Here is a 57,671-nt window from a genome sequence, read left to right on the forward strand (position 1 = left end):
CTGCTCCTCGTCCTTGTGGAGCGTGACCGCCCGGTAGGACTCGGGGAGCTTGATCGCCGCGAAGTCCGCCGACGTGGCGTCGGAGCTGAGGATCGTGTCGAGGATGGCCGAGATCTCGGTCATGTGGTGCTTCCCATCGGATTGGTGCGACTGAGGTGCTTGGCGCCGGCCCTACGGCCGGACACGCCTTAGGGCCGGCGACGGGCGAGTTCGAGCAGCAGCAGGGCGAGTTGGACGCCCGGCCGGCCGAGGCCGCTCTGGTACTCCTTCAACATCCGGTTCTCCTTGGTGAGTTCGGTCCGGGGCAGGCCGGCGGCCCGACGGAGTTCCTCGATCTCACCGACCAGTTCGGCGCGGCGCCGGATCATCCGGATGAGGGACCGGTCGAGTTCGGAGAGTTCGTCCTGCCGCTCGTCGACGCGGATCGGCACGGTGAGTGACATGTCAGGCCTCGGCCTTCTGACGGGTTCCAAGTGGGTCGGGGAACCGGGCCGCCGCTGCCTCCCGGGCAGCGGCGGCCGGTCGACGGTCATGCGCGCGGCTGGGGAACGGTCTCCCGCGCGTCCGGTTCGGCCTTGACCGGGGCGGGCCCGCGCCGCTGGGCGCGGGCCAGGGTCAGGGCGGTCAGCGCGGCGAGCGCCGCTGCGGCCAGCGACCACCAGAAGGTGGTGGTGAACGCCGACATCCTGCCGTCCGCGCTGTCCCCCGCCTCGTCCAGGCCGTTCTGCAGGACGGCCACGAACACCGCCGTCGCGATCGAACCCCCGAGCCGCTGCAGCATGTTGATCTGCGGCGAGGCGTCGCTGATCTTGCGCGGGTCGACGGCCCGGAAGGCCGAGGTCATGGCCGGCATCACGGACAGTCCGGCCCCGAAGCCGGAGAGCAGCATGGCCGTGCCGACCACCGCGTACGGCGTGTCCGCCCCGACCAGGACGAACGGTACCGCCGCGGCGAGGCTCAGCGCCGCCCCGAGGAACGCGGTGCGCCCGCCGCCGAGCCGTTCGACGACCCGCCCGGAGAGCCAGGTGGCCGCGGCGGCGCCCGCGCTGGACGGCAGCAGCAGCACACCGGTGGTGACCGGGTCCGCAGCGCGCACGCTCTGGAAGTAGAGCGGCATCAGCACCATGCCGGCGTACATGCCCATGGACAGGAAGACCGTGGTGAGCGAGGCCGCTCGGAAGACCGGATCGCGGTAGAGCCCGATGTCGAAGAGCGGGTGCGCGGTCCGGAGGGTCCGGACGACGAACAGCGCCAGCAGCACCGCGCCGACGGCGATCGCGAGCAGCGCGACGGCCGAGGTGTGCCGGCCGCTCTCGCCGAACCCGTAGGTCAGGGCGACCATGCTTCCGGAGACGGCCAGGAGGCCGAGCGGGTCGAGCGGGGCGGAGTCCTGCGGGCCGTCGGCGCGGAGCAGGCGCAGTGCGCACAGCACGGCCACGGCTCCCACCGGCAGGTTGACGAGGAAGATCCACCGCCAGTCCGCGTAGTGGAGCAGGAGTCCGCCCGCGAACGGTCCGAAGACGGGTGCGAGCACGATGGGCACTCCGACGACCGCCATCACCCGCGGGAGGTTCATCGGTCCGGCCGCCCTGGCGAGGATGATCTGCCCGACGGGCATGATCAGACCGCCGCCGAGCCCCTGCAGGGCCCGGAGGGCGATGAGCTGCCCGGAGGTCTGGGCCGCGGCGCACAGGAGGGAGGCGACCGTGAAGACGACCACCGCGGCCACGTAGGTGCGCCGGGCCCCGTAGCGCCGGGCCGCCCAACCGGAGACCGGGATCGCCGCGGCGACCGCGAGCAGGTAGGCCGTCACCACCCACTGGATGGTGTCGAGTTGGGCGTCGAGGCCGGACCCCAGCGCCTTGAGGGCGACGTTGACGATCGTCGAGTCCAGGAAGGACATGGTCGACCCCAGGATCACCACCGTGGCGGCTTTCCACACCTCGGGGCCGAGGCCCTGACGGGGTGTCGGGTCGGATTCGGTACGTATGCTCACTGCTGGGTCGTCTTTCCCTCGGTGCTGTGCTCCGGCTGCACGGTCCGCAGCCAGTCGTCCACCGCGTCGGCAGCGGTGCCGGCGGCGGCCTCCAGCATGGTGAAGTGGTCTCCGTCGACGTCCACGGGGGTGTGCGTCAGCGGCCAGGAGGCCCGCCGGCCGCCGAGCGACCGCTCCGCCCGCACCAGCAGGGTCGGGGTCGAGACCACCTCGGGCGTCCAGCCGTGGAAGTGCCTGAAGTAGCCGCCCATCGCGGTGAGTCGGGCGTCCGTGGTCCAGCCGTACTCCTCCTCCCGGTCGAACATGGCCTTGACCATGTCGCTGCGGAAGGCGGGATCGGCGGCCTCGCCCGGCAGGAAGGTGTCGAGCAGGACCAGCCCCGCGGCCGGGCTGCCGAGCCCTTCCAGACGGGCGGCGACCTCGTGTGCCAGCCAGCCGCCGGAGGAGTAACCGACCAGGGTGAACGGCCTGCCGGCGGCGTCGTGCAGCACCGACCGGGCGACGAGTTCGACGATCGCCTCGGCACTGTCCGGCAGTTCCTCGCCCTGGAGGTAGCCGGGCAGGGGAAGCGCGGACACCGCGCGCCGCCGTCCGAACCCTGCCGCGAAGCGGGCGTACTGGTGCGGGCTGGACATGGCCGTCAGCGAGGGCAGGCAGACCAGTGCCGATGCCGCGAGGCCCTCGGCAGGTCCCTCCGTGGGGCCCTCCGCGAGGCGGGCCGGCTCCAGGAGCTGCCGGGTGCCTTCCACCGATGCGACCGGGAAGGACGGCCGCAGCCGGGAGGCCACCATCAGCAGATCGGTCGCCTCCTCCACCTTGCCGTCGGCGCAGGCCTGCCGGTAGAGCAGACCGATGGTGCCCGCGGGCTCCGCCGCCACCGGCGCCTCCGGCACGGTCAGTTCACCCCGGAGGTGGTCGGCCAGGAGCCGGGGCGTCGGGTGGTCGAAGACCGCCATGGCGCTGAGCGTGAGCCCGGCCGCTGTGTTCAGCCGGTTGCGCAGGCGCACGGAGGTCAGCGAGTCGAAGCCCATCTCCAGGAACTTCCGGTCGGGATCGACCTGGTCGGGCCCGGCGTACCCGAGGACCGCGGCCGCATGGGTACGGACCAGGGCGAGCGGATCGGTCAGATCGGCTGCGGGCGAGGCGTCCCGGGAGCCGCGCTTCGGCGCCGCGGGCACGAGGTCGTGGAGCAGGGGCGGCAGCCCCTCCTCGCGGGCCTGTACCCGGAGGGCGGGAAGGTCGATGCGGGCGGGCACCAGCACGGGGTGGTCGTGGGTGAGGCCCGCGTCGAAGAGTGCCAGGCCTTCCTCGGTGGACAACGGCAGCATCCCGCCCCGCGAGATCCGCCCCACCTCCACCGACCCCAGACCCGCCGTCATCCCACTGCGCTCGGCCCACAGACCCCACGCCAACGACACACCCGGCAGACCGAGACCACGACGGAACTGCGCGAACGCGTCCAGGAACGCGTTCGCCGCCGCGTAACTCCCCTGCCCCGGAGCCCCCAACACCCCCGACGCCGAGGAGAACACCACGAACGCCGACAACCCCAGGCCCGACGTCAACTCATGCAGGTTCCACACCGCGTCCACCTTCGGACGCAACACCCCGTCCACCCGCGCAGGAGTCAACGACTCCACCACACCGTCGTCCAACACACCCGCCGCATGAACCACCGCGCTCAGCGGCCGCTCAGCCGGAATGCCGTTCAGCAGCTCCGCGAGCGCCGCGCGGTCGGCCGCGTCACAGGCCACCACCCGCACCGACGCACCCAGCGCGGCCAGCTCCGCCACGAACCCGGGGGCACCCTCGCTGTCCGGGCCCCGACGGCCCGTCAGCACCAGATGACGGACCCCGTGGACCTCCACCAAGTGCCGCGCCACCAACCGGCCCAGCACTCCCAGACCACCCGTGACCAGCACCGTCCCACCCGGCGCGAACCCGGGAACGCTGTCCGAGGACGAGGACGAGGACGAGGAGGAAGAGGAAGAGGAGGCCAGGCCCGCCCGCACCAGACGCGGGACCGAGACCACACCCCCACGCACCGCGGCCTGCGGCTCCTCCCCCACAGCCACCACACCCAGCAGCCCCGAAGCCTCCGGCGAACCATCCACATCCACCAGCACGAACCGCCCCGGATGCTCCGACTGCGCCGAACGCACCAGACCCCACACCGCCGCAGCGGCCGGATCCACCAACCCCTCCCCGACCGAACCCGACACCGCACCACGCGTCACGAACACCAACCGACGCGAAGCGTCATCCGACGCCAACACCCCCTGCACCGAGGCCAACACCCCGTGCACCGCAGCCCGCACACCCCCCGACGTGTCCACCTCCACCAACTCCACCGAACCGGCCCAGCCACCCCCCTTTCGCGGGTTCACCTGCTTCCACTCGACGCGGAACAGGGCGTCCCGGGCGGCCAGTCGGTCCGTGGCCAGCGGGCGCAGGGTGAGCGAGTCGACGCCAGCGACCAGGGCGCCCGTCCCGTCGTGGACGGTCAGGGAGACCGCGTCCGCGCCGGCCGGGGCGATCCTGACCCGCAGCGTCGAAGCGCCCGCGGTGTGCAGCGAGACCCCGTTCCAGGAGAAGGGCAGGCGTACCCCGCCCCCGTCGAGGAAGGCACCGAGACCGACGGCGTGCAGGGCGGCGTCGAGCAGTGCCGGGTGCAGGCCGAACCGGCCCGCCTCCTGCTGCTCCCGGTCCAACCGGACCTCCGCGAACACCTCCGCACCACGCCGCCAGGCCGCCCGCAGGCCCTGGAACGCCGGACCGTAGGCCAGGCCGGCGTCGGCCAGGCCCTGGTAGAACCCGTCGAGCGCGATGCTCTCGGCCTGCTCCGGCGGCCAGACCTCCCGTCCGGCCGGCTCGGGCGCCTCGGTGTCCGAGAGGACGCCGGAGGCGTGCCGGACCCAGGGCTGTCCGGGTTCGTCCGCGCCGCGCGCGTACACCGCGAGCGCGCGACGGCCCCGGGCGTCGGCCGGGTCGAGTGCCAACTGCAGCTGCACCGCACCGGTTTCGGGCAGGACGAGGGGTGCTTCCAGGGTGAGTTCCTCGACCCGGCCGCAACCGGCCTGTTCGCCTGCCTGCAGCGCCAGCTCGACGAAGGCAGTGCCGGGCAGCAGCACGACGCCGTTCACGGCGTGATCGGCCAGCCAGCGGTGCGAACGCAGCGACAGTCGACCGGTGAGGACGGTGCCCTCCGAACCCGCCAGGGCGACCGCCGCGCCGAGCAGCGGGTGGCCGACGGCCTCCACACCGGCCGAGGCCACGTCACCCGTGCCGGTGCCGGCCTCCAGCCAGTAGCACTCCCGCTGGAAGGCGTAGGTCGGCAGGTCCACCCGTGCGGCGCCCGGGTACACCCGGTTCCAGTCCACGTCGACGCCGTGGACGAAGGCCTCCGCGAGCGCGGTCGTGAAGCGCTGCGCGGTGCCGTCCTGGCGTCGGAGGGTGCCCAGGGCCGGGGCGTCCAGGCCGGGGACCAGGACGGGATGGGGGCTGACCTCGATGAACACATGACCCTGCGCGGCCAGTTGACCCACGGCCTCCTCGAACCGCACGGTCCGGCGCAGGTTGCGGTACCAGTACCCGGCGTCGAGCTCACCGCCCTCCAGCCACTCACCCGTCACCGTCGACAGGAACGGCACCCCGGCCGTACCCGGCCGCAACCCCGCCAGCACCTCCAGCAGCTCCCCCTCGATCTCCTCCACCTGCGCCGAGTGCGAGGCGTAGTCCACCGGCACCCGACGCGCACCCTCCACCCGCGCCAACAACTCCTCCAACGGCCCCGTCGCACCGGAGACCACCACCGAACGCGGCCCGTTCACCGCCGCGACCGACAGCCCCTCCACCAGCAGGGCCTCGGCCTCCACCCGGCCCACCGGCACCGCGACCATCCCGCCCCGGCCCGACAGCCGCAGCAGCGCCCGTGAACGCAACGCCACCACCCGCGCACCGTCCACCAGACTCAACGCGCCCGCCACACACGCCGCCGCGATCTCACCCTGCGAATGACCCACCACCGCCGCCGGCACCACACCGAACGAACGCCACAGCTCCGCCAGCGACACCATCACCGCCCACAGCACCGGCTGCACCACGTCCACCCGCGCCAGCGCCGCCTCATCGGACAGCACCTCGTCCAGCGACCAATCCACGAACCCCGACAACGCCCGCCCGCACTCGGCCAACCGCGCCGCGAACACCGGCGACACCCGCGCCAGCTCCACCGCCATCCCGACCCACTGCGCCCCCTGCCCCGGAAACACGAACACCGGCTTGGCAGCCGTACGGGCGCTTCCCGTGACGACGTGCTCGACGGGCTCGGAGGCGACCAGCGCGGCCAGGCCCTGGAGGAATCCCTCCCGGTCCGCCGCCACCACGGCGGCCCGGTGCTCGAAAGCGGTACGGGCCGTCGCCAGGGACAGTCCGACGTCCGCGGCGGACCGCTCGGGGTGCGCCGCCAGGTAGGAGGCCAGCTGCCCGGCCTGGGCGCGCAGGGCCTCGGCGGACTTCCCGGAGAGGACCCACGGCAGCACCGCCTCGGCCGGGACCGGGGCCCGGTCCAGCGGCTCGGACGGCTCGGACAGCCCGGACCGCTCGGACAGCCCGGACAGCCCGGACAGCCCGGCCACCGGCTCCTCGGGAGCCTGCTCCACGATGACGTGCGCGTTGGTGCCGCTGATCCCGAAGGAGGACACCGCGGCCCGGCGGGGCTCGCCCGTGGCCTCCCAGGGTCGGGCCTCGGTCAGCAGCGACACCGCGCCCGCGGACCAGTCGATGTGCGGGCTCGGCTCGTCGACGTGCAGGGTCTTGGGCATCAGGCCGCCGCGGATGGCCATCACCGACTTGATGATGCCGCCGACGCCGGCCGCGGCCTGGGTGTGCCCGATGTTCGACTTGAGGGAGCCCAGCCACAGCGGGCGGTCCTCGGGGCGCTCCCGCCCGTAGGTGGCGAGCAGCGCCTGCGCCTCGATCGGATCGCCCAGCTTCGTCCCCGTGCCGTGCGCCTCGACCAGGTCGATCTGGTCGGAGGTCAGCTTGGCCTGGGCCAGTGCCTGACGGATCACCCGCTGCTGGGACGGGCCGTTGGGCGCGGTCAGACCGTTGGACGCGCCGTCCTGGTTGACGGCCGAGCCACGGATCACCGCCAGCACGCGGTGCCCGTTGCGCCGCGCGTCGGAGAGCCGCTCCAGGAGCAGCAGGCCCACGCCCTCACCCCAGCCGGTGCCGTCCGCCGAGGCCGCGAAGGACTTGCAGCGGCCGTCGGAGGCGAGCCCGCGCTGGAGGGAGAACTCCACGAAGGTGGTGGGCGTCGCCATGACGGTCACCCCGCCGGCGAGCGCCAGCGAGCACTCGCCCTGGCGCAGCGCCTGCGCCGCGAGGTGCACGGTGACCAGGGAGGACGAGCAGGCGGTGTCGACCGTGACCGCCGGGCCCTCCAGACCGAGGGCGTACGAGACCCGGCCGGACAGCACGCTGCCCGCGTTGCCGGTGCTCAGGTAGCCGTCCACGCCCTCGGGCACCTCGCCGAGCCCGCTCGCGTAGTCGTGGTACATGACGCCGGCGAAGACGCCGGTGCTGCTGCCCCGGACGGAGGACGGGTCCACCCCGGCCCGCTCGAAGGTCTCCCAGGCGGTCTCCAGCAGCAGCCGCTGCTGCGGGTCCATGGCGAGGGCCTCACGCGGCGAGATCCCGAAGAAGCCCGCGTCGAACTCGCCCGCCTCGTGGAGGAAGCCGCCCTCGCGGACGTAGGAGGATCCGGCACGCTCCGGGTCCTCGTCGAACAGGGCGTCCAGGTCCCAGCCGCGGTCGGTCGGGAAGGCGCCGATGCCGTCGCGGCCGGCCGCGACCAGGTCCCAGAGGTCCTCGGGCGAGCGCACGCCGCCCGGGTAGCGGCAGGCCATGCCGATGACCACGACCGGGTCGTCGTCGACCGGGCCGCTCGGGACGGCGGGCCGCTCGCCCGCGGCGTCCCGGCCGGGCTCCCCGACGAGTTCGGCGCACAGGTGCCGGACCAGGGCCTCCGGACTGGGGTGGTCGAAGATCAGGGTGGCGGGCAGCCGGAGGCCGGTCTCGGTGGTGAGGCGGTTGCGCAGTTCGACCGCGGTGAGCGAGTCGAATCCGAGTTCCGTGAAGGCCCGGTCGACGGCCACCGCGTCCGCCGCGGTGTGGCCGAGGACCGCGGCCACCTGGGTGTGCACGAGGTCCAGCAGGGTCCGCTCCGACCAGTCGGTGCGGTTCGCGGCGGCCGCCGACGCGGCGGCGGTGCGGCGGACCGGTACGCGCACCAGGCCGCGCAGCAGCGCGGGCACCGCAACCGAGCCCCCGGGAGACCGGAGGTCCAGGGGCGTCGGCACCAGCAGCGCCTCGTCCGTGCCCAGCGCCAGGTCGAACAGCCGCAGGCCCTCCGCCGCGGAGAGCGCGGCGAGGCCGGATCCGGTGATCCGCTCCCGGTCCCCGCTCGCCAGCCGGCCGCCCATTCCGCTGCCCTCGGCCCAGAGCCCCCAGGCCAGCGACGTGGCAGGCAGGCCGAGGCCGCGGCGGTACTGGGCGAGGGCGTCCAGGAAGACGTTGCCCGCGGAGTAACTGCCCTGGCCGGGGGCGCCGAAGACGCCGGAGGCCGAGGAGAACAGGACGAAGGCGGAGAGCCCGCGGTCCTTGGTGAGCTCGTGCAGGTGCCAGGCGGCGTCCGCCTTCGGGCTCAGCACCGCGTCGACCCGCTCCGGGGTGAGCGAGCCGATCACCCCGTCGTCCAGCACGCCCGCCGTGTGGACCACGGCCGCCAGGGGCTGCTGGGCCGGGATGCCGTCCAGCAGCTCGGCCAGCGCCGTACGGTCGGTGACGTCGCAGGACACCACCCGGGCCGAGGCGCCGAGTGCCGCGAGCTCCTCGACGAGTTCGGCGGCGCCCTCGGCGGCCGGCCCGCGGCGGCTGGTCAGCAGCAGCTGACGGACCCCGTGCTCCCGTGCCAGGTGCCGGGCCAGCAGGCCGCCGAGCCCGCCGGTGCCACCGGTGATCAGGACCGTGCCCGCGCCGTCCCAGGGGGACGCCTGGTCCGGCGCGCCCGTCACCCGGGCGAGTCGGGGGGCGAACGCCTGCCCGCCGCGCAGCGCGAGCTGGGGCTCGTCGAGGGTCAGGGCAGCCGCCAGGGCGGAGCCGGAGGCGGCCTCGCCGTCCAGGTCGACCAGGCGGAAGCTGCCGGGGTTCTCGGCCTGGGCCGACCGGACGAGGCCCCAGACCGGCGCCTGCTCCAGGCCTTCCACCCGTTCGCCGGGCCGGACGGCCAGGGCGGCGCGGGTGACGAACACCAGCTGGGAGGAGTGGTGACGGGCGTCCGCCAGCCAGGCGTGCAGGAGGGCGAGCGCGCCGTGGGTCGCGCCGTGGACGTCGGCGGGGACGTCGGCGGGGAGCTCACCCGTCCGGCCGCAGGACACCAGCACGGTGGCCGGCACCGGGTCGAGGGCCAGCAGTTCCTCGACCGAACCGACCCAGCACTGGGCCTGGTCGGCGGCCTCGGGGAGCGGCTGGGCCGCCCAGTCGACGCGGAACAGCGAGTCGCTCCGGTGCTTCCGCTGCTGCCCGGCCACCGGGCGCAGGGCCAGCTCCTCGACGGTGGCGACGGGCGCGCCCGTCGTGTCCGCGACGTCCAGGGCGACGGCGTCGGTGCCCGCCGGGGACAGCCGGACCCGCAGCGCGGACGCACCGGTCGCGTGGAGGGTGACCCCGGACCAGGAGAAGGGCAGACTGGGCCGGTTGTCGGTGACGAACTCGCCCAGTCCGACGGCGTGCAGGGCCGAGTCGAGCAGCGCCGGGTGCAGGGCGAAGCGTCCTGCCTCGCGCTCCTGCGGCAGCTCGACCTCCGCGAACACCTCCTCGCCGCGCCGCCACACCGCGCGCAGCCCCTGGAAGGCCGGGCCGTAGCCGAAGCCCGCCTCGGCCAGGTGCGGGTAGAGCCCCTCGACCGGGACCTCCTCCGCGTCCTGCGGGGGCCAGACGGTCATGGCGGTGGCGGCCGGTGTTCCGGCCGGACGGGCGGGCGTGGCGGCGCCCAGGCGGCCGGTGGCGTGCCGGGTCCAGGGCTCGTCCCCGTGGCGGGAGTGAAAACTTATCGGGCGGGCGCCCTGCGCGTCGGGACGGCCGACGCTGACCTGCAGCTGGACGGAGTCCTGGTCGGGCAGGATGAGCGGCGCCTCGATGGTGAGCTCGTCGATGCGGTCGCAGCCCACCTGGTCACCGGCGCGAACGGCCAGCTCCACGTAGGCGGTTCCGGGCACGAAGACGGTGCCGGCGATGGCGTGGTCCGCCAGCCAGGGATGGGCGCTCACCGACAGCCGTCCGGTGAACAGGACCTGGTCGTCGTCCGCCAGTACCACCATCGCGCCGAGCAGCGGATGCCCGACCGGGAGCACACCCGCCGAGGCGACGTCGCCCACCCGGTCGACGGTCGTCCAGTAGCGCTGACGCTGGAAGGGGTACGTCGGAAGGTCGACGCGGCGGCCGGAGAACACCGCCGGCCAGTCGGGGGCGACGCCGTGGGTGAAGAGGTCGCCGAGCGCGGACATCGCCGCGAGGGGCTCCTCGCGGTCGCGGCGCAGGAGGGAGGCGAAGACGTGGCCGTCGCTCGCGGTTCCGGTGTCGCTGCCGGTGTCGGTGTCGGTGTCGGTGTCGGTGTCGGTGAGGCAGTCCTGGGCGAGGGCCGTCAGGACGCCGTCCGGGCCGAGCTCGACGAAGCGGGTCGCACCCAGCTGGGCCGCGGTGCGGACGCCGTCGCGGAACAGGACCGCCTGGCGGACGTGCCGCACCCAGTAGTCGGCGGAGGTCAGCTCCCCCGCCGTGGCGAGGGCACCGGTCACGTTGGAGACGATCGGGACCTTCGGCTCGGACGCCGCCAGACGGCTGACGACCGCACCGAACTCAGCCAGCATCGGCTCCATCAACGGCGAGTGGAAGGCGTGGCTCACGGACAGCCGCTTGACCCGGTGACCGGCGGCCGAAGCTGCCTGCTCGATCGTCGCGATCGCGTCCGCATCGCCCGAAAGCACCACCGATCGGGGGCCGTTGACGGCCGCGACATCGACCAGGCCCTCACAACCGGCGAGCAGTTCCCCAGCCGTCTCGGGCGTGACCGCCACCGCGAGCATCGCGCCACCCGAAGGCAGCGCCTGCATCAACCGGCCACGCGCCGCCACCAGCGCGGCCGCGTCCTCCAGCGAGAACACCCCCGCCACATGCGCGGCGACGACCTCACCGATCGAATGCCCCAGCAGGAAGTCCGGACGCACACCCCACGATTCGAGGAGGCGGAACAGCGCCACCTCCAGGGCGAACAGCCCCGCCTGCGCCCACACCGTCCGGTTCAGCCGCTCCGCGTCCGCGCCGAACACGACGTCCCGGACCGAACCGTCCAGGTGCCTGTCCAACTCCGCACAGACCGCGTCGAACGCGTCCGCGAACACCGGGAAGGCCCCGTACAACTCCCGGCCCATGCCCGGCTTCTGGGAGCCCTGACCGGTGAACAGGAACACCGTCCTGCCGGAGCTCGCGGTCGCGCCGGCCGGGAGGGCGGCCAGCCCCGCCAGGAACTCCTCGCGCGTGGTCGCGGTGACGGCGGCCCGCTGCTCGAACAGCGGTGCCAGGGTGAGCGAGTGGGCGATGTCCGCCACGGCCAGCTCCGGGTCGGCCTCGGCGTGGGCGCGCAGCTGCTCGGCCCGCGCGCGCAGCGCCTCGGGCGTCTTCGCGGAGAGGATCCACGGCACCGCCGACGGCCGGGGACCGGTCGGCTCGGCGGGCTCGCTCGACTCCTCGTCCTGCGGCGCCTGTTCCAGGATCAGGTGGGCGTTGGTGCCGCTGACGCCGAAGGCGGAGATGCCGGCCCGGCGGGGCGTGTCGGTGCTCGGCCACGGGTTGGCCTCGGCCAGCAGCCGGACGGCACCGGCCGACCAGTCCACGTGCGGGGTCGGCTCGTCGACGTGCAGGGTGCGCGGCAGCACACCGTTCCGCATCGCCAGGACCATCTTGATCACGCCGGCGACACCGGCCGCCGCCTGGGTGTGCCCGATGTTCGACTTCACCGAGCCGAGCCACAGCGGCCGCTCCTCGGACCGCCCGCGGCCGTAGGTGGCGAGCAGCGCCTGGGCCTCGATCGGGTCACCGAGCCTGGTGCCGGTGCCGTGCGCCTCGACCGCGTCGATCTGGTCGGCGGTCAGCCGCGCGTTGGCGAGCGCCTGCCGGATGACGCGCTGCTGGGCGGGGCCGTTGGGGGCGGTCAGCCCGTTGGAGGCACCGTCCTGGTTGACGGCCGAGCCACGGATCACGGCCAGCACCCGGTGCCCGTTGCGCTTGGCGTCGGAGAGCCGCTCCAGCAGGAGCAGGCCCGCGCCCTCACCCCAGCCGGTGCCGTCCGCCGCCGCGGCGAACGGCTTGCAGCGGCCGTCCGAGGCGAGCCCGCGCTGGCGGCTGAACTCGACGAAGACGCGCGGGGTGGACATCACCGTGACACCGCCGGCCAGCGCCAGGGTGCACTCGCCCCGGCGCAGCGCCTCGGCGGCCAGGTGCAGGGAGACCAGGGAGGCGGAGCAGGCGGTGTCGACCGTGACGGCCGGCCCTTCGAGGCCGAGCACGTAGGAGAGGCGGCCGGACAGGACGCTCGCGGCGTTGCCGGTGCCGATGTAGCCCTCCAGGCCCTCCTCGGGCGGCTGGCCGCCGAACAGGGAACCGTAGTCCTGGCCGTTGGTGCCCATGAACACACCGGTGCGGCTCTCGCGAAGGGCCGCCGGGTCGATGCCCGCGCCTTCGAGGGTCTCCCAGGCGACTTCGAGCATCACCCGCTGCTGCGGGTCCATGGCGCGCGCCTCACGGGGGCTGATGCCGAAGAAGGCGGGGTCGAAGTCGGCTGCCCCGTCGAGGAATCCGCCCTCACGGACGTAGCTGGTACCGGCCTTGTCCGGGTCGGGGTCGTAGAGCGCGGCGAGGTCCCAGCCGCGGTCCTCGGGGAACGGGACGAGGGTGTCGGTTCCCGTCGCCAGCATGTCCCACATCTGCTCGGCCGAGCGCACGCCGCCGGGGAAGCGGCAGCCGATGCCGACGATCGCGATCGGCTCGTGGCTGCGGTCCTCGGTGTCCCGCAGGCGCCGGTTGGCGTCGTCCAGGTCGGCCGTGACCCGCTTGAGGTACTGGAGAAGCTTCTGTTCGTTGCTCATGTTCAGCGGGTTCCGTACTTCTGGTCGATGTAGGCGAAGAGGTCGTCCGCGCTGTCCAGCGCGGGGCTCTCGGGGGATTCGTCGGTTTCGGGGGACCCATCGGGTCCATGGGGCCCGGCGGCGGCGCGCGCGACCGCGAGGAGGGCCTCCAGGCGGCCCACCACCTCGGGGCTGAGGTCCTCGCCGTCGAGGCGGGGCAGTGCGCTCTCCAGCCGGCCGAGGTCGGCCAGCACCCGGGTGACGGCGGTGCCGCCGAGTTCGCCGTCCAGGAACCTGGCCAGCGCCTGCGGGCTCGGGTGGTCGAACACGACGGTCGCGGGAAGCGCGAGACCGGTCGCGGCGCCGAGGACGTTGCGCAGGTCGACCGCCATCAGGGAGTCGAAGCCGAGGTCACGGAACGGCCGGGTGGCGTCCACCTTGTCCGCGCTGCCGTGGCCGAGCACCGCGGCCGCCTGGCTGCGGACCAGGTCGAGCAGCGCCGGCAGTCGGTCCTCGTCGGGCAGGGTCGCGAGCGCCTCACGCGGTCCCGGGCCGTCCGCGGCCCGCGGTGCCGCCTCGGGTATCGCGGACAGCAGGGGGCTCGGCCGTACGGCGGTGAACCCCGGGGCGAAGCGCCCCCAGTCGATGTCGACGACCGCCAGGCAGGCGTCGCCGTGGTCGAGTGCCTGCTGCAGCCCGTCGAGCGCGCGTGCGGGTGCCATGGCGCGCACGCCGTGCCGGCTGAGCCGGTCGCTCACGGCCGCCTCCCCGGCGGCCATGCCGCCGCCGTCCCAGGCGCCCCAGGCGATCGCGGTCGCGGGCAGCCCGTCGGCGCGGCGCTGCTCGGCGAACGCGTCGAGGAACGCGTTGGCGGCGGCGTAGTTGGCCTGGCCGGAGCCTCCGACCGCACCGGAGAAGGAGGAGTAGAGCACGAACGCGCTCAACTCCTGGCTCAGGGTCAGCTCGTGCAGGTTGCGGGTCGCCTCCACCTTGGGCCGCAGCACGGTGGCGAGTCGGTCGGGGGTGAGCGCCGTCAGGACGCCGTCGTCGAGCACGCCCGCCGTGTGCATCACCGCGGTGAGCGGGAACTCATCCGGGACGGTCGCGAGCAGGGCGGCGAGCTGGTCGCGGTCGGCCGCGTCGCAGGCCGCGACGGTGACCCGGGTGCCCCGCTCCTCCAGTTCCGCCGTGAGCGCACGGGCCCCAGCGGCCTCGGCGCCCCGACGGCTGGTCAGCAGCAGGTGTTCGGCACCGAGGTCGGCGAGTCGACGGGCGAGGTGCCCACCGAGCGCCCCGGTGCCGCCGGTGATCAGGACCGTACCGGACGGCCGCCACTCGGTGACCGGCGCGGCCGCCCGCTGGGCGCGCACCAGCCTGCGGACGTACAGACCGTCCCCGCGTACGGCCAGTTGGTCCTCGCCGCCCGAGCCGGCGAGTGCGCCGCACAGCCGGGCCAGCGAGGCCTCGTCGAAGGTCGGCGGCACGTCGATCAGCCCGCCCCAGCGGTCGGGGGCCTCCAGCGCCGCCGCCCGGCCCAGCCCCCAGACCTGAGCCTGCGCCGGGTCGGCGAGCCGCTCGGCCGGGCCGACAGCCACGGCGCCCCGGGTCGCGCACCACAGCGGTGCGTCGATCCCCGCGTCGCCGAGCGCCTGCTGCAGGAGCAGCACCTCGGTGAGGCCGGACTCGCCGACGGCCGACGGCAGCCGCAGGACCCCGGACAACTCCTGTCCCTCGCCGATGACTTCGCGCAGCCGTACGGCCAGGTCCCGGCGGGTCCGGGCCGCGTCGGCCAGGTCCGCGCCGATCACCGTGGCGCCGCGGTCCGCCAGGGCGGCACCCACCGCGTCGCGGTCGGCCCCGAGCACGAGCCAGGTGCCGTCGAGCGTGGCGGCCCCGGGGTCGCCGACGGACTGCCAGACGGCCTGGTACTGCAGATCGGCCGAGGACGGGGCGGCCGACTCGGTCGAGCCCGCCGTGAGGGCCGTTCGGGGCCAGAGACGCTCGCGTTGGAAGGGGTACGTGGGCAGGTCGACGTGGTGCGCGCCCGAACCCTCGTACACGGCGGGCCAGTCGACGGTGACGCCCCAGCAGTGCAGCGCACCGAGGGCGGCCGCGAGGGCCTGGTCCTCGGGGCGGTCGCGGCGCAGGAGGGAGGCGTGGGCGGTTTCGGTGTCGGTGAGGCAGTCCTGGGCGAGCGCCGTCAGAACGCCGTCCGGGCCGAGCTCGACGAAGCGGGTCGCGCCGAGCTCGGAGGCGGTGCGGACGCCGTTGTGGAACAGGACCGCCTGGCGGACGTGCCGCACCCAGTAGTCGGCGGAGGTCAGCTCCTCCGCCGTGGCGAGGGCACCGGTCACGTTGGAGACGATCGGGATCCTCGGCTCGGACGCCGCCAGACGGCTGACGATCGCACCGAACTCGGCCAGCATCGGCTCCATCAGCGGCGAGTGGAAGGCGTGGCTGACCGACAGGCGCTTCGCCCGGTGACCGGCCGCCAAGGCCTCCTGCTCGATCTTCTCGATCGCTTCCGCGTTGCCCGAGAGGACCACCGATCGGGGGCCGTTGACGGCCGCGACATCGACCAGGCCCTCACGGCCCGTGAGCAGTTCCCCAGCCGTCTCGGGCGTGACCGCCACCGCGAGCATCGCACCACCCGAAGGCAGCGCCTGCATCAACCGGCCACGCGCCGCCACCAGCGCGGCCGCGTCCTCCAACGAGAACACCCCCGCCACATGCGCGGCCACCACCTCACCGATCGAATGCCCCAGCAGGAAGTCCGGCACCACACCCCACGACTCCAGGAGGCGGAACAGCGCCACCTCCAACGCGAACAGCCCCGCCTGCGCCCACACCGTCCGGTTCAGCAGCTCCGCGTCCGCGCCGAACACCACACCCCGGACCGAACCGTCCAGATGCCTGTCCAACTCCGCACACACCGCGTCGAACGCGTCCGCGAACACCGGGAACGCCCCGTACAACTCCCGGCCCATCCCCAGCCGTTGGGACCCCTGACCGGTGAACAGGAACGCCAACTTCCCACCGGAAGCGGCGGACTCCACCACCTCCTTGGCCTGACGCCCCTCGGCCAGCGCCGCCAACCCCCGCAGCAGCCCCTCACGGTCCGCCGCCACCACCGCCGCCCGCCGATCCAGCACGGCACGCGTGGTCGCCAGGGAGTAGCCCACGGCCGGGAGGGACAGGTCGGGCCGGTCCGAGAGGAAGGTCCGCAGCGAGCCCGCCTGCGCCCGGAGTCCGGCCTCGTCCGACGCGGACACCACCATCGGCACGGCACGGGCCGCCGCCGGAGCGAGCTCGGCTTCCTCGGACTCCGGCCGCTCGACCGGGGGCGCTTCTTCGAGGATCACGTGGGCGTTCGTCCCGCTGATGCCGAAGGACGAGACGCCTGCCCGGCGCGGCTGGTCGGTCCGCGGCCAGTCGACGTTCTCGGTGAGGACCCGTACGGTGCCGGCCGACCAGTCGACCTGCGGGGTCGGCTCCTCGACGTGCAGGGTCCGCGGCAGCACGCCGTGCCGCAGCGCCAGCACCATCTTGATGACCCCGGCCACGCCCGCGGCCGCCTGGGTGTGCCCCAGGTTGGACTTCACCGAGCCCAGCCACAGTGGACGGTCCGCCGGCCGCTTCCGCCCGTACGTGGCGATCAGTGCCTGCGCCTCGATGGGATCGCCGAGCTGCGTTCCGGTGCCGTGCGCCTCCACGGCGTCGACCTGGTCGGCCGCCAGCCGGGCGTTGCCGAGGGCCTGTTCGATGACCCGCTGCTGCGAGGGGCCGTTGGGCGCGGTGATCCCGTTGGAGGCACCGTCCTGGTTGACGGCCGAGCCGCGGATCACGGCCAGCACCTCGTGGCCGTTGCGCCGGGCGTCCGAGAGCCGCTCCAGCAGCAGGACGCCTGCTCCCTCCCCCCAGCCGGTGCCGTCCGCGGTGGCCGAGAACGCCTTGCAGCGGCCGTCCGAGGCGAGACCGCCCTGGCGGCTGAACTCGGTGAAGAGCGTGGGCATGGACATCACGGTGGCGCCGCCGACCACGGCGAGCCCGCACTCCCGGCGCCGCAGCGACTGGGCGGCGAGGTGGAGCGCGACCAGCGAGGCCGAGCAGGCGGTGTCGACCGTCACCGCGGGCCCCTCCAGGCCGTAGACGTACGACAGGCGCCCGGAGAGCACGCTCGCGGCGTTGCCGGTCATGATGTGTCCGGCGAGGTCGTCGGTGGAGTTGATCGCCACCGGGGCGTAGTCCTGGCCGTTGGTTCCGACGAACACGCCGGTCCGACCGCCCCGCAGCGAGCCGGGGTCGATGCCCGCCCGCTCGAAGGCCTCCCAGGAGGTCTCCAGCAGCAGCCGCTGCTGCGGGTCCATGGCGAGGGCCTCGCGCGGCGAGATCCCGAAGAACCCGGCGTCGAAGTCGGCCGCGTCCGGCAGGAAGCCGGCTTGGCGCGCGGTCGAGCCGCCCTCGGCGGCCGGCGCGAGCAGGGCGGAGAGGTCCCAGCCCCGGTCGGTGGGGAATCCGGTCATGGCGTCGCCGCCCGAGGCGAGCAGCCGCCACAGTTCCTCGGGGCTGTTCGCCCCGCCGGGGAACCGGCAGCCCATCGCGATGACCGCGAGGGGCTCGTGGTCCCGGCTCTCGCTGTCCCGGAGGCGCTCCTGCGTCTGCTCCAGCTCTGTCGACACTCGCTTGAGGAAGTACCGGAGCTTTTCTTCGTTGGACACGGGGTGGTTCTCCGTCGGGGAGGTGCTTGGTGCGGGACGTGGGTCGTGGGTCGGCGTCGTGTGCACGGGAGGCCGGTTCATGAGATGCCGAACTTCTCGCCGATGAGGCCGAAGAGGTCGTCGTCGGAGACGGAGTCGAAGTCCTCGGACTCCGCGGACCGCTCCTCGTCGGTGTCCCGCCACTGGGAGACGAGGGCCTGCATGCGGAGCATGATCCGGGTGTGTTCGGGCGAGCCGGAGCCGAGCTGCTCCAGGGCGCGTTCCAGGCGGTCGAGGCCCTCCTGGGGCGTGCCGCCCTCGGCCGGGTCGTCCTCGGCGAGTTCGGCGCCCAGGTGCGCGGCGAGGGCCGCGGGGGTCGGGTGGTCGAACACCAGGGTGGCCGGCAGGGTCAGCCCGGTGGCGGCGGCGAGGCGGTTGCGCAGCTCGACGGCGGTCAGCGAGTCGAAACCGGCTTCCTTGAACGCGCGGGTGACGGTGACGGCGTCGAGCGAGCCGTGGCCGAGGACGGCCGCGACATGGCCCCGGACGAGCGCGAGGAGGGTCTCCTCCCGCTCGGCGGCGGACGTGCCGCGCAGCGAGTCCCGCAGGGCGCCCCCGGTCGTCCTCGCGTCCTCGCCCGCCCCGGCGAGCGACTGCACCTCGGGGAGCTGGGACAGCAACGGGCTCGGTCGGCCGGTGACGAAGGTGGGTCCGAACCGGTCCCAGTCCACCGCGGCGACGACCAGGTGGGTCTCGTCCCGGATCAGTGCCTGTTCCAGGGCGGCGATCGCCGACTCCGGTGCCATCGGCACCATTCCGCCTCGACGCAGCCGCTCGGTGACGACCTCGGTCTCCGTGGCGAGGCCCGAACCGCCCCAGGAGCCCCAGGCGATGGAGGTGGCGGGGAGTCCCTGGGCGCGGCGGCGCTCGGCCAGGGCGTCCAGGTGGGCGTTGGCCGCCGCGTAGTTGCCCTGCCCGGCGCCGCCCACGGCGCCGGCGAAGGAGGAGAAGAGCACGAACGCCGAGAGGTCCAAGTCCCTGGTCAGCTCGTCGAGATGATCGGCCGCGTCGGCCTTCGGGCGCAGCACCCGGGCCAGCCGTTCCTCGGTCAGCGACTCGACCACGCCGTCGTCCAGGACGCCCGCCGCGTGGTACACCGCGCGGACGGGGTGCTCGGCCAGGAGCCGGGCGAGGGCCTCGCGGTCACCCGCGTCACAGGCGACCACCGTCACCTCCGCCCCCGACTGCTCCAGTTCGGCGGCCAGTTCACGGGCGCCCGGCGCGTCCGGGCCCCGTCGGGAGGTGAGCAGCAGCCGCTCGGCGCCACGGCCGGCCAGCCAGCGCGCGACGTGCGCGCCCAGCGCTCCGGTGCCGCCGGTGATCAGCGTCGTGCCGGAGACGTCCAGGGACGCGGTCGGGGTCGGCCCGCTGCGGGTGCCCCGCCCGGCGCGCACCAGTCGCCGGCCGAAGGCGCCGTCCTCGCGGACCGCGACCTGGTCCTCGCCCGTCGTACCGGACAGCACCCGCGCCAGCCACGAGCCGGTCTCGGCGCCGAGAACCCCGCCGGGGACGTCCACCAGACCACCCCAGACCTGGGACCGCTCCAGCGCCACCACCCGGCCCAGACCCCACACCTGGGCCGACGAAGCAACCGGCGCGACGTCAGAGCCGCCCACCGACACCGCACCCCGGGTCACACACCACAGCGGCGCCGACACGCCCAACTCGCCCAGCACCCGCACCAGCGACAGCACCGCACCCGACGACTCCAGGCACGACACCACACCACTCAGCGGCCCACCCGCCAACACCCGCGACGCGACCTCCCCCGCCGCACACTCCACGACCTCGGCACCCGCCGCGGCCAACGCCCCCGCCACATCGGCACACCCGCCCGCCGACACCACCAACCACCGACCCGCCAGCGCACCCGAAGCCACCGCACCCGAAGCCACCGCACCCAACGGAGCCCAGGTGACGCGGTAGCGCCAGGAGTCGGCGTCGGCTTGTTCGCGACGCGTCCGACGCCAGGACGAGAGGACCGGCAGGGCGCCTGCGAGACCCGTCAACTCATCGGTTCCGGCGCCGAGTTCGTCGGCGATCGCGGGCAGGTCGGACCGCTCGACGGCGGCCCAGAACGCCGCTTCCGCGGGATCCTGACCGACCGGCACCACGGCGCCGGGGCGCGGCCAGTACCGCTGCCGCTGGAAGGCATAGGTGGGCAGTTCGGTCCAGCGGGCGCCTTCCAGGACGGGAGACCAGTCGACGGGCACACCGCGGACGTGCGCGTCGGCCACGGAGAGCAGGAAGCGGCTCAGGCCGCCGTCCTGGCGTCGGAGGGTGCCCAGAGCCGGGGCGTCCAGGCCGGGGACCAGGACGGGATGGGGGCTGACCTCGATGAACACATGACCCTGCGCGGCCAGTTGACCCACGGCCTCCTCGAACCGCACGGTCCGGCGCAGATTGCGGTACCAGTACCCGGCGTCGAGCTCACCGCCCTCCAGCCACTCACCCGTCACCGTCGACAGGAACGGCACCCCGGCCGTACCCGGCCGCAACCCCGCCAGCACCTCCAGCAGCTCCCCCTCGATCTCCTCCACCTGCGCGGAATGCGAGGCGTAGTCCACCGGCACCCGACGCGCACCCTCCACCCGCGCCAACAACTCCTCCAACGGCCCCGCCGCACCGGAGACCACCACCGAACGCGGCCCGTTCACCGCCGCGACCGACAGCCCCTCCACCAGCAGGGCCTCGGCCTCCACCCGGCCCACCGGCACCGCGACCATCCCGCCCCGGCCCGACAACCGCAGCAGCGCCCGTGAACGCAACGCCACCACCCGCGCACCGTCCACCAGACTCAAAGCGCCCGCCACACACGCCGCCGCGATCTCACCCTGCGAATGACCCACCACCGCCGCCGGCACCACACCGAACGAACGCCACAGCTCCGCCAGCGAGACCATCACCGCCCACAGCACCGGCTGCACCACATCCACCCGCGCCAGCGCCGCCTCATCACCCAACACCTCGTCCAGCGACCAGTCCACGAACCCCGACAACGCCCGCCCGCACTCGGCCAACCGCGCCGCGAACACCGGCGACACCCGCGCCAGCTCCACCGCCATCCCCACCCACTGCGCCCCCTGCCCCGGAAACACGAACACCGGCTTCACGGCGTGGGGCGCCCGGCCCTCGACGAGCCGGCCGGCCGGCTCGCCCGCGGCGAGGGCCGACAGCGCCTCGCGGACACCGTCCTGTTCGGCGGCGACGACCACGGCGCGGTGCTCGAAGCGGGCGCGCGCGGTGGCGAGCGAGAAGGCCGCGTCGGCGAGCGCCGGGCCGGGGACGGCCCCGAGGAAGGCAGCCAGTTCGCGGGCCTGGGCGCGCAGGGCCTCGGCGGACTTCGCGGAGAGGACCCACGGCAGCACCGCCTCGGCCGGGACCGGGGCCCGGTCCACCGGCTCGGACGGCTCAGACGGCCCGGACGGCTCGGACGGCTCGGACGGCTCGGACGGCTCGGCCTCCTCCAGAATGACGTGCGCGTTGGTGCCGCTCATGCCGAACGAGGACACCGCCGCGCGGCGGGGCTCGCCCGTGGCCTCCCAGGGCCGGGCCTCGGTCAGCAGCGACACCGCGCCCGCGGACCAGTCGACCTGGGGCGTGGGCTCGTCCACGTGCAGGGTCTTGGGCAGCACACCGTTGCGCATCGCCAGCACCATCTTGATGACGCCCGCCACGCCGGCCGCGGCCTGGGTGTGCCCGATGTTGGACTTGATCGAACCGAGCCACAGCGGGCGGCCATCGGGGCGCTCCCGCCCGTAGGTGGCGAGCAGCGCCTGCGCCTCGATCGGATCGCCGAGCATGGTCCCGGTGCCGTGCGCCTCGACGGCGTCGACCTGCTCGGGCGCGAGCCGAGCGTCGGACAGCGCCTGGCCGATCACCCGCTGCTGGGACGGGCCGTTGGGCGCGGTCAGACCGTTCGAGGCGCCGTCCTGGTTGACGGCCGAGCCACGGATCACGGCCAGCACCCGGTGCCCGTTGCGCCGCGCGTCGGAGAGCCGCTCCAGCAGGAGCAGGCCCACGCCCTCACCCCAGCCGGTGCCGTCCGCCGCAGCGGCGAACGGCTTGCAGCGGCCGTCCGGGGCGAGGCCGCGCTGCCGGGAGAACTCGGTGAAGGTCGTCGGACTGGCCATCACGGTGACCCCGCCGGCCAGGGCGAGCGAGCACTCCTCCTTGCGCAGTGCCTGCGCGGCCAGGTGGAGGGCCACCAGGGAGGAGGAGCAGGCGGTGTCGACCGTGACGGCCGGGCCCTCCAGACCGAGGGCGTAGGAGATCCGGCCGGACAGCACGCTGCCGGCGTTGCCGGTGGCGAGGTAGCCGTCGACCTCCTCCGGCCCGGCGACCAGGACGGTGCCGTAGTCGCCGCCGTTGGAGCCGACGAAGACGCCGGTACGGCTGCCGCGCACGGCCGACGGGTCGACACCGGCCCGCTCGAAGGTCTCCCACGCGGTCTCCAGCAGCAGCCGCTGCTGCGGGTCCATGGCGAGGGCCTCACGCGGCGAGATCCCGAAGAAGCCCGCGTCGAACTCGCCCGCCTCGTGGAGGAACGCACCCTCGCGGACGTAGGAGGATCCGGCGCGATCCGGGTCCTCGTCGAACAGGGCGTCCAGGTCCCAGCCGCGGTCGGTCGGGAAGGGCGACACGGCGTCACGGCCCGCGACGAGCAGCTCCCACAGCTTCTGGGGGGTGTCCGCGCCGCCGGGGAAGCGGCAGCTCATCGCGACGATCGCGATGGGCTCACGGGAGGCGTCGGTGAGACGGCGGTTCTGTTCCCGCAGCCGCTCGGTCTCCTTGAGCGAGGTCCGCAGCGCTTCCAGCAGCTTGTCGTTCGATGCAACCATTTCTCAGTTCCACACTTTCCCGCGGATCACTCAGGATCCGTTGTTGCCCAGGGCCAGCTGAATCAGCGCGTCGGCGTCCATCTCGTCGATGGCGGCCGGTGCGTCCTCGGCCGGCGCCGAGGACGTCTCTTCGAGGCCGGCGAGCCTCAGCAGCACGTCGACGAGTCCGGCCTCCCGGATCCGGGAGAACGGCAGGGTGGCGAGCGCCTGCCGGATCCTCGCCTCCTCCGGATCGGTGTCCCCCGGGCCGCCGGTGAGTTCGCCCAGCAGGTGGTCCGCGAGCGCGGACGGCGCCGGGTGGTCGAAGACCAGGGTGGCGGGCAGGGCGAGGCCGGTGGCCGCGCCGAGCCGGTTGCGCAGTTCGACCGCCGTCAGCGAGTCGAACCCCAGGTCCTTGAAGGCCTGTTCGGCGTCGATGCGCCCGGCCGTACCGTGACCGAGCACTCCGGCGACGTGGGTGCGCACCAGGTCGAGTACGGCTTCCGCCCGCTCGGCCACCGGCAGGGCGGCCAAGCGCTCGGCGAAGCCGGAGCCGGCCGGGCCGTCCTGCGGCGCGGTGCGCACGGCCTCGGGGATCGCGCCGAGCAGCGGGCTCGGACGGGCCGAGGTGAAGCCGGGCGCGAACCGTTCCCAGTCGATGTCGATGACCGTCGCCGTGGGCCTCCCGTCGGCCAGGAGCCGTTCCAGCACGGAGAACGCGGTGTCGGGGCGCAGCGGCGACATTCCGGCGAGCCGCATCCGGGCCTCGACGGCCGGGTCGGCCGCCATGCCGACGGCTGCCCAGGGGCCCCAGGCGACGGAGGTGGCGGGGAGTCCCTGGGCGCGGCGGCGCTCGGCCAGGGCGTCCAGGTGGGCGTTGGCCGCCGCGTAGTTGCCCTGCCCGGCGCCGCCGACCGAACCGGCGACGGAGGAGAAGAGCACGAAGGCCGAGAGGCCCGAGTCCCTGGTCAGCTCGTCGAGGTGATCGGCCGCGTCGGCCTTCGGGCGCAGCACCCGGGCCAGCCGTTCCTCGGTCAGCGACTCGACCACGCCGTCGTCCAGGACGCCGGCCGCGTGGAACACCGCGCTGACCGGGTGCTCGGCCAGCAGGGCCGCCAAGGACTCCCGATCGGCGACATCGCACGCCGCCACCGTCACCGCCGTGCCCGACTGCTCCAGTTCGGCGGCCAGTTCACGGGCGCCGGGGGCGTCGAGGCCGCGCCGGCCGGCGAGCACCAGCTGCTCGGCGCCACGGCCGGCCAGCCAGCGGGCGACCTGGGCGCCCAGCGCTCCGGTGCCGCCGGTGACCAGCACGGAACCCGGGGCCCGCCACTGCTCACCGGAGGGCGCGGTAGCGGCGTCGGAAACGTCGCGCACCAGTCGGCGGCCGAAGGCGCCGTTCTCGCGGACCGCGACCTGGTCCTCGCCCGTCGTACCGGACAGCACCCGCGCCAGCCACGAGCCGGCCTCGGCGCCGAGAACCCCGCCGGGGACGTCCACCAGACCACCCCAGACCTGGGACCGCTCCAGCGCCACCACCCGGCCCAGACCCCACACCTGGGCCGACGAAGCAACCGGCGCGCCATCAGAACCGCCCACCGACACCGCGCCCCGGGTCACACACCACAGCGGCGCCGACACGCCCAACTCGCCCAGCACCCGCACCAACGACAGCACCGCACCCGACGACTCCAGGCACGACACCACACCACTCAGCGGCCCACCCGCCGACACCCGCGACGCAACCTCCCCCGCCGCACACTCCACGACCTCGGCACCCGCCGCGGCCAACGCCCCCGCCACATCGGCACACCCGCCCGCCGACACCACCAACCACCGACCCGCCAGCGCACCCGAAGCCACCGCACCCGAAGCCACCGCACCCAACGGAGCCCAGGTGACGCGGTACAGCAGCTCGTCCGGCGCGGACGCACCCGCGGGGCCACCCAGCCAGGCGGGCAGCTCGGCCCGCTCGGCCGGGGTCGGCCAGTACCGCTCACGCTGGAAGGCGTAGGTCGGCAGGTCGGGGCGGGGAGCAGCGGCGGGTCCGAGGAGCGCCGCCAGGTCGACCGGGACACCGGCGGCGTGCGCCCGTCCGAGCCCGTCGAACAGGCTTCGCGGCTCGGAGCGGTCCTTGCGCAGCAGCGGAATCGTGACGGCCTCCTGCGCCGCCCCGTTCGCCGGGTCGGTGAGGATGCCCTGTGCCATGGCGGAGAGCACACCGTCCGGACCGAGTTCGACGAAGCGGGTCGCGCCCAGCTGGGCCGCGGTGCGGACGCCGTCGTGGAACAGCACGGCCTGGCGGACGTGCCGCACCCAGTAGTCGGGGGAGGTCAGCTCCTCCGTCGTGGCGAGGGCGCCGGTCACGTTGGAGACGATCGGGATCCTCGGTTCGGACGCCGCCAGACGGCTGACGACCTCGCCGAACTCGGCCAGCATCGGCTCCGTCAGCGGCGAGTGGAACGCGTGGCTCACGGACAGCCGCTTGACGCGGTGACCGGCGGCCAGTGCCGCCTGCTCGATCTTCTCGATCGCCACGGCCTCGCCCGAGAGGACCACGGACTGCGGCCCGTTCACCGCCGCCACGTCCACCCGGCCGGCCAAGCCGTCGAGGAGGGCCTCGGCCTTCTCGACCGGCACCCCGACGGCCAGCATCGCGCCACCGGCGGGCAGGGCCTGCATCAGCCGGCCGCGCGCCGCCACCAGCGCGGCCGCGTCCTCCAGCGAGAACACGCCCGCCACGTGCGCGGCGACGACCTCACCGATCGAGTGGCCCAGCAGGAAGTCCGGACGCACACCCCACGATTCGAGGAGACGGAACAGCGCCACCTCCAGGGCGAACAGCCCCGCCTGCGCCCACACCGTACGGTTCAGCAGCTCGGTGTCCGCGCCGAACACCACCTCGCGGACCGAGCCGTCCAGATGCTTGTCCAGCTCCGCGCAGACCGCGTCGAACGCGTCCGCGAACACCGGGAAGGCCTCGTACAGCTCCCGGCCCATGCCGGGCTTCTGGGAGCCCTGGCCGGTGAACAGGAACGCCGTCCTCGCGCTCTCCCGGGCGAGCAGGATCTCCCCCGCACCGCCCGCCAGGCCCTCCAGCGCAGCGAGGAGCTCCGCACGGTCGGCAGCGGTCAGCACGGCACGACGGGCGAAGGCCGTACGGGCCAGCGCGAGTTCGCGCCCGACCGCGACGAGGTCCGCGTCCGGACGGGATGCGAGGTACTCGCCCAGCCGCTCGGCCTGGGCGCGCAGCGCCGCCGCGGTCCTGGCCGACAGCGGCCACACCACCGGGGCGGTGGACGGCAGCGGGGCGGTGGACGGCAGCGGGGCTCGGTCCGTCTCGGGCTCCGTCGGGGCCTGTTCGAGGACGAGGTGCGCGTTGGTGCCGCTCATGCCGAACGAGGACACCGCGGCCCGACGCGGCCGGCCCGCGTCCGGCCACTCCTGGCGTTCCGTCAGTAGCGCCACGGCGCCGGAGGTCCAGTCGACGTGCGGCGTCGGCTCGTCCAGGTTCAGCGTCCTCGGCAGCACGCCGTTGCGCATCGCCATGACCGTCTTGATGACGCCCGCCACGCCGGCCGCAGCCTGGGTGTGCCCGATGTTCGACTTGATCGAACCGAGCCACAGCGGGCGGTCCTCGGGGCGCTCCCGCCCGTAGGTGGCGAGCAGCGCCTGCGCCTCGATCGGGTCACCGAGCGCCGTGCCCGTGCCGTGCGCCTCGACGGCGTCGACGTCGGCGCCGGTCAGGCCCGCGTTGGCGAGGGCCTGACGGATCACCCGCTGCTGGGACGGACCGTTGGGCGCGGTCAGACCGTTGGACGCGCCGTCCTGGTTGACGGCCGAGCCGCGGATCACGGCCAGCACCCGGTGCCCGTTGCGCTTGGCGTCGGAAAGCCGCTCCACCAGCAGCATGCCCGCGCCCTCCGACCAGCCCGTGCCGTCCGCCGCAGCGGCGAAGGGCTTGCAGCGGCCGTCCGGGGAGAGGCCGCGCTGGCGGCTGAACTCGATGAACGACACCGGGGTGGACATCACGGTCACCCCGCCGGCCAGCGCGAGCGAGCACTCCCCGCGCCGCAGCGCCTCGGCCGCCAGGTGCAGCGCGACCAGCGACGAGGAGCAGGCGGTGTCCACCGTCAGCGCCGGTCCCTCGAGGCCCAGCGTGTACGCGATCCGGCCGGAGGCGACGCTCCCGGCGCCGCCCGTGCCGAGGTACCCCTCCAGGTTCTCCTCGGACGCCGAGACGAGCGCCGTGTAGTCCTGGCCGTTGGTGCCGACGAACACGCCGGTACCGCTGCCGCGCACCGACTCGGGCGTCACCCCGGCCCGCTCGAAGGCCTCCCAGCTCGTTTCGAGCAGGAGACGCTGTTGCGGGTCCATGGCCAGCGCCTCACGCGGCGAGATCCCGAAGAACCCGGCGTCGAACTCGGCCGCATCGCGCAGGAATCCGCCGCCCCGGGTGTAGGTCGTGCCGATCCGGTCGGTGTCGGGGTCGTGCAGGGCGTCGAGGTTCCAGCCCCGGTCGGCCGGGAACGGCGTGATGGCGTCGACCTCGCCGTCGACCAGCCGCCACAGCTCCTCCGGGGAGTTCGCCCCGCCGGGGAAGCGGCAGCTCATGCCGATGATCGCGATCGGTTCGTCACTGCCGACCGTGCGGTGCGCGGTCTGCGTCCGGTCGTCTCCCCCGAGCAGTTCGGCCCGCAGGTGCCGGACCAGTGCGGCGGGGGTGGGGTGGTCGAAGACCAGGGTCGTGGGCAGGCTCAGTCCGGTCGCCCGGTTCAGCCGGTTGCGGAACTCGACGGCCGTCATGGAGTCGAAGCCGAGGTCCCGGAAGGCGCGTTCAGCGTCCTCGGTCTCCTGCGCGTCGTGCCCGAGCACGGCGACGACGGTCTCCCGGACCAGGTCGAGCAGGGCGCGACCCGGGTCCTCGGCCGCGTCGAACCCGTGCGTCGACGTGGACCCGGTGGTGTGCTCCTGCTGGGCGGCCGGCTGCTGCGACGGCGACCGGCGCTTCTCGGCGGGGACGGCGTCGGGCCAGTAGCGCTGACGCTGGAAGGCGTACGTGGGCAGGTCGACCCGCCGGGCGCCCGAACCCCCGTACACGGCCTGCCAGTCGGGGGCGGCGCCCCAGCAGTGCAGGGTGCCGAGGGCGGCCGCGAGGGCCTGGTCCTCGGGGCGGTCGCGGCGCAGGAGGGAGGCGAAGACGTGGGCGTCGGTCGCGGTTCCGGTGTCCGTGTCGGTGTCGGTGTCGGTGTGCGTGTCGGTGTCGGTGTCGGTGTGCGTGTCGGTGTCGGTGTCGGTGAGGCAGTCCTGGGCGAGCGCCGTCAGGACGGCGTCCGGGCCGAGCTCCACGAACCTGGCCGCGCCGAGCCGGGCCGCGGTGCGGACGCCGTCGTGGAACAGCACGGCCTGGCGGACGTGCCGGACCCAGTAGTCGGGGGAGGTCAGCTCCTCCGTCGTGGCGAGGGCGCCGGTCACGTTGGAGACGATCGGGATCCTCGGCTCGGACGCCGCCAGACGGCTGACGACCGCACCGAACTCGGCCAGCATCGGCTCCATCAACGGCGAGTGGAACGCGTGGCTGACCGACAGGCGCTTCGCCCGCAGCCCCGCCGAGCGCACCAGTCCGGCCAGCTCCTCGACGGCATCCTCCGCACCGGAGAACACCACGGATCGCGGACCGTTCACGGCGGCCACGTCGACCCTGCCGGCGAACCCGGCGAGCAGTTCCGCCGCCTCCTCGACCGGCACCCCGACGGCCAGCATCGCGCCACCGGCGGGCAGGGCCTGCATCAGGCGACCGCGCGCGGCCACCAGCGCGGCCGCGTCCTCCAGCGAGAACACCCCCGCCACATGGGCGGCGACGACCTCACCGATCGAGTGCCCGAGCAGGAGGTCGGACGAGATGCCCCAGGACTCCAGGAGGCGGAACAGCGCCACCTCCAGGGCGAACAGCCCCGCCTGCGCCCACACCGTCAGGTTCAGCAGCTCCGCGTCCGCGCCGAACACGACGTCCCGGACGGAACCGTCCAGGTGCTTGTCCAGCTCCGCGCAGACCGCGTCGAACGCGTCCGCGAACACCGGGAACGCCCCGTACAACTCCCGGCCCATGCCCGGCTTCTGGGAGCCCTGACCGGTGAACAGGAACACCGTCCTGCCGCCGGACGCGGCGACGTCCACCAGCTCCTTGGCCTGACGCCCCTCGGCCAGGGCCTCCAGCCCGCGCAGCAGCCCCTCGCGGTCCGCCGCCACCACCGCCGCCCGGCGGGCGAGCGGGGAGCGGGTGGTCGCGAGCGAGAGCGCCACGTCGGTCACGCTCAGCGAGCTGTCCGCCGCGACGCGGACGGCCAGTCGCGCGGCCTGCTCCCGGAGCGCGGCCTCGTTGCGCGCGGAGAGCACCGCGACCGGCGGAACCGCCCCCGTGCCCTCCGGAGCAGCCGACTCGTCGTCCTGCGGCGCCTGTTCGAGGATCACGTGCGCATTGGTGCCGCTGATACCGAACGAGGACACCCCCGCACGACGCGGACGCCCCGTCTCCGGCCACGCCCGCTCCTCGGCCAGCAGCGAGACCTCGCCGGCCGACCAGTCCACGTGCGGCGACGGCGCGTCCACGTGCAGCGTCCGCGGCAGCACCCCGTGCCGCATCGCCTGCACCATCTTGATCACACCCGCCACACCGGCGGCCGCCTGGGTGTGCCCCAGGTTCGACTTCACCGACCCCAGCCACAACGGCCGGTCCTCCGACCGCCCCTGCCCGTACGTGGCCAGCAACGCCTGCGCCTCGATCGGATCCCCCAGCGTGGTGCCCGTACCGTGCGCCTCCACCGCGTCGACCTCGTCGGCCGTCAGCCGCGACTTCTGGAGCGCCATGGTGATGACCCGCTGCTGGGAGGGGCCGTTGGGCGCGGTCATCCCGTTCGAGGCGCCGTCCTGGTTGACGGCCGAGCCACGGATCACGGCCAGCACCTGGTGGCCGTTGCGCCGCGCGTCCGAGAGCCGCTCCAGCAGCACCAGTCCGATGCCCTCGGACCAGGAGGTGCCGTCGGCGCCGGCGGCGAACGGCTTGCAGCGGCCGTCGGCGGCGAGACCGCGCTGACGGGAGAACTCGATGAAGGTGTTCGGGCTGGACATCACGGTGACGCCACCGGCGAGCGCCAGCGAGCACTCACCCTCGCGCAGCGCCTGGCCGGCCAGGTGCATCGCGACCAGCGAGGAGGAGCAGGCGGTGTCGATCGTCACGGCCGGACCTTCGAGGCCGAGGCTGTAGGCGATCCGGCCCGAGGCGATGCTGCCCGCGCTGCCGTTGCCCGCGTAGCCCTCCAGCCCCTCCTGGTCCTGCACCAGGTTGACGTAGTCGTGGTACATCACACCCGTGAAGACGCCGGTCTGGGTGCCGCGCACCGAGGCCGGTGCGATCCCGGCCCGCTCGAAGGTCTCCCACGCGGCCTCCAGCAGGAGCCGCTGCTGCGGGTCCATGGCCAGGGCCTCGCGCGGGGAGATGCCGAAGAAGACCGGGTCGAAGTCGGCCGCCCCGTCGAGGAATCCGCCCTCACGGACGTACGAGGTTCCCTGGCGCTCGGGGTCCGGGTCGAAGAGTGCGTCCAGGTCCCAGCCACGGTCCTCGGGGAAGGCGCTGATCGCGTCGCCGCCGCCGGCCACCAGGTCCCAGAGGTCCTCGGGGGTGCGGACGCCGCCGGGGAAGCGGCAGGTCATGCCGACGATGGCGATCGGCTCGTCCGTCGTCGCGGCCGTGCCCGGGCCTGCCGTCGGGAGCGCGGTGCGGCCTTCGAGCAGGCGGGTGCGGAGGTAGCCGGCGAGGGCCGAGGGGCTGGGCTGGTCGAAGGCGAGGGTCGCGGGCAGGCGCAGTCCGGTGGCGGCGCCGAGCCGGTTGCGCAGTTCGACGGCGGTGAGGGAGTCGAAGCCGAGGTCCTTGAACACCTGGGTGGGGTCGAGCGGTTCGTTCGCCGCGAGGCCCAGCACGGTGGCCACCTCGGTGGCCACCAGGTCGAGCAGCACCCGCTCCTGCCGGGCCTCGGGGAGACCGGCCAGGCTCCGGGCGAGGCGGTTGCCGTCGGCCGAGCCGGTGTCGGCCGAGGCGGCGGTGTTCCTCCGGACCGGGGCCGTCACCAGTCCGCGCAGGACGGACGGCAGTTCACCCGCGGCGCGCAGCGAGGCGCGGTCCAGCCGCATCGGGTACAGCACGGGGTGGTCGTGGGTGAGGCCCGCGTCGAAGAGTGCCAGGCCTTCCTCGGTGGACAACGGCAGCATCCCGCCCCGCGAGATCCGCCCCACCTCCACCGACCCCAGACCCGCCGTCATCCCACTGCGCTCGGCCCACAGACCCCACGCCAACGACACACCCGGCAGACCAAGACCACGACGGAACTGCGCGAACGCGTCCAGGAACGCGTTCGCCGCCGCGTAACTCCCCTGCCCCGGAGCCCCCAACACCCCCGACGCCGACGAGAACACCACGAACGCCGACAACCCCAGACCCGACGTCAACTCATGCAGGTTCCACACCGCGTCCACCTTCGGACGCAACACCCCGTCCACCCGCGCAGGAGTCAACGACTCCACCACACCGTCGTCCAACACACCCGCCGCATGAACCACCGCGCTCAGCGGCCGCTCAGCCGGAATGCCGTCCAGCAGCTCCGCGAGCGCCGCGCGGTCGGCCGCGTCACAGGCCACCACCCGCACCGACGCACCCAACGCGGCCAACTCCGCCACGAACCCGGGAGCACCCTCGCTGTCCAGGCCACGACGGCCCGTCAACACCAGATGACGGACCCCGTGAACCTCCACCAAGTGCCGCGCCACCAGACGGCCCAGCACTCCCAGACCACCCGTGACCAGCACCGTCCCACCCGGCGCGAACCCGGGAACGCCGTCCGAGGACGAGGACGAGGAGGAGGACGAGGAGGCCAGGCCCGCCCGCACCAGACGCGGCACCGACACCCCACCCCCACGCACCGCGACCTGCGGCTCCTCCCCCACAGCCACCACACCCAACAACGCCGAAGCCTCCGGCGAACCATCCACATCCACCAGCACGAACCGCCCCGGATGCTCCGACTGCGCCGAACGCACCAGACCCCACACCGCCGCAGCGGCCGGATCCACCAACCCCTCCCCGACCGAACCCGACACCGCACCACGCGTCACGAACACCAACCGACGCGAAGCATCACCCGACGCCAACACCCCCTGCACCGAGGCCAACACCCCGTGCACCGCAGCCCGCACACCCCCCGACGTGTCCACCTCCACCAACTCCACCGAACCGGCCCAGCCACCCCCCTTCCGCGGGTCGGCGAGGGCCACCCAGTCCAGTCGGAAGAGGGCGTCACCGGCCGGGGCGAGCTGGTCGGCGGACAGCTGCCGCAGGGTGAGCGAGTCGACGGTCACGACCGGCAGGCCGCGCTCGTCCGTCGCGGCCAGCGACACGGCTTCGTCGCCCGCCGGGACCAGTCGCACCCGCAGGGCCGAGGCGCCGGCGGCGTGGAGCGTGACGCCGCTCCAGGCGAACGGCAGTCGCGCGGCGCCGTCCTCCGGCAGCAGCGCCCCGACGCCCATCGCCTGGAGGGCGGCGTCGAGCAGTGCCGGGTGCAGGCCGAACCGGCCCGCCTCCTGCTGCTCCCGGTCCAACCGGACCTCCGCGAACACCTCCGCACCACGCCGCCAGGCCGCCCGCAGGCCCTGGAACGCCGGACCGTAGCCGAAGCCGGCCGCCGCGCGCTGCCGGTAGAAGTCCGCGAGGTCCACCGGCTCGGCGCCGGTGGGCGGCCAGGTCTCGTCCGTGGCCGGGATCCCCTCCGGCCGGGCCCCGGTTTCCCGGGCGACGACGCCCTTGGCGTGCCGGGTCCACTCGCCGTCCGTCCCCCGGGCGTAGACGGTGACGGTCCGCCGGTCGGTGCCGTCGGCCCCGTCGACGGCGACCTGGAGCTGCAGTTCGCCCTGCTCCGGCAGCACGAGCGGCGCTTCGAGCGTCAGCTCCTCCAGTCGACCGCAGCCGACCTGGTCCCCGGCCCGGACGGCCAACTCCACCAGCGCGGTTCCGGGCAGCAGCACGACACCGTTCACGGCGTGGTCGGCCAGCCAGGCCTGGGAGCGCAGCGACAGCCGGCCGGTGAACACGAAGCCGTCGGACCCGGCCAGCACCACCATCGCGCCGAGCAGCGGGTGGCCCACGGCCTCCACACCGGCGGAGGCGACGTCACCGACGCTCTCGCCGGCCTTCAGCCAGTAGCGCTCCCGCTGGAACGGGTAGGTCGGCAGGTCGACCCGCGCGGCGCCCGGGAGGACGGCCGCCCAGTCGACGCCGGTGCCACGGGTGTGCACCTCGGCGACGGCGCGGCCGAGGCTGCGCACCTCGTCCGTGCCGCGGCGCAGCGCGGAGCTCCAGCGGGCGGCGGCGCCGTCCGGGGTGTCGGCCAGGCAGAGCTGTCCCATGGCGCTCAGCACGCCGTCGGGGCCGAGCTCCAGGTAGGTGGTGACGCCGTGGGCGTCGAGGGCCCGGACGCCGTCGTGGAAGCGCACCGCCTCGCGGACGTGGCGCACCCAGTACTCGGGGGTGCTCAGCTCCTCGGCCGTGGCGATCCGGCCGGTCACATTGGAGACGATCGGGATGGTCGGCGGGCGGAAGTCCAATCGTTCGACGACGCCGCGGAAGCGGTCGAGCATCGGCTCCATGCGCGGCGAGTGGAAGGCGTGGCTGACCCGCAGCCGCTTGGTGCGGCGGCCGGTGAGCTGCCGGGCGAGGGCGTCGATCGCGTCCTCGTCGCCGGAGAGGACCACGGCGGCGGGACCGTTGACGGCCGCGATGTCCGCGCGGCCCTCGAAACCGGCGAGCAGCGGGCGGACGTCGTCCTCCGCCGCCTCGACGGAGAGCATGGCGCCGCCCTCGGGCAGCGACTGCATCAGCTTCCCGCGCGCGGCGACGAGGGCGCAGGCCTGCGGAAGCGGCAGCATGCCGGCGACGTGTGCCGCCACGAGCTCGCCGATGGAGTGGCCGAGCAGGACGTCGGGGCGGATGCCCCAGCTCTCGGTCAGCCGGTAGAGCGCGACCTCGAGGGCGAAGAGGCCGGCCTGGGTGTACTCGGTGCGGTGCAGCAGCTGGGCGTGGGCGCTGTCCTCCGCCGCGAGGGCGACCTCGCGGACGGGGGTGTCGAAGTAGCGGTCGAGTTCGCGGCAGGCCGCGTCGAAGGCCTCGGCGAAGACGGGGAAGGAGCCGTACAGTGCCTGTCCCGTGCCGGGCCGCTGGGAGCCCTGTCCGGTGAACAGGAAGGCGGTCCGCCCGCCGCTGCCGGCGCTGCCCCGCACGACCGCGGTGGAGGGGGCGTCGGAGGCGAGGGCGAGGAGCCCGTCGCGGATCTCCGTCGCGTCGGCGCCGAGGACGACGGCCCGGTGGTCGAAGGCGGTGCGGGTGGTGGCGAGCGAGAAGCCGAGGTCGGCGAGGTCCGCGGTGGTCTCGGTCCCGGTGAGCCGGGCGGCGAGCGCGCCGGCCTGGTCCCGTACGGCTTCGTCACTGCGGGCCGCCAACGGCAGGGCCACCAGCGGGAGTTCGGGTCGGCCGGCGGGCTCGGCGGGCGAGGCGGGCGAGGCGGGCGAGGCGGGCGAGGCGGGCTCGATGGCCTCGGCGGCCTCGACCGGGGCCTGTTCGAGGACGACGTGGGCGTTGGTGCCGCTGATGCCGAAGGAGGACACCCCGGCACGACGCGGACGGCCGGTCTGCGGCCAGTCGGTCCGCTCGGCGAGCAGCCGGACGGCGCCCGCGGTCCAGTCGACCTGCGGGCTCGGCTCGTCCACGTGCAGGGTCTTGGGGAGCACGCCGTTGCGCAGCGCCATCACCATCTTGATGACGCCGGCCGCGCCCGCGGCGGCCTGGGTGTGCCCGAGGTTGGACTTGACCGAGCCGAGCCACAGCGGCTGCCCGCCGTCGCGCTCGCGGCCGTAGGTGGCGAGCAGCGCGTGGGCCTCGATCGGGTCGCCGAGCGTGGTGCCCGTGCCGTGCGCCTCGACGGCGTCGACCTCACCGGCCGTCAGCCCGGCCTGCTCCAGGGCCTGCCGGATCACCCGCTGCTGCGAGGGGCCGTTGGGCACGGTCAGCCCGCTGCTCGCGCCGTCCTGGTTGACGGCCGAGCCGCGGAGCACGGCGAGCACGGGGTGCCCGTTGGCCCGGGCGTCGGAGAGCCGCTCCAGCAGGAACAGGCCGACGCCCTCGCCCCAGCCGGTGCCGTCCGCGGCGGCGGCGAACGGCTTGCAGCGGCCGTCGGCGGCGAGACCGCGCTGCTGGCTGAAGTCGACGAACAGGTCGAGGGTGGACATCACGGTGACCCCGCCGGCCAGGGCCAGGGTGCACTCGCCCTGGCGCAGGGCCTGGGCGGCCAGGTGCAGGGTGACCAGCGAGGAGGAGCAGGCCGTGTCCACCGTCACGGCCGGTCCCTCCAGGCCGAGGGTGTAGGAGATCCGGCCGGAGGCCACGCTGCCCGCGTTGCCGCTGCCGGCGTAGACCTCGACGCCCTCCGGGAGGGTGTCCAGGCGCGCGGCGTAGTCGTGGTGCATGACGCCGACGTAGACGCCGGTGCGGCTGCCGCGCACGGACGAGGGGTCGATGCCGGCCCGCTCGAAGGCCTCCCAGGAGGTCTCCAGCAGCAGCCGCTGCTGGGGGTCCATGGCGAGCGCCTCGCGCGGGGAGATGCCGAAGAAGCCCGCGTCGAACCGGTCGGCGCGGTCGAGGAATCCGCCCTCCCGGACGTAGCTGGTGCCCTGCTGGTCCGGGTCGGGGTGGTAGACGGCCGCGGTGTCCCAACCGCGGTCGTCGGGGAAGGGGCCGACCGCGTCGCGGCCGTCCAGGACGAGCTGCCACAGGTCCTCGGGGCTGGTCACGCCCCCGGGGTAGCGGCAGCTCATCGCGACGATCGCGATCGGCTCGGCCGTCTCGGCCTCGTGCAGCCGCTTCTTGGTCTGGTGCAGTTCGGCGGTCACCCAGCGGAGGTGGTCGAGCAGCTTCTCTTCGTTGGTCATGACGTCCGGACTCCAGTCGATCAAGAAAGTGACACCTGTTCACGGGGGCGGCTCGCGCCCCCGTGAACGTCAGCGGCGTGCGATACCCGCGTACTGCTCGGCGAAGGCCGTCGCCTCGGCGGTGGATGACAGCAGGCGCTCGAACCGCGCCCTGCGCAGCCGGCGGTCGAAGACCGACTCGTCCGGCGCGGCGTGCATCAGGGTGGTCATCGAGGCCGAGAACTGCTGGCCCTGCCACGCCCGGGCCACGGCGGTGGCCGAGTAGCCGTCCAGGGCCTCCCGCCGGCCGTGGGCGTACCAGCCGGTGAGCGCCTCGGCGAGGTGCCGGGCGTCGGCGACGGCCATGTTGAGCCCCTTGGCGGCGCTCGGCGGGACGATGTGCGCCGCGTCGCCGACCAGGAAGAGGCTGCGGTACTGGAACGGCTCGGCGACGAAGCTGCGCAGCGGCACCATGACCCGCTCCATGATCGGCCCGGTCGGCAGGGTGCCCTGGCCGCCGGTGAGCCGGAGGTCCAGCTCCCGCCAGATCTCCTCGTCGCCGCGGTCGTCGACGCCCTCGCCGGGCGGCACCGACAGGTAGAGCCGGCTGACCGTCTGCGAGCGCATGCTCTGCAGCGCGAACCCGCGGTCGCCGACAGCGTAGATCAACTCGGGCGACAGCGGCGGGGCGGCGGCCAGCACCCCGAGCCAGGCGAACGGGTAGGTCAGCTCGTGGCCGACCAGCTCCGTACGGGGCACGGCCCGGCGGCTGACCCCGTGGAACCCGTCGCAGCCCGCGATGAAGTCGCAGCTCAGCTCGGTGAGCTGACCGTCGATGGTGCAGACGACGCGCGCACCGTCCGCACCGACCGACGCGATCCGCACGTCGTCGACGTCGAAGTGCGGACCGGACTCGTCGCCGTGCGCGGCCAGCAGGTCCTTGACGACCTCCTGCTGGCCGTACATCCACACCGAAGCGCCGCAGAGCTCGGTGAAGGGCATCCGGTGCACCGCGCCGTCGAGGCGCCACTCGAAGCCCTCGTGCACCAGGGCCTCGCGGTCGAGCCGTTCGCCGACCCCGGCCTCGCGCAGGACCTCGACCGTCCCCTGTTCCAGGAGTCCGGCGCGGATCCGCTTCTCCACGTGGGCGCGGCTGCGCTGCTCCAGGACGACCGAGTCGATGCCGTTCAGCCGGAGCAGCCGGGCGAGCAGCAGGCCCGAGGGCCCGGCCCCGATGATGCAGACGGGGGTGTGCAGCGTTCGACCCGGTGAGGCCCCCGGCGAGGCCCCCGGTGAGGTCCCCGGTGAGGTCGGCGAGGTCACCGTCCGACCTCGCCCGAGGCCGCGACCCGCACCTCGGCGGTGAGCCGGACGTCCGCCGAGGAGGCGCCGACCTGGACGGAGCGCGGGCCGGCGCCGACGGTCCAGGCGCGGGCGTCGGTGTCCCAGTGCTCGAAGCACCGGGCGGCCAGCTCGACCTCCACCCGGGCCGACTCGCCCGGCTCCAGCCGGGCGGAGGTGTATCCGGCGAGGGCCCTGGGCGCCTGGTCGACGCCGGTCTCGGGGGCGGCACCGAGGTAGACCTGGGCGATCTCGCGCCCGGCCCGCTCACCGGTGTTGCGGATGGTGAACGCGACCCGCAGCGTGCGGCCCTCGGCGGTCAGTTCGAGGTCCTCGTACGCGAAGGTGGTGTAGCTGAGGCCGTGGCCGAACGGGAAGAGCGGCCGGTCGCCGTGCTGGTCGTGCCAGCGGTAGCCGACGAACAGGCCCTCGCTGTACTCGACGCGGCCGTCGGCGCCCGGGTAGCGCAGCGGGTCGCCGGAGACGGAGGTGTGGTCGGCGTCCACCGGGAAGGTCTGGGTGAGCTTGCCGCTCGGGTTGACGTCGCCGAACAGCAGGGCGTCGGTCGCCTCGGCGCCCATCTCGCCCGGGTACCAGACGTCCAGGACGCCGGCGACGAGGTCCCGCCAGGGCATCGGCACGGACGAACCGGTGTTCAGGACGACGACGGTGTTCGGGTTGGCCTTCGCCACCGCGGTGACGAGCTCGTCCTGGAGGCCGGGCAGTCCGAGTTCCGGACGGTCGATCAGCTCGGCGAGCTCGTCGTAGACGAAGACCAGCGCGGCCTCGGCGTCGCGGGCCGCCTCCGCCGCCTCCTCGATGTCGGTGCGGGCCTGCTGCGGGGTGACCCAGCCGAGGGTCAGCTTGACCGGGTTGCTCGGCACCGGCAGGGCCGACAGCACCAGCTTGTAGCTGCCCGGTTCCAGGTCGAGGGTCATGCCCGCGGTGTCGCCGAAGGAGCTGCCGGCGAAGACCCTCGGGTGGCCCTCCAGGTCGATCGCCGCGTAGCCGCCGAGCGCGGTGACGGCGATGCGGTAGCGGCCGGGCGTCTCGATGGTGAGCCGGCCCTCGTAGAAGTAGTTCGGCTCGGTGGAGGGGCCCGCGGGCACCTCGCCCTCGCGGAACGGCGGCTGCAGCGCCGACTCCGGGATCGGGCGGCCGGCCGGGTCCTCACCGACGCGGAACTCGACCCGGTCCTCGCCGAGGCGCTCGCGCAGCACGTCCAGGGGGGTGGCGGCGGCCTCGGGCACGACCAGCGCGCTGCCGACACCGGCGGTCTTGGGCACCGCCGCGGCCAGCCCGATGACCGCGAGGCCCTTCTCGCGGAGCCGGTCCTCGCTCAGCGGCAGGACGCCGCGCGGGTTGTGCAGCAGCACGGAACCGGCCTGGGCGACCTCCAGGGCCAGGGCGCGGCCGCGCTCCGCGTCCCGCTCGACGGCGGGGCGCCCGGCGGGGTCGAGCAGGCCGAAGCGGGCCATCTGGCCGAGGATGCGGGCGACGGAGCGGTCGAGGACCTTCTCGTCGATCCGGCCCTCGGCGATCGCCTCGGCCAGCGGTGCGCCGAGGTGCTTGCCGTCGGGCATCTCCTGGTCGAGCCCGCGCTCGATGGCCGCGGTGTCGTGCACGGCGTCCCAGTCGGACATCACCCAGCCCTCGAAGCCCCACTCCTCGCGCAGCAGGGTGTCGAGCAGCGGCGCGTTCTGGCAGCTGAAGTCACCGTTGACGCTGTTGGTGGCGCCCATCAGGGCACCGGCGCCGGCTTCCACCACCGACTGGAAGGCGGGGAGTTCGATCTCCCGGAGGGTCCGCTCGTCGACGCGCACGTCGACGACCATCCGGTTCTCCTCCTGGTTGTTCGCCACGAAGTGCTTCGGCATGGCGATGACGCCCTGCGACTGGATGCCGACCGTCACGGCCGTGCCGATCGCGGTGACCAGCAGCGGGTCCTCGCCGTACAGCTCGAAGTTGCGACCGCCGTACGGCTGGCGCAGCACGTTGAGCATGGGGCCGATGAGGACGTCCTGGCGCTTCGCGAGGGCCTCGTGGCCGAGGAACTCACCGTAGCGGGCGGCGAGTTCGTCGTCGAAGGCGCAGGAGAGCGCGATCGGTGCGGGCAGCGCGGTGGTGGTCTTGCGCTTCATCCGCACCCCGGCGGGGCCGTCGGTCATCCGCAGCGGCGGGATGCCGAGCCGCGGGACGCCCGGGATGTAGCCGGACTGGCCGAGCTTCTCGGGGTCATCGGCGCCGTGGACGAAGGAGAGCTTCTCCTCCAGGGTCATCTCGGCGATCAGGGCGTGGACGTCGACGGGCGCTTGCGTGGTCATGCGAGTTCACTTCCGTTGGTGTCGGCGGGGGCGGCGGCCGGCACGGTGACCCGGGGCCGGGGGGCGCGCAGGGCGCGGGCGGGCGCGCTGGCCTTGAGGAGCATCTCGTCGTACTCCTCGTCGGGGTCGGAGTCGAGGACGATGGCCCCGCCCGCGCCCAACTGCCAGTGCTCACCGGTGCGGACCATCGTGCGGATGACGATGTTGAGGTCGGCGCTGCCGTTGCAGGCGAGGTAGCCGATGGAGCCGGAGTAGATGCCGCGGGCCCGCTGCTCCAGGGACTCGATGATGTCCAGGGTGCGCAGCTTGGGCGCGCCGGTCATCGAGCCGCCGGGGAAGCAGGCGCGCACGCAGTCCATGGTGTCGGCGTCCGCCTTGAGCGTGCCGCGGATGGTGGACACCAGCTGGTGGACGGTGGCGTAGCTCTCGGCCGCCATCAGGACCGGGACCTCGACGCTGCCGAGTTCGCAGACCCGTCCGAGGTCGTTGCGCAGCAGGTCGACGATCATCAGGTTCTCGGCGCGGGTCTTGGCGCTGGAGACGAGCTCCGCGCGGGCGGCCTCGTCCTCGGCCGGGGTGGCGCCGCGGGGGGCGGTTCCCTTGATGGGCTTGGCCTCGGCCACCCGGTCGGCGGTGATCTTCAGGAAGCGCTCGGGCGAGGAGCAGGCCACGTCGATGCCGTCGAGGTGCAGGTAGGCGGCGTACGGGGCCGGGTTGAGCCGGCGCAGCCGGCGGTAGGTCTCCCAGCCGCCGTCGGTCGCCGGCACCTCGGCCACGTTGGTGAGGCAGATCTCGTAGCTCTCGCCCTGGAGCAGGTACTCCTGGCTGGCCTTGACGTCCGCGACGTAGTCCGCGCGCTGCTTGGCGAGGTACGGCTCGACGGGGGCGGCGGGGGCGGCGGCGGGCTCGGGGAGGCTCCGGAGGCCCTCCAGCGTCTCCGCGGTCCCGGCGAGCCAGGTCTGCGCCGCCGCCCGGGTGGTCCCGTCGGTGGAGAGCGCCAGCAGGTAGGTGCGGTCCTGCTCGTGGTCGACGGCGAGGAACCGGTCGGCGAACAGCCAGACGGCGTCCGGGGTTTCGGCGGTGTGGCGGTTCTTGGAGCCGCAGTCGGCCTTGAGCTCGTAGCCGAAGTAGCCGACGTACCCGCCGGTGAAGTCGAAGGGCAGTGGCGGCGCGTCCACCACCCGGCGCTCCGACTCCCGCTGGAGGTAGTCGAAGACGGTCCCGGCGTGCACGGCCGGGGCGGCCGGGGCGGCCGGCCCGTCGACCACGACGGCGCGCTCGTCGACGCGGTAGCGCACCGTCTCGGCGAGCGGGCCGGCGGCGTCCCCGAGGAAGGAGAACCGGGACAGGCCCCGCTCCACCCGGGCGCTGTCGAGCCAGAAGGCGTTGGTGGAGCCGGAGTAGAGCGCCTCGAACGCCGCCTCGGTGTCGACGGCCCGGTCCAGCTCGCGGACCTGGACGTGGTACCGCTGCTGCCCTGCCGGGGCCTGCTCGTGGACGGATGCCGACGGCGCGGCGGACGGCCCGACGGACGGCCCGACGGACGGCGCGGCGAAGGAGCGGCGCCCCCCGGCCGCCGTGGTGAGGTCGCGGAAGTTGGCCATCATCCGCAGCCCGTGCTCGGTCTCGATGGACTCCGGGTGGAACTGCACGCCCCAGCGGGGCAGCCGCCGGTGCCGCAGCGCCATGATCACGCCGTCCTCGGCCCGGGCGATGGCTTCGAGGTCCTCCGGCAGCGGCTCGGCGACGCACAGCGAGTGGTAGCGCACGGCGCCGAACTCCCGGGGGATCCCGGCGAAGAACGCGTCGCCCTGGTGGGTCACCCGCTCGACGTGCCCGTGGCGGGCCTCCGGCGCCGGCACCACCCGGCCGCCCTCGGACACCGCGAGGCCCTGGTGGCCGAGGCAGACGCCGAGCACCGGGGCGCTCGCCCGGCGCAGCACGTCGAGCGAGATGCCGAAGTCGCGGGCGCGGGCCGGGTGGCCCGGGCCGGGGGAGATCACGATGTTGTCGAACCCCTCCAGGTCGGGGAGTTCGGCCGCGTCGTTGGTGACGACGACGGGCTCCTCGCCGTTCACCTGCCCGAGGAGGTGGAACAGGTTGTAGGTGTACGAGTCGTAGTTGTCTATCAGCAGCGTCCGCACGGTCTCATTCACTTCGCGCTGGAGGGGTGGAGTGGCCGGTGAGCCGGTCCAGGTGGTCAAGGCATTCCTGTGGCCGGTCGGCCGGGACGAGCCGGGCGAGGTGGCCGTCGGGGCGCACCAGGGCGATCAGCGGGAGCGGGCCGAAGCCGGCCCGCAGCCGGGCGCGTCCGTCGTCGGTGAGCCGGGCGAGGTCGTGCACGGCGGTCCGCTCGCCGAACGCGGCGCGGGCCCGCTCGGTCACGGCGGTCCAGTTCTCCGGGAGGCCCTCGCCCGGCCACAGCAGGGCGGTGTGCGCGCTCCGGTCGAGCACCGGGGAGCCGGGCTCGCTGCGGGAGGCGTGGAAGAACGGCACCCGGTCGCCGACGGTCAGTCGGCGCTTCAACTGCGAGCGCCACAAGGGTTCTTCGGATTCAGCATAGCTCAGTCCGAGCTGACTCATCAGGGGGGCGGCCACCTTCCGCAGGAAGCCGGAGCGCTCGGCGGCCACGACCGCCTCGTCGCGGCGCGCGGCGTCCTCGGGGGTCTGCGGCGCCGACAGCTCCATCTCGGTGCGGATGACGGTGCGGACCTGCTCCACCGCCTGCCGGCGCTCCCGGTCGTAGCTGTCGAGCAGGGCGTCGCTCCAGCCGTCGCGCACCACGCCGGCCAGCTTCCAGCCGAGGTTGACGGCGTCCTGGAGGCCCAGGTTGAGCCCCTGTCCGCCGAGCGGCACCACGCTGTGCGCGGCGTCCCCGACCAGGATCACCCGCCCGTCCCGGAACCGTTCGGCCACGCCGGGCCGCGGGAAGTAGGTGCGCTTCCACAGCGGTTCACCGAGTTCGTACGGCAGGCTGGCGCGCTGTTCGACCATCTCCTGCCAGTCGGCGAGCGGCCGGTCGGACCAGTCCGGCTCGCCGGGCAGCACCACGGTGGCCAGCCGGCACACCCCGTCGGGCAGGTGGACCAGCGGCAGCATCCCGGTCTCGCCGTAGTGGTACTCGACGCCGGACACGGCCGGCCCGCTGATCGGGAAGTCGCCGAGCGAGATGCCGAGCGGGAACGGCAGGCCCGGGTACGGGATGTCGAGCAGGCGGCGGGTGGGACTGCCGGCGCCGTCGGCTCCGATCAGCCACTGCGGCTCGGCCTCCTCCAGGGTGTCGTCCGCGTGGCGCAGGACGGCCCGGGGCAGCGGCCCGGAGTTGTCGAGCGCCTGGAGCTCGGTGCCGCACTCGACCCGGCCGCCGAGTTCGGCGAGGCGCGCCCAGAGCAGGTCCTCCAGCTCGCGCTGGACGATGCCGAGCCCGAACGGGTAGGCGGTGTCCATGCCGTGCATGGGGACGGTGCCGAGCCGGCGGCCGCGGGAGAAGAAGCTGACGTCGGTCGCGGGGCGGCCACGGGCGACCAGTTCCGCCGCGATGCCGGTCTTCTCCAGGAGTTCGAGCACCCGCGGCCAGATCATCACGGCCCGCGAGTGCGGGTCGCTCTCCTCCAGCGAGGGCTTGCTGTCGATCAGCCGGACCGGAACGCCCTGCTGCAACAGGTCGCAGGCGAGCAGCGAACCGACCGCTCCCCCACCGACGATGAGGATCTCAGGAGTGCTCATCCCGCCACCACCTCTCCTTCCGTGCGGCCCAGGTGCCGCTCGATCGCCTCCGCCGCGGCCACGGCGCCGCCCGCCTCGTGGACCTGCCGGCGCATCCCGGCCATCCGGGCCGAGATCCCGGGGTCGGTGCTGACCGTGCGCACCGCGTCGCGCAGACCGGCGGGGGTCACCGCCGAGGGGTCGATCCGCAGGCCCAGGCCCAGCTCGGCGACCCGGTCGGCGATGATCTCCTGCTCGACCATCTGCGGCACCACCACCATGGGCGTCCCGAAGGACAGCGCCTCCATCGTGCTGCCCATGCCGCCGTGGGTGACGAAGGCGGACGCCTCGTCGAGCACGGACAGCTGGGGCACGCTCGCGTGCACCTCGACGTTCGGCGGCAGCGTGCCGAGCTCGGCGGGGTCGGTCTGCGCGCCGATCGACATGACCACCGAGAACTCGGTGCCCTCGAAGGCCTCCAGGCAGCCGCGGTAGAACCCGGTCGCCCGGTTGAACACCGTGCCGAGCGAGACCAGGACCAGCGGGCGGCCGTCCTCGGCGCGCCGCCACCGCTCCTGCGCCTGTTCCTGTGCCTGTTCCTGCGCCGCCCGGTCGCCGAGGCTCGGGCCGACGAAGCGGTAGTGCGGGCCGAACGCGGCCTGCTCGGGCTGGAACGCCCGGGGCAGGAAGGCCAGGTTGAGCTCCTCCTCGAAGTCCATGAACTCCTCGGTGGCGGTGTCGCCGAGCCCCACCGCGGTCAGGAACTCCCCGAGCCGGCGGTCGAATTCGGCGCCGTTGGCCTCGTGGGCCGCGGAGCGGCCGGTCCGGGCCAGCATCGCGTCCATCAGGGCGAAGCCGCGGCTGGAGGCGATGCTGGGGAAGAACTGCACGGAGCGGCAGCCCCAGCGGCGCGCCAGCGCCCGGCCGACGAACGGCACCGTGTTGTCGTACACGACCAGGTCGGGCCGCCGGTCGGCGAACTGCCGCTCGGCGAGCGCGATCCGGTCCGTGCTGCCGTACAGGAAGAAGAGCGGCAGCGCGCTCAGGTCGTTCTCGGCGAAGGCGCGCGGCGACTGGCCGGAGGAGGTGGCGACGTCGTAGCGGCACACCGTCGCGCCGAGCCGGACGAGCCGTTCCTCGAACTCCTTCGTGGTGAAGTACGTGACCTGGTGACCGCGCGAGACCAGCTCCGCGACGATGCCGAAGGTCGGCGATACGTGGCCGTGGGCGGCCACACTGAAAAATGCGATATGGGCCATCAGTGTTCCTCAGGGTTTCGACCGGCGGGGCCGGTCAGATCCCGATCTCCCCGTCCAGGATTTCGAACAGCTCCTCGTCGGTGACGTCGTCATGGACGTCCGACTTCTTCGTGGTGCCGCCCAGTCGGGCCAGCAGGGCGCGCAGCCGTTGCTCGGCGTACCGGCCGGTCGCCGAGTCCGGCGCGGCCGCGCGCAGTTGTGCCTCCAGTTCGTCGAGCCCGCGGATCACCGGCTGCGCCGGGGCGTCCTCGCTCTCGCCCAGCTCCTCGTCGAGGTGCCCGGCGAGCGCGGCGGGGGTGGGGAAGTCGAAGACCAGCGTGGGCGAGAGCTTGAGCCCGGTCTCGGCGCCGAGCCGGTTGCGCAGCTCGACGGCCGCGAGCGAGTCCAGGCCGAGTTCGCGGAAGGACCGCTCACCCGGCACCTGGTCGCCGCCGCGGTGCCCGAGCACGACCGCCGTCTGCGCGGTCACGAGGTCCGTGAGCAGCCGTCGGCGCTGGACCGGGTCGGCGGCCGCGAGGCGCTCGGCCAGTCGCTCGGCCGGTGACGGCCCGCCGGCCGTTCCCGCCCGCCGGGGCGCCGGGGTCTGCGTGGCCGGACGGTCCGCCCGCCGCGACTGCCGGGCCGCGACCAGGTTCCGGTCACCGGGCCCGTCCAGCGCGCGGTCGAGCAGCGCCAGCGCCTCCTCGTTGGTCATCGGAACCGTGCCGTGGCGGGCCATCCGGGCGATGGCCTCGGCACCGATCCGACCGGCCATGCCGCGCTCCTCCGCCCACGGGCCCCACTGCAGCGAGAGGGCCGGCAGGCCGAGCGAGCGGCGGTGGTCGGCGAAGGCGTCCAGGAAGCCGTTGGCCGCGGCGTAGTTGGCCTGTGCCGGGCTGCCGTGCACGCCGGCCGCCGACGAGAAGAGCACGAAGGCGTCCAGGTCGTGCCCGGCGGTGACGGCGTGCAGGGCGAGCACGCCCTCGGCCTTCACCCGGACGACGCGGGCGAACTGCTCACGGCTGAGCGAGCCGAGCGCGCCGTCGTCGACGACACCCGCCGTGTGGAACACGGCCCGGAGCGGCCGGTCCTCGCCGAGGCCCGCGACGACCTCGGCGAGCGCGGACCGGTCGGTGACGTCGCAGGCCGCGAGGGTGACCCGGGCCCCGAGCGCGCGCAGGGTGTCGGCGAGTCCGGCGTGCTCCGGGTCGTCCGCCCGCCTGCTGAGCAGGACCAGGTCCGTCACGCCCCGGCGGCGCACCAGGTGCTCGGCGACGACGGCGCCGAGACCGCCGGTGCCGCCGGTGATCAGCACGGCTCCGTCGGCCGCCTCGGACGTGACGTCTTCGGCGGGCTCCGCTTGTTCGGCGGGGCTGAGCCGTGGTGTCAGCAACCGTCCTTCGCGCAGCACCACCTCACGCGCCGGGACGGCCAGGGCCGAGGCCAGCGCGGCCGGCGACCTCGGGTCGCCGTCCAGCTCCACGACCTGGAACTTGCCGGGGTGCTCGGACTGCGCGGTGCGCAGCATCGCCCGTACGGCGCCGGACGTGGTCCCCGGTTCGCCGGTCACCACCAGGGTGAGGCGGGCTTCGTCGTACAGGCCGCCGTCGATCCACTCCCGCAGCAGGGTCGCGGTCCGCCAGACGGCCTCGACCGCGTGCTCGCCCGACTCGTCCGTGCCCAGCGGACCGGACAGGTCCAGGAAGCGTACGACGGCCTCCGGCAGCAGGAACGAGTCCTCCAGGGCCGCCAGGTCCTGGTGGTGCTCAGCGGTGACTCCGCTTCCGTCGAGCGCGCGGGTGAGTCCCGCCGGGTCCGCGCCGAGGACCGCGACGGACCCGGCGAAGGTCCCGGCGTCCTCGACCGGCTCCAGGACCTGGGCCAGGAGCTCGGCCCCGGACTCCGCGAGGTCCTGGGGGCGGACCCGTCGCAGCGTCAGCGAGTCGACCACCGCGACGGTGCCGCCGGCCTGATCCGTGACGTGGAGCGCGAGTACGTCCTCGCCGATCCGGCGCAGCCGGACCCGGGCCCCGGCCGCTCCGGGCCGGTACACCGTGACACCCTGCCAGACGAACGGCAGCCGACCGGCCGCGTCCGACGAGCCGGGCGAATCGACGAATCCCGTGTGCAGCGCGGCGTCGAACAGCGCGGGGTGGAAGACGAAGCGCTCCGGCTCCTGCTCGGAGGCCGCCGCGAGGGCCACCTCCGCGAAGACGTCGTCGCCACGCCGCCAGGCGGCCCGCAGGCCCCGGAAGACCGGACCGTAGTCGAAGCCCATGTCCACGGCGCGGCCGTAGGCCTCCTCGGCCGCGACCGGCTCGGCGCCCACGGGCGGCCAGGTGAGGTCGGTGACGGGTTCCTCGCCGTGTTCCTCCACGAGCACACCCGCCGCGTGCGTGGTCCAGCCGCCGTCCGAGTCCACCGGACGGCCGTACACGGTCACCGACCGGCGGCCCGGCTCGTCGAGCGGCCGGACGGCCACCTGGACGTCCACCGCCGAGCCTCCGGACAGCCGCAGCGGCGCCTGCACGGTCAGTTCCCCGAGAGTCGGGCTGCCCACCGCGCGACCGGCGTGCAGCGCCATGTCGACGAAGGCCGTACCGGGCAGGATCGCCGTGCCGTTCACCACGTGGTCGGCCAGCCAGGGGTGCGTACGGACCGACAGCCGCGAGCTGTACAGGACCTCCTCCGAATCGGCGCGGGCGATGCCGCCGCCGATCAGGGGGTGCGCATCCGGCCCCTGCGGCACGCCGACCGGACGCGGGCGCGGCCAGTAGCGCTCCGGCCGGAAGGGGTAGCCGGGAAGGCCGGTGGCGCCGGTGACGGGCCCGAAGTAGGCGGGCCAGTCGACGGTGACGCCCCAGCAGTGCAGCGCGCCGAGAGCGGCCGCGAGGGCCTGGCCCTCGGGGCGGTCGCGGCGCAGGAGGGAGGCGAAGACGTGGCCGTCGGTGTCGGTGTCGGTGTCGGTGAGGCACTCCTGGGCGAGTGCGGTCAGGACGCCGTCCGGGCCGAGCTCGACGAAGCGGGTCGCGCCGAGCCGGGCCGCGGTGCGGACGCCGTTGTGGAACAGCACCGCCTGGCGGACGTGACGCACCCAGTAGTCGGGGGAGGTCAGCTCCTCCGTCGTGGCGAGCGCGCCGGTCACGTTCGAGACGATCGGGATCCTCGGCTCGGACGCCGCCAGAGCGCTCACGACCGCGTCGAACTCGGCCAGCATCGGCTCCATCAGCGGCGAGTGGAAGGCGTGGCTGACCGACAGGCGCTTCGCCCGGTGACCGGCCGCCAAGGCCTCCTGCTCGATCGTCTCGATCGCTTCCGCGTTGCCCGAGAGGACCACCGAGCGGGGGCCGTTGACGGCCGCGACATCGACCAAGCCGGTGAAGCCGTCGAGGAGTTCGGCGGCCGTCTCAGTCGTGACGGCCACCGCGAGCATCGCGCCACCCGAAGGCAGCGCCTGCATCAGCCGGCCACGCGCGGCCACCAGCGCGGCGGCGTCCTTCAACGAGAACACCCCCGCCACATGGGCAGCGACGACCTCGCCTATCGAGTGGCCCAGCAGCAGGTCCGGCGTCACGCCCCAGGACTCCAGCAGCTGGAACAGCGCCACCTCCAGCGCGAACAACCCCGCCTGTGCCCACACCGTCCGGTTCAGCAGCTCCGCGTCCGCGCCGAACACGACGTCCCGGACCGAGCCGTCCAGGTGCCTGTCCAACTCCGCGCAGACCGCGTCGAACGCGCCCGCGAACACCGGGAACGCCCCGTACAACTCCCGGCCCATGCCCAACCGCTGGGACCCCTGACCGGTGAACAGGAACGCCGACTTCCCACCGGGCGCCGTGCCGTGGGTCTCCACCTCCGCCAGTGCGGCCAGCGCCTGCGCCCAGTCGTCCGCGACGACGGCAGCGCGGTGTTCGAAGGTGGTCAGGCCCACCGCCAGCGTACGGCCGACGGCAGCGGAGCCCAGTTCGGGCCGGGCCGCGAGGTGCTCGCGCAGTTGCTCCGCCCGCGCGCGCAGCGCCTCGGGCGTCTTCGCGGAGAGGATCCACGGCACCGCCGGGGTCTGCATCGCACCTGCCGTCTCGGTCAACTCCTCGACCTGCGGAGCCTGTTCGAGGATCACGTGCGCGTTGGTGCCGCTGATGCCGAACGAGGACACCCCCGCACGACGCGGACGCCCCGTCTCCGGCCAGTCCCGGCGCTCCGTCAACAGGCGCACCTCGCCGGCCGACCAGTCCACGTGCGGCGACGGCGCATCCACGTGCAGCGTCCGCGGCAGCACCCCGTGCCGCATCGCCTGCACCATCTTGATCACACCCGCCACACCGGCCGCGGCCTGGGTGTGGCTGATGTTGGACTTCACCGAGCCGAGCCACAGCGGACGGTCCTCAGGGCGCCCCTGCCCGTACGTGGCCAGCAGAGCCTGCGCCTCGATCGGATCCCCCAGCGAGGTACCCGTACCGTGCGCCTCCACCGCGTCGACCTCATCGGCCGCCAGCCGTGCACCGGCCAGGGCCTGCCGGATCACCCGCTGCTGCGCAGGGCCGTTCGGCGCCGACAGGCCGTTCGAGGCGCCGTCCTGGTTCACCGCGGTGCTCCGGACCACCGCCAGCACCTGGTGCCCGTTGCGCCGCGCGTCCGAGAGCCGCTCCAGCAGCAGCAGACCAACGCCCTCGCCCCAGCCCGTACCGTCCGCACCGGCCGCGAACGCCCGGCACCGCCCGTCCGCCGACAACCCGCGCTGACGGGAGAAGTCGATGAACGAACCCGGCGTCGACATCACGGTGACGCCGCCCGCGAGGGCCAGCGAGCACTCTCCCCGCCGCAGCGAGTCCGCGGCCAGGTGCATGGCCACCAGCGACGAGGAACACGCGGTGTCCACCGTCAGCGCCGGACCCTCGAAGCCGTAGAAGTAGGAGAGCCGCCCCGAGGCGACGCTCAGCGCACCACCGGTGCCGAGGTACCCCTCCAGCTCCTCCGCGGACTGCGCGACGAGCGCGGTGTAGTCCTGGCCGTTGGAGCCCACGAAGACACCGGTACGGCTACCGCGCAGGGCACCCGGCAGGACGCCCGCGGACTCGAACAGCTCCCAGGAGGTCCGGAGCAGCAGTCGCTGCTGCGGGTCCATCGCCAGGGCCTCACGCGGCGAGATCCCGAAGAACCCGGCGTCGAACTCGGCGACGCCGTCCAGGAACGCGCCTCCGGAGGTGTACGTCGTCCCCGGAACGCCCGGGTCGTCGTCGAACAGCCCCGCCAGGTCCCACCCCCGGTCCTCCGGGAAGGGCCCCACCGCGTCCGTACCGGCCAGGACCAGGGCCCACAGGTCCTCCGCCGACCGCACGCCACCCGGGAAGCGGCAGGCCATGCCGACGACGACCACCGGATCGGCGTCGTCCACCGCGGTGCCCGCCACCGGGGCCTGCGCCGCCTCGGCGGAGCCGAACAGCTCGTCGCGGAGGAAGTCCGCCAGTCCTGCCGGGCTCGGGTAGTCGAAGGCGAGCGAGGCCGGCAGCCGCAGCCCGGTCGTCGCGACCAGCCGGTTGCGCAGCTCCACCGAGGCGAGCGAGTCGAAGCCCAGCGCGCGGAACGACCTGTGCGGGTCGATGTCCTCGGCGGAGCGGTGCATCAGCAGGTCGGCGGCGTGCGTGCGGATCAGCTCCGCCAGGGCGGAGCGCTGCTCGGCCGGAGTACGGCCCGCCAGGGTCCCGGCGAGCCCGGTCGGCTCGGCGGCGAGCGCGGCGGGCGCGGGGGCCGCGCCGACCAGGGCGCGCAGCAGCGAGCGCCGAGCGGCCGCTCCGTGCGCCTGGGCGTAGCGCTCCCAGTCGATGTCCGCCGCGAGAACAGCGGTCTCGCCGTACTGGATCGCGCCGTCGAGCACGCGCAGCGCGCTCTCCGGACGCATCGGGCGGAAGCCGGTGCGGCGCATCCGCTCGCGCACCACCTCGTCGGTGGCGGCCATGCCCTCGCCCGCCCAGGCGCCCCAGGCGACGGCGGTGGCGGGGAGTCCCGACTGCCGGCGCTGTTCGGCGAGTGCGTCCAGGGCCGCGTTCGCCATGGCGTAGTTCGCCTGACCGGCCGCGCCGACCACGCCGGCGAGCGAGGAGAAGAGCACGAAGGCGGAGAGGGGCAGGTCGCGGGTCAGCCGGTCCAGGTGCAGGGCGCCGTCCGTCTTGGCGGCGACCACGCGCTGGAGGCGTTCCGGGGTCAGGGCGGTGAGCACGCCGTCGTCCAGGACGCCGGCGGTGTGCACCACGGCGGTCAGCGGGTGCTCGGCCGGGATCGCGGCGAGCAGTGCGGCCACCGCCTCCCCGTCACTGACGTCGCAGGCGGCGATGGTGACCCTGGCCCCGAGCTCCGCCAGCTCGGCCGCCAACTCGGCGGCGCCCGGGGCCTCCTGGCCCCGACGGCTGGTGAGTATCAGGTGTTCCGCCCCGGCCCGGGCCAGGCGACGGGCGACATGGGCACCGAGCGCGCCGGTGCCCCCGGTGACGAGGACGGTCCCGGAGGGAGCCCAGCGGTTCGGTTCCGCCCGCTCCTCCCAGTCCGCCCGGACCAGGCGGCGGGCGTAGGCCGCCTCGGGCCGGATGGCGACCTCGTCCTCGGCCACCGCGCGCAGCAGCAGGGCGGAGAGGCGACGTGCGCCCTCGGCGTCCAGCCGCTCCGGGAGGTCGACGAGCCCGCCCCAGGTGTCGGCCGCCTCCAGGGCGGCCACCCGGCCGAGACCCCAGAGCTGCGCCTGCCGGGTGCTGACCGGAGCGTCCGGTCCGCCGACGCCGACCGCACCCCGGGTCGCCAGCCAGACGGGGGCCTCGGAACCGGTGTCCCCGAGCGCCTGCAGCAGCGCCACGGCGTTCAGCGGGGCGAGCTCACCGCGCAGCAGCGCGAACACGCCGGTCGGCGTGGCCTCGGCGGCCAGCTCGGCCAGGGCGGCGCCGAGGGCCGTGCGGTCCGCCGCCTCGGAGGAGAGGGACAGTCGGAGCACCCGGGCGGCCGTGCCGTCGAGCATGGTCAGGCAGTCCTGGGTGAGCGCGTCCTCGGTGTCCGTGACCAGGAGCCAGGTACCGGACGGCTCCGGCGCGGGGACCTGCGCGAGCGGCTCCCAGCTGACGCGGTAGAGCAGGTCGCCGGGCTCGGACGGGCTTCCGGCCACACTCTTCATCGGCGTCGCCGGCCAGTAGCGGGCGGCCTGGAAGGGGTACGTGGGCAGGTCGACGCGGTGCGCGCCCGAACCCTCGTACAAGGCGGGCCAGTCGACGGTGACGCCCCAGCAGTGCAGGGCGCCGAGGGCGGCCGCGAGGGCCTGGCCCTCGGGGCGGTCGCGGCGCAGGAGGGAGGCGAAGGCGTGTCCGTCGGTGTCGGTGTCGGTGAGGCAGTCCTGGGCGAGTGCGGTCAGGACGGCGTCCGGGCCGAGCTCCACGAAACGGGTCGCACCCAGCTGGGCCGCGGTGCGGACGCCGTCTCGGAACAGGACCGCCTGGCGGACGTGACGCACCCAGTAGTCGGCGGAGGTCAACTCCTCCGCCGTGGCGAGGGCACCGGTGACCTTGGAGACGATCGGGATCCTCGGCTCGGCCGCCGACAGAGCGCTCACGACCGCGCCGAACTCGGCCAGCATCGGCTCCATCAGCGGCGAGTGGAAGGCATGGCTCACGGACAGCCGCTTGACCCGGTGACCGGCCGCCGAAGCCTCCTGCTCGATCGTCGCGATCGCCTCGGCGTCGCCCGAGAGGACCACCGATCGGGGGCCGTTGACAGCCGCGACATCGACCAGGCCCTCACGGCCCGTGAGCAGTTCCCCAGCCGTCTCGGGCGTGACCGCCACCGCGAGCATCGCACCACCCGAAGGCAGCGCGTGCATCAACCGGCCACGCGCCGCCACCAGCGCGGCCGCGTCCTCCAACGAGAACACCCCCGCCACATGCGCGGCCACCACCTCACCGATCGAATGCCCCAGCAGGAAGTCCGGCACCACACCCCACGACTCCAGGAGGCGGAACAGCGCCACCTCCAGGGCGAACAGCCCCGCCTGCGCCCACACCGTCCGGTTCAGGACATCAGAGTCGTCGCCGAACACCACCTCGCGGACCGAACCGTCCAGGTGCTTGTCCAGCTCCGCGCAGACCGCGTCGAACGCGCCCGCGAACACCGGGAACGCCCCGTACAACTCCCGGCCCATCCCCAGCCGCTGGGACCCCTGACCAGTGAACAGGAACGCCAACTTCCCACCGGAAGCGACGGACTCCACCACCTCCTTGGCCTGACGCCCCTCGGCCAGCGCCGCCAACCCCCGCAGCAGCCCCTCACGGTCCGCCGCCACCACCGCCGCCCGCCGATCCAGCACGGCCCGCGTGGCCGCCAGGGAGTAGCCCACGTCGGTCACGCTCAGCGAGCTGTCCGCCGCGACGCGGACGGCCAGTCGCGCGGCCTGCTCCCGGAGCGCGGCCTCGTTGCGCGCGGAGAGCACCGAGACCGGCGGCACCGCCCCCGTGCCCCCCGGAGCAGCCGACTCATCGCCCTGCGGCGCCTGTTCGAGGATCACGTGCGCATTGGTGCCGCTGATACCGAACGAGGACACCCCCGCACGACGCGGACGCCCCGTCTCCGGCCACGCCCGCTCCTCGGCCAGCAGCGAGACCTCACCCGCCGACCAGTCCACGTGCGGCGACGGCGCATCCACGTGCAGCGTCCGCGGCAACACCCCGTGCCGCATCGCCTGCACCATCTTGATCACACCCGCCACACCGGCGGCCGCCTGGGTGTGCCCCAGGTTCGACTTCACCGACCCCAGCCACAACGGCCGGTCCTCCGACCGCCCCTGCCCGTACGTGGCCAGCAACGCCTGCGCCTCGATCGGATCCCCCAGCGAGGTACCCGTACCGTGCGCCTCCACCGCGTCGACCTCGTCGGCCGCCAGCCGTGCACCGGCCAGGGCCTGCCGGATGACCCGCTGCTGCGCAGGGCCGTTCGGCGCCGACAGGCCGTTCGAGGCGCCGTCCTGGTTCACCGCGGTGCTCCGCACCACCGCCAGCACCTGGTGCCCGTTGCGCCGCGCGTCCGAGAGCCGCTCCAGCAGCAGCAGACCAACGCCCTCACCCCAGCCCGTACCGTCCGCACCGGCCGCGAACGCCCGGCACCGCCCGTCCACCGACAACCCGCGCTGACGGGAGAAGTCGACGAACGAGGTCGGCGTCGACATCACCGCGACGCCGCCCGCGAGAGCCAGCGAGCACTCGCCCCGCCTCAGCGAGTCCGCGGCCAGGTGCAGCGCGACAAGCGACGACGAACACGCGGTGTCCACCGTCAGCGCCGGACCCTCGAAGCCGTAGAAGTAGGAGAGCCGCCCGGAGAGCACGCTGCCCGCGAGGCCGGTGCTCAGGTAGCCCTCCACTCCGGGCTCCTCGATGAGGCGGATCGCGTAGTCGTGGTACATCTGCCCGGCGAAGACGCCGGTGCGGCTGCCGCGCAGCGTTTCCGGGTCGATGCCGGCCTGCTCGAAGAGCTCCCAGGAGGTCTGGAGCAGCAGTCGCTGCTGCGGGTCCATGGCCAGGGCCTCGCGCGGCGAGATCCCGAAGAACTCGGCGTCGAACTCGGCCACTCCGTCCAGGAACCCGCCCTGCGAGGCGTACGTGGTTCCGGCCGTGTCCGGGTCTTCGTCGAACAGCCCCGCCAGGTCCCATCCCCGGTCCGCCGGGAAGGGCCCCACCGCGTCCGTACCGGCCGTGACCAGGTCCCACAGGTCCTCCGCCGACCGCACGCCACCCGGGTACCGGCAGGCCATTCCCACGAGCACCACCGGATCGCCGTCGTCCACGACCACGTCCGCCCCAGTCACCGCGACCTGGCCCGCCTCTCCCGCACCGAACAGACCGTCACGGAGGCACCGGGCCACGGCCCGCGGGGTCGGGTGGTCGAAGGCGAGCGAGGCGGGCAGCCGCAGCCCGGTCGCGTTCTGGAGCCGGACGCGCAGCGCGACGGACGCCACGGAGTCGAAGCCCAGCGTGCGGAAGGGCTTGCGCGGGTCGAGCGAGCCCGCTGCCGCGGTGCCGAGGACGGCGGCGCACTCGGCGGCCACCAGGTCCAGCAGCCGGAGCTCGACCTCGCGGTCGCTCAGGCCACGCAGCTCGTCGCGCAGTCGGGCGCGCAGCTGGGCGAGGACCTCGGGGGCGGACTCGGCCGCGACACCCCGGAGCGGTGCCTGGACGTCGACGGCCGAGGCCCGGACCACGGGCGCGTTCTCGATCAGTGCCGCGTCCAGCGCGTCGCGCAGGCCCTGCGCGCTGACCTCGTTCCCGGCGCCGAGCGAGACCGCGGTTTCTCCCGCACCGGCGAGTTCGCGGGCCAGCTCGTCGAAGGGGTCCGCCTCCTCGGCTCCGGTCAGCAGGACGAGGACGTGCCCGTCCCGGCCCGCCGTCGCGCGCCGCAGTGACTCGGCGTCACCGGGCTCGCAGCACTCGACCACCGTCTCGACGCAGCCGTGCGCGGAGCGGAGGTGCACCGCCAGCTCCTCTGCGCGCGCCGTGGCGCCGGCGTCGGCGAGCAGCAGGACGGGCTTGCCGTGCACGGGGCTCCGGTCGTCCGTCGGCAGGGAGGCCGGCAGGGAGACCGACAGAGAGGCTGGAAGCGCTGGGGAGTCGGGGGAACCTGTGGACTCGGGGGAACGGAAGGTCAGGCGTCCGTAGTGGATCCCGGTGTTCGCCAGCAGCCGGGAACCGTCGGCGCCGACGAGTCGGCGGACGGTCTTCCCGGACGGCGTGCGCGGGATCCGGTCGGTGAGGTGCAGTTCCGCCGGGACCTTGAAGTAGGCGAGGCGGTCGCGGAGCCGGGCGACCAGCTCGGCCACCGCCAGCGGGTGTCCGGGCTTCGGCACGAGGTAGGCGACCGGCACCTCGCCGAGCAGGCTGTGCTCGCGGCCGACGACCGCGACGTCCGCGAGTTCGGCGCTCGCGCGGATCGCGTCCTCGATCTCGGCGGGGTGCATGTTCTCCCCGCCGCGGATGATGAGTTCCTTGAGGCGCCCGGTGATGCTCACGAAGCCCTCGGCGTCCTGGCGGCCCGTGTCACCGGTGCGGTACCAGCCCTGGTGGAGGGCCTCGGCCGTCCGCTGCGGATCGTTGTGGTAACCCGTCATCAGACTGGGGCTCCGGACCCAGATCTCGCCCTCGTGGCCGGTGGGCACTTCGAGGCCGGTCTCCGGATCGGTGATGCGGACCGTCACACCGGGGACGGGCCGGCCGCAGGAGCCGGGCACCCGGTCGCCGCCGAGCGGGTTGCAGGTGATGACGCCGGTGGTCTCGGTGCTTCCGTAGCTGTCGACCAGCTGGACGCCGAAGGTGTCCCGGAACCGGGTGCCGAGGGCGGCGCTGGTGAGCGCACCGGCGACCAGGAAGGCCCGCAGACCACTGAGGTCGAGTTCGCCCTCGGGGACGGAGTCCAGCAGGTAGTGGCACATCGTGGGCACGGCGGCCATCAGGGTGTAGGAGGAGCCGCCGAGTTCGGCGACGATGTCGTCGGGGGCGAAGTCGGCCGCGATCCGGGCGGTCGCTCCGGCCGCCGTCACCCCGAGGACGCAGAGGTTGAAGGCGAAGCTGTGGTGCAGCGGCAGCGGCCAGAGCAGCCGGTCGCCCGGTCCGATGTCCAGCACGGCGGCGTAGCCGTTGACGGCTGACCACAGGCCCGCCTGCTGGGTGGAGAGAACGCCCTTGGGGGCACCCGTCGTTCCGGAGGTGTACAGCATCCAGGCGATGTCGTCCGGCCGCAGACCGTCCGGTGCCGGAGCGCTCGGTTCGTCTGCGCTCATTCGCCGGTAGTCGTGGACGTATCCGCCCCCTCCGGGGCTTTTCTGATCGTCCGTCACGACGATGAAGTGGAGGTCGTCCCGAAGGCCCTCCAGGCGGCGGATCCGCTCGAAGTTCGATTCCTCGGTGACGACGAGCGCGGCCTCGGAGTCGCCCAGGATATGCGCGAGCTCGCGGTCGCTCGCATGCGGATTGACCGGGACCACGACGAGCTCCGCGCGGGTCAGCGCGAGGCAGCTCTCCACCATTTCCACCCGGTTGCCCAGGCACACCACAGCACGCCCGAGCCGGGCGATTCCGAATTCGGCGATGTGGCCGGCCAGTCGCGCGGTGGACGCCTCCAGCTCTCCGTAGGTCACACTACGTGCCTGGTCAGAGTAGGCAATGACATGTGCACGCTCAGCCGCGTGCGCCCGGAGAGTCTCCACGACGGAACGGACAGGGATAGCCGACACGGCTGACTCCCAATCAGAAAAGGACGCGACTCGGCCCGATGACTCCGGGGCAGCACGAAGAAAGGCCCTCTTGAGCGCGTTCCCCCGTACAGCATCGCGTAGAGCTGATGATCTTTCGTCGGCGACGATATAGGAGGGGGAAGGCCGAGATCAATGGCCTTGTTGCGAGCGTCACACCGGCCGTCGTTTTCTCCCCCCACCACAAAGAATGACGCCATGTCAGATATCCAGGCGGCATAGTTACCCACTGTCAGATCCGCCGTCCGGCCTGTACGCTCGCCAATCGATCCCGGTGACGCATCGCGCACCGGACATTTGCGAAATCCACAACTTCTCTGATTTAGGAGTTTCCGTGTCCCTGCCGATCATGGATGAGGAGTTCCTGAGCAACCCCTATCCGGCCTACGACGCCCTGCAGAGCAAGGGGTCGGTGCACCGGATGCTGCTGCCGAGCGGCCTCAAGGTCTGGGCCGTCGTCAACTACGAGGAGGCCCGCGTCGCGCTCTCGCACCCGGCGCTGTCCAAGGACATCGACACCTCGGTCCAACTCGGCTACTTCGACCGGGAGATGTCCGAGGGCGGTACTCCGCGGCTGGAGCACAGCTCGGTGGGCCGGCACATGCTCAACATGGACCCGCCGGACCACACCCGGCTGCGCAAGCTCGTAAACAAGGCCCTGACGGCCCGCAACGTGCGGAAGCTGGAGCCGACCATCGAGGCGATCAGCACCGAACTCCTGGACGCCGCCGAGCAGAAGGCCGCCGCCGAGGGCGGCGTCGTCGACCTGGTCGAGGAGTACACGGCGCAGTTCCCCGTCCGGGTGCTCGGGCACCTGCTCGGCATCAGCGAGGAGCACTTCCCGGTCCTGACCGGGCTGACCGGCGCGATCATGTCCAACGACAACGAGAACGCGGGCCCGAACATGGCCCGGTTCGGCCAGCACATCGGGGAGATGATCCAGCTCAAGCGCGCCCAGCCGGCCGACGACCTGGTCAGCGCGCTGATCCACGCCAGGGACGAGGAGGACAAGCTCTCCGACATCGAGCTGGTCTCCA

General features: G+C 73.9%; 13 protein-coding genes (1 of these 13 running past the window's edge). 1 reads left to right on the plus strand and 12 read right to left on the minus strand.

The window, feature by feature from the left end:
* Nucleotides 1–188: 188 nt before the first annotated feature.
* From ACZ47G_RS32525 to ACZ47G_RS32580, 12 genes are all read right to left on the minus strand, one after another.
* A complete protein-coding gene (locus ACZ47G_RS32525; protein WP_380464067.1) occupies nt 189–443 on the minus strand; it encodes a chorismate mutase in 255 nt (84 codons plus the stop codon).
* An 86-nt stretch (nt 444–529) separates the two neighbouring features.
* Nucleotides 530–1,996, minus strand: a complete 1,467-nt coding sequence (locus ACZ47G_RS32530; protein ID WP_465748900.1) for a DHA2 family efflux MFS transporter permease subunit — start codon at nt 1,994–1,996, stop codon at nt 530–532.
* Nucleotides 1,993–13,200 carry an SDR family NAD(P)-dependent oxidoreductase gene (locus tag ACZ47G_RS32535; RefSeq protein WP_465748902.1) on the minus strand — a complete coding sequence of 3,736 codons (11,208 nt, stop codon included), beginning with the start codon at nt 13,198–13,200 and terminating at the stop codon, nt 1,993–1,995. Before ACZ47G_RS32535 ends, ACZ47G_RS32530 begins: the two co-directional genes overlap by 4 nt.
* A gap of 2 nt (nt 13,201–13,202) precedes the next feature.
* Nucleotides 13,203–17,897 (minus strand): type I polyketide synthase, encoded by a 4,695-nt coding sequence (locus ACZ47G_RS32540; protein WP_465748904.1) that lies wholly within the window; start codon nt 17,895–17,897, stop codon nt 13,203–13,205.
* Between the two features lie 77 nt (nt 17,898–17,974).
* A complete protein-coding gene (locus tag ACZ47G_RS32545) occupies nt 17,975–22,777 on the minus strand; it encodes a type I polyketide synthase (RefSeq protein ID WP_465748906.1) in 4,803 nt (1,600 codons plus the stop codon).
* Between the two features lie 30 nt (nt 22,778–22,807).
* A complete protein-coding gene (locus tag ACZ47G_RS32550) occupies nt 22,808–35,782 on the minus strand; it encodes an SDR family NAD(P)-dependent oxidoreductase (RefSeq protein WP_465748908.1) in 12,975 nt (4,324 codons plus the stop codon).
* Between the two features lie 69 nt (nt 35,783–35,851).
* Entirely contained in the window at nt 35,852–37,018 is a 1,167-nt protein-coding gene (locus ACZ47G_RS32555) for a 4-hydroxybenzoate 3-monooxygenase (protein ID WP_465749035.1), read from the minus strand.
* Between the two features lie 62 nt (nt 37,019–37,080).
* Entirely contained in the window at nt 37,081–39,426 is a 2,346-nt protein-coding gene (locus ACZ47G_RS32560) for a glycoside hydrolase family 3 protein (RefSeq protein ID WP_465748910.1), read from the minus strand.
* Nucleotides 39,423–41,582, minus strand: coding sequence for an aminodeoxychorismate synthase (gene pabB / locus ACZ47G_RS32565; RefSeq protein WP_465748912.1), 2,160 nt, complete (start codon nt 41,580–41,582; stop codon nt 39,423–39,425). The genes ACZ47G_RS32560 and pabB overlap by 4 nt, the downstream gene beginning before the upstream one ends.
* Nucleotides 41,575–43,152 carry an FAD-dependent oxidoreductase gene (locus tag ACZ47G_RS32570; protein WP_465748914.1) on the minus strand — a complete coding sequence of 526 codons (1,578 nt, stop codon included), beginning with the start codon at nt 43,150–43,152 and terminating at the stop codon, nt 41,575–41,577. Before ACZ47G_RS32570 ends, pabB begins: the two co-directional genes overlap by 8 nt.
* Nucleotides 43,149–44,390 (minus strand): macrolide family glycosyltransferase, encoded by a 1,242-nt coding sequence (locus tag ACZ47G_RS32575; protein ID WP_465748916.1) that lies wholly within the window; start codon nt 44,388–44,390, stop codon nt 43,149–43,151. Before ACZ47G_RS32575 ends, ACZ47G_RS32570 begins: the two co-directional genes overlap by 4 nt.
* A 34-nt stretch (nt 44,391–44,424) precedes the next feature.
* Nucleotides 44,425–56,616 (minus strand): SDR family NAD(P)-dependent oxidoreductase, encoded by a 12,192-nt coding sequence (locus ACZ47G_RS32580; protein WP_465748918.1) that lies wholly within the window; start codon nt 56,614–56,616, stop codon nt 44,425–44,427.
* A 352-nt stretch (nt 56,617–56,968) separates the two neighbouring features.
* Here ACZ47G_RS32580 and ACZ47G_RS32585 point away from each other — a divergent pair, with 352 nt between their 5' ends.
* Nucleotides 56,969–57,671 carry the 5' portion of a cytochrome P450 family protein gene (locus ACZ47G_RS32585; protein WP_465748920.1) on the plus strand. 521 nt of this gene lie beyond the right edge of the window, so 703 of the gene's 1,224 nt are visible here — the first part of the coding sequence; its start codon is at nt 56,969–56,971; its stop codon lies beyond the right edge, outside the window.

It is taken from the genome of Kitasatospora sp. NPDC030952 (assembly GCF_055571335.1).

What these genes read in the sequence shown, in the direction of transcription:
- ACZ47G_RS32525 (WP_380464067.1), bottom strand. Translation starts at nt 443, where the DNA reads ATGTCACTCACCGTGCCGATCCGCGTCGACGAGCGGCAGGACGAACTC.
- ACZ47G_RS32535 (WP_465748902.1), bottom strand. Translation starts at nt 13,200, where the DNA reads ATGAGCAACGAACAGAAGCTTCTCCAGTACCTCAAGCGGGTCACGGCC.
- ACZ47G_RS32545 (WP_465748906.1), bottom strand. Translation starts at nt 22,777, where the DNA reads ATGGTTGCATCGAACGACAAGCTGCTGGAAGCGCTGCGGACCTCGCTC.
- ACZ47G_RS32550 (WP_465748908.1), bottom strand. Translation starts at nt 35,782, where the DNA reads ATGACCAACGAAGAGAAGCTGCTCGACCACCTCCGCTGGGTGACCGCC.
- ACZ47G_RS32560 (WP_465748910.1), bottom strand. Translation starts at nt 39,426, where the DNA reads ATGACCACGCAAGCGCCCGTCGACGTCCACGCCCTGATCGCCGAGATG.
- ACZ47G_RS32570 (WP_465748914.1), bottom strand. Translation starts at nt 43,152, where the DNA reads ATGAGCACTCCTGAGATCCTCATCGTCGGTGGGGGAGCGGTCGGTTCG.
- ACZ47G_RS32575 (WP_465748916.1), bottom strand. Translation starts at nt 44,390, where the DNA reads ATGGCCCATATCGCATTTTTCAGTGTGGCCGCCCACGGCCACGTATCG.